This window comes from Micromonospora sp. M42 (assembly GCF_000568915.1).
In the GTDB taxonomy this organism is placed as follows: Bacteria; Actinomycetota; Actinomycetes; order Mycobacteriales; family Micromonosporaceae; genus Micromonospora; species Micromonospora chalcea.
Map to the genome: position 1 here is coordinate 1,157,764 of NZ_KK037233.1, position 40,379 is coordinate 1,198,142.

The following is a 40,379-nucleotide window of genomic DNA, read 5'->3' on the forward strand; positions in this document are numbered from 1 at the left end:
CAGTACGGCGCGGTGAGCGAGCAGCTCGGCGAGACCGCCCGGCACGTCGCTCACGGTCGGCAACCTCGAACCCGGGCGCCCGCTACACGGTCAACGTGCTCGCCCGGGACACCGCCGGGCGGGTCTCCTGGTCGTCCCCCGCCGCTGACCTTCGCCACCGGCAGCCCCGCCGAGAGCTCCTGCGCGGTGCGGTTCAACGACGACAACGACTGGGGCAACGGGTACGTGGCGAACGTCGAGGTGATCAACACCGGCGCGAAGGCCATCGACGGCTGGACGCTGACCTGGACCTGGCCGACCGACTGGCAGCAGGTGAGCAGCGGGTGGAGCGCCACCTGGGACCAGCAGGGCCGCAACGTCCGGGTGACGCCCACCGCCGACAACCGGCGGCTCGCCGCCGACGGCGGGAGCACGACCGTCGGGTTCGTCGGCGCGTACAGCGGGCCGAACGTGCCGCCGGGCGCGTTCCGCCTCAACGGGACGGTCTGCACGCTGCGCTGACCGGCCCTCAGCCCCGCCCGGGAGGGCGCAGCCGCGCGTCGGCCGCCGCCGGGACCCGCGGGTTCCGGTGGTGGCCGGCGCGGCGCGGCGCCGGCACCACGTGCGGGCGCACCGGTCCGGCTGCCTCGACGAGCGCGGGCCGGTCCGGCGCGGGCCGGGGCAGCACGGCCAGGATCGCCACGAGCAGCGCGACCGAGACGAGCCCGTCGAGCCAGTAGTGGTTGCCGGTGACCACCACCACGAGCGCTGTCGCCAGGGGGTGGAGCAGCCAGAGCCAGCGGAGGCGTCCGGTGGTGACCGCCATCAGCGCCAGCGCGATCGCCAGCGCCCAGCCCACGTGCAGCGACGGCATGGCCGCGTACTGGTTGCTGAGCTGGTCGGTGTCGGGCGGTCCGTAGACGCTCGGGCCGAACCGGGTGCCGGTGTCGACCAGACCGGTGAGCTCGGTCAGCCGGGGCGGCGCGAGCGGGACGCACACGTGCAGCACCAGCGCCACCGCGGTCAGCGCCGCCAGGGCGCCGCCGCAGCCGCAGGTAGTGGGCCGGGGCGGCGCAGCCAGAGCCAGACCAGGCAGAGCACGGTGGCCGGGAAAGTGGACGAAGGCGTAGTAGCTGTTCGCCAGCCGCATCAGGATCTCGTGCGACAGCAGCGGCCCCTGCCCCCGCCTCGGCGGGCAGGCGCAGCAGCCGCTCCAGCCGCCAGATCCACTCGCCGTTGGCGAGCGCCACCTCGGCGTGGTCGGCCACCACCTGCCGGCCGCCTTGTAGGCGAGGAAGAGCACGGCGACGAGCGCCAGCTCACGCGCGGCCCGCCGCCATGCGGCCAGGCGCGGCGGCGCGGCCCGCGTGATGTCCACGACTCCTCCTTCGGTGCCTCCCGGCACGGATCAGGGCCGCCGCCGGGGTCGGCGACGGCCCTGGGGGTACGGGCTCAGCGGCGGGCGCGTTCCTCCCGCCCGGCCGAGTCCACGCTCACCTCGTCGAAGGCGGGCGCGCCGTCGACGGCGTCCGCTCCCACCGCCACCGACCGGCCGGTGTCCGGCAGGTCGAGGCTGGAACGCAGGGTGACCGGGCGCAGCAGCAGCGCCGCCACGATACCCACCACCGCGATGGCGGCCGAGATCAGGAAGATGTGCCCCGTTGCGTCCCCGTACGCGGCCCGCACGATCTGCCGTACCGGCTCGGGCAGCGCGTCGAGGTTGAGCGTGCTGCCGCCGCCTCCGCCGGAGGCGGGGATGCCGGCCGCGGCGAGGTCGTGAGTGATCCGGTCGGTGACCCGGCGGGCCAGCACCGCGCCGAGCACCGACACGCCGATGGTGCCGCCGAGCGAGCGGAAGAACGCGACGCTGGCGCTGGCCGCGCCGATGTCCTTGAGCGCGACGGTGTTCTGCACCGCGAGCACCAGGTTCTGCATGGTCATGCCGACGCCGACGCCGACGATGAACATGGCGAGGCCGACGAAGACCAGCGAGGTCTCGTGGTCGATGGTGCCGAGCATGGCGAACCCGACGACCAGCACGATCGCGCCGAACACGATGTACGGCTTGACCTTCCCGGTCGCGGTGATCATCCGGCCGGCCACGATCGAGGAGAGCAGCACGCCGACCATCATCGGGATGGTCAGCAGGCCGGCCTCGGTCGGGCTGTAGCCGCGGCCGATCTGGAAGTACTGGCCGAGGAAGACCGCGCCGCCGAACATCGCCATGCCGACCGCGAGGCTGCCCAGGATCGCCAGGGCGGTGGTGCGCTCGCGGACGATGTGCAGCGGCACCACCGGCTCGGCGGCCCGCGCCTCCACCCAGACCGCGAGCGCGAGCAGCAGCACCGCGCCGCCGACCATGGCCCCGGTCTGCCAGGAGGCCCAGGCGAACGAGTCGTCGACGAACGAGATCCAGATCAGCAGCACGCTGACGCCGGCGGCGATGAGCGACGCGCCCAGATAGTCGATCTTGACGTTCTTCCGGCGCACGGTGGGCAGGTTCAGGGTGACCTGGAGCAGGAACAGCGCGACCACCGCGACCGGTACGCCGACGAAGAAGCACCAGCGCCAGCCGAGCCAGGAGGTGTCCACGATCAGGCCGCCCAGCAGCGGGCCGCCGACGGTGGCCAGCGCCATGACGCCGCCCAGGTAGCCGTTGTAGCGGCCCCGCTCACGCGGCGGGATCATGGCCGCGATGGCGACCTGGACCAGCGCCTGGAGACCGCCGACGCCGATGCCCTGGAACGCGCGGGCGGCGATGAGCTGCCCGGCGCTCTGCGCGAAGCCGGCCGCGATCGACCCGACCAGGAACACCACGATGGCGATCTGGATCAGCAGCTTCTTGTTGAACAGGTCGGCCAGCTTGCCCCAGATCGGGGTGGTCGCGGTGGCGGTGAGCAGGGTGGCGGTGACCACCCAGGTGTACTGCGTCTGCGAGCCGTTGAGCGCTCCGATGATCTTCGGCAGGGCCGTCGAGACCACGGTGCTGCTCAGCATGGCCACGAAGAGCACGAGCAGCAGACCGCTGAGCGCCTCCAGCGTCTTCCGCTTGCTCATCGGGGCGGCCTCAGCCGTCACGGTGGGTGCGCTCATGCGCGCGTCCTCCAGATGTGTCGATGCGGGTTGGCCGCTTCGTTGCCTCAAGCAATCAACACTAAACCTTGCCCGTCGGGCAACTTTGCCCATTGAGAAATCGGTCACCTAGGCTTGTCGCATGGAGGAGTGCACCGGGCTGCGCGAGCGGAAGAAGGCGGCCACGCGGCAGGCGCTGCACGAGGCGGCGCTGTCGCTCGCCGTCGAGCACGGCCCCGACCGGATCACCGTCGAGGCGATCGCCGACGCCGCGAACGTCTCCCGGCGCACGTTCTCCAACTACTTCAGCGGCAAGGAGGAGGCCCTCTTCCACGGCGACACGCTGCGGCTGCGCCGGCTCCTCGCGCTGGTCGCGCGACAACCGCCGCAGCTGCCACCGTGGGCCGCGCTGACCCGGGCCGCCCTGGCCCAGGCCGAGGACGGTTACGACGACCCGGCCGAGCCCTGGCTCAACCGGCGCCGGCGACTGCACGGTCACCCGAGCCTGGCCGCCCACCAGGTCGCCGCGTACGCGGCGCTGGAGCGGGAGATGGCCGCGGAGCTGGCCCGCCGGCTGACCGGACCGGACGCGGCGCTGCGGGCCCGGATCATCGCCGCGACGTTCCTCGCGTCCCTGCGGATCGCCGCCCACGAGTGGCTGGAGCGCCCCGGGCACCCGTTGCGCGACGTGCTGCGCGACGTGCTCGCCCTCGCCGCCCCCACGGCGGGCTGAGCGCGCCGCTCCCCATCGGACCGGTGGAATGGCCGGCGAAAGCAGCACCCGGCCTGACCTGGGCTGACACACTCGCCCGGTGGGTGGCGACCGGTGGCGCAAAGGGCTCGGGCCGGCGACCGGCGTCGCCCCCGCCACCCGGGTCGACCGGTTCGAGATCTTCTTCGACCTCGTCTTCGTGGTGTCCTTCTTCATCATCACGCGGGCCACCGCCGCCAACGTGACCCCCGGGGAACTGCTGCACGCGCTGCTGGTGCTCGCCGTGCTGTGGTGGTGCTGGGTGGTGCACAGCGCGGTGGCCGCCCGGCTGCGCCTCGGCGAGGGCTTCGTGCCGATCCTCATGGTGGTCGGCATGATCGCGCTGTTCACGTTCGCGCTCGCGTTGCCGCAGACGTTCGGCGACCTGCAACAGGGCAGCGCCGGGCCGATCCTGGTCACGATCAGCTATGTGGTGATCCGGGCCGTGCACACCGCGCTGTACTGGTACGCCACGCGCGACGACCCGCCGGCCCGGCACAAGCTGCGGCTGTTCCTGCCCGAGGCGCTGGTCACCGCCACCCTGCTGCTGGTGGCGGCGCTGCTGCCGCCGCGAGTGTCCCCGGAGGTCGGCCCGTGGCTGCGCGACGGACTGTGGATCGCCGTGGTGGCCATCCAGTACAGCAGTGGTCTGCTGGCCGGCACCGACGGCTGGAAGATCACCTCGGCCGAGCACTGGACCGAGCGGTACGACCTGATCCTGATCATCGCGCTCGGCGAGTCGGTCATCTCGGTCGGCGTGGGCGGCAACCTGCTCGGCCAGCCGGTGACCTGGCCGGCGATCCCGGCGGCGATCTTCGGCATCCTGTTCACCGCCGCGCTCTGGTGGGCGCACTTCGACATGATCGGCCCGGCCGCCCGGATCGCGCTGCACGCCACCCAGGGTCACGCGCGGGTGGCGCTTGCCCGCGACGCGTACGCCTACCTCTACCTGCCCATGATCGCCGGGGTGATCCTGTTCGCGATCGGCGCCGAGGAACTGGTCCGCATCGTCACCGACCCGGCCGGCGGCCCGATGGAGCGCGGCCACGGCCCGGCGGTGCCGCTGCTCTTCGGTGGCGTGCTCGTCTACTTCGCCGCGAACATGGCGTTCCAGTGGCGCGCGCTGCGGACGCTGTCCTGGACCCGGGTCGGCGCCGTGGTCCTGCTCGCCGTGGCGCTGCCGGTCGGGCGGCACCTGCCGGCGCTCGGCGCGCTGGGTCTGCTCACCGCGATCTGCGTGGCGCTCGTGGCGGCCGAGCTGGTGATCTTCGCCTCTCTCCGGATCGCGTTGCGCCGGCTCATGCACGAGGAGAAGTCGAGCGCCGAGGAGAGCGAGGCCGCCTGGCGGGCCCGCTGGCACGACGGCGGCGACAGCGCCCCGCACCAACCTTGACACAGGCCCTAGAGTCTCCGCGTGATCGAGATCGTCACCGAGGTCGACCTGTTCCACCCGCCCGCCCGGACCTGGCGGGCGTTGACGGAACGCGCGCTGCTGGCCAAGTGGTTCACCGACAGCGCGCCCGGGTCCGACCGGTGGATCCTCGCCACCGCCGCGCTGCCCGGCTACGACACCGACACCGAGGTCGAGACCGTCGAGCTGCGCGCGCCGCACCGGCTGGTCGTCCGCTGCCGGGAGGCCGACCGGGCCACCCGCCTGGCCTGCGACCTGGCCCCCACCGCACACGGCACCCGGCTGTCCGTACGCGAGGTGCTCGAAGAGGGCGACTGGGACGCCGACGCCCGCGCCGAGCAGCACGAGCAGGCGGTCACCGGACGGCTGCCGGCCATTCTGGACTGGCTGGCGTTCCAGAACGTGGACCTGCGCCGGGCCGAGGGCGGGCTGACCGCCGAACTGCCTGTGGTCCGGCTGCTCGGCGACGAACCCCGCCGGCCCGGACGGCGCCGGGCGCTGCTCGCGGCGGGCGCGGTCACGCTGCTGGCTGCGGCAGCCGGAGCAACGGTATGGACCACCGGCGACGAGCCGCCCGCCCCGGCCGCGCCGGCCCCCACGACGTCACTCGTCATGCCGTCCACCGCGACGCCCTCCGCGCGCCCCACGACCGCGCGGCCCACGCCCAGCGCCAGCCGCCGCAGCGAGTCACCCTCGCCGACGCCGTCACCCACCCCCAGCCGTACGCCGAGCGCGACGCCCTCGACCGTGGCGGCGACGCCGCTGAGCGCCACCTACGAGACGGTGAACGACCGGATCTTCGGCTACCGGGGCGAGGTGGTGCTGCGCAATCCCGGCCCGTCACCGCGTCCGGGCTGGACGGTCACCGTGACGCTGCACGAGGGCGCCACTGTGGGCAGTGTCAGCGGAGCCGAGGCCGCCCAGGACGGCACCGTGGTCACCTTCACCGGGGGCGCGTTGCCGGGCGGCGAGTCCGCCACCATCCGCTTCGACGTACGCGACCCGGACCCCCAGCACGACGCCCCCGTCGCGTGCACCGCCGACAACACCCCCTGCACCCCCGCCTGACGCCCCCACCCCTCTCCCCCTCCCCCTTCCACCCCGTTGATCATGAAGTTGGGCCGCGGATTTGTCCGCATTGGACGCGGTCAACTTCATGATCGTCGCGTCCTGGGCGGGCGGGTGGGGGCCGCGCTGATTCGGGTGGTGCGGAAATGGGTTGTTGAGCGCATGGGAGCGCTCCCGTAACATCCCTGACGCGGCTGTTAACGCTCACAAAACAATCGCCACCGCCAATGCCAGAGCCGCCGCCCCCGCAGGAGGTCAATTCATGTCCAGATCCAGGTCAGTCAATGCCATATTGGCGTCGGCCGGCGCCGCGCTGCTCGCGTCGGCGTCGGTCGCCGTGGCGCAGTTGCCCGCCGGGGCCGCCGCCGCGGGCTGCTCCGTGAACTACGCGATCTCGTCGCAGTGGCAGGGCGGCTTCGGCGCCAACGTCACCATCACGAACCTCGGCGACCCGGTGTCGAGCTGGACGCTGACGTGGTCGTTCGGCGCCGGGCAGACGGTGACCCAGTCGTGGAACACGAGCCTGACCCAGAGCGGGTCCGCGGTCACCGCGCGCAACGTCGACTACAACGGGTCGATCCCGACGAACGGCAACACGTCGTTCGGCTTCAACGGCTCCTGGACCAGCAGCAACCCGGTGCCGACCAGCTTCGCGCTCAACGGCGTGAACTGCACCGGCGGCACCACGCCGACCGGCGGCCCGACCGGCTCACCCACCACCGCGCCACCCACCACGGCACCGCCGACCACGGCGCCACCCACCACTCCGCCGCCGGGCAACACCTGCAGTCTCCCGTCGTCGTACCGGTGGTCCTCGACCGGCGCGTTGGCGCAGCCGCGGTCGGGCTGGGTGTCGTTGAAGGACTTCACGGTGGTGCCCTACAACGGGCAGCACCTGGTCTACGCCACCACCCACGACACCGGCACGAGGTGGGGGTCGATGAACTTCGGTCTGTTCTCCAACTGGTCGCAGATGGCGTCGGCCAGCCAGAACGCGATGTCGTCGGGGACCGTGGCGCCGACGTTGTTCTACTTCGCGCCGCGCAACATCTGGGTGCTGGCGTACCAGTGGGGACCGACCGCGTTCTCCTACCGCACCTCCAACGACCCCACCAACCCCAACGGGTGGTCGTCGGCGCAGCCGCTGTTCACCGGCAGCATCTCCGGCTCCGGCACCGGCCCGATCGACCAGACGCTGATCGCCGACGACCAGAACATGTACCTGTTCTTCGCCGGTGACAACGGCAAGATCTACCGCTCCAGCATGCCGATCGGAAACTTCCCCGGCAGCTTCGGCTCCAACTACACCACCATCATGTCCGACTCCACGAACAACCTGTTCGAAGCCGTACAGGTCTACAAGCTGCAGGGCCAGACCCGCTACCTGATGATCGTCGAGGCGATCGGCTCGCAGGGCCGCTACTTCCGGTCCTTCACCGCCACCAGCCTGAACGGCTCCTGGACCCCGCAGGCCGCCACCGAGTCCAACCCGTTCGCCGGCAAGGCCAACAGCGGCGCCACCTGGACCAACGACATCAGCCACGGCGAACTCATCCGCACCACCGCGGACCAGACCTTCACCGTCGACCCCTGCAACCTCCAACTGCTCTACCAGGGCCGCTCCCCCAACTCCGGCGGCGACTACGGCCTCCTGCCCTACCGCCCCGGACTGCTCACCCTCCAGCGCTGAGCCGGACCGTCCAGGAAGGAAGGTCGCATGAGAAGGCACAGAACGACCCGTACCGCGGTGTTGTCGGCCGGCGCGGTCCTGCTGGCGTCCACCGCGATGGCCGCGGCGCTGCCGGCCGGAGCGGCAGCCGCCGGATGCGCGGTCACCTACGCCGTGTCGTCGCAGTGGCAGGGCGGCTTCGGCGCGAACGTGACGGTCACCAACCTCGGTGACCCGGTCAACGGCTGGACGCTCACCTGGTCCTACGCCGCCGGCCAGACCGTCACCCAGGCGTGGAACGCCACAGTCACCCAGAGCGGAGCGGCGGTGACCGCCCGCAACGTCGACTACAACGGGTCCATCCCCACGAATGGCAGCACGTCGTTCGGGTTCAACGGGGCCTGGACCAGCAGCAACCCCGCGCCGACGAGCTTCGCGCTCAACGGGGTGACCTGCACCGGCGGCACGACGCCCACGTCGCCGTCCACCTCGCCGTCCACGTCACCGACGAGTTCGCCGACCACCTCGCCCAGCACCCCGCCGCCGACCGGGGCGGCGGACATCACCGTCAACACCGCCAGCCGCTACCAGACGATCGACGGGTTCGGCGCCGCCGTGTCGATCTGGGGCGGCGCCTGGTCGACGGCCGAGACGCAGACGCTCGTCGGGCTCGGCCCCAACCAGCTCGGCCTGTCCATCGTGCGTACCGGCATCTCGCCGGTGTCCGGCGAGTGGGGCACCCAGGTCAGCGCGCTGCGCACGGCGAAGTCGTACGGGTCGAACGTGAAGATCATGGCGTCGCCGTGGACCGCCCCGGCGGCCTGGAAGACGAACAACAGCCGGATCAACGGTGGCAAGCTGCGCACCGACTACTACGACGACTACGCCAACCACCTCAACAGCTACGTCCAGTACATGCGCAACCAGGGTGTGACGATCGACGTCACGTCCGTGCAGAACGAGCCGGACTGGCACCCTGACTACGACTCGATGGACTGGAGCGGCACCGAACTCCAGACCTTCGTGCGGGAGCAGGGCGCCAAGGTGCAGAACACCAAACTGATGGTCGCCGAGGCGGTGAACCTGAACTACGGCTACACCGACCCGACGCTCAACGACGCGGCCGCCCGCAACAACATCGGCTACATCGGCGGGCACCTGTACGGCACCGAGGCGTCCGGCCGGCTGAAGCCGTACACGCTGGCGCAGCAGTACAACAAGCCGGTGTGGATGACCGAGTGGAACCTGCACGAGGCCGACGGCGGCGGCTCCAACATCTGGGGCAACCCGGCCAACGCCGCCGCCTGGAACGAGACGCTCGACGACATCATGCGCACCGTGCACAAGTCGATGGAGTCGAACTGGAGCGCGTACGTCTGGTGGTACGGCAAGCGCTACTACTCGTTCATCGGTGACGGCGAGTCCGCGTACGGCACCGTGGCGGGCGCGCCGCTCAAGCGCGGGTACGCGTTCTCGCAGTACGCGAAGTACGTGCGTCCCGGCTACCAGCGGGTCGCCCTGACCAAGAGTTCCAAGGCGTCGCCGCTGGAGGTGACGGCCTATTCCGGCGACGGGAAGGTCACGCTGGTGATCCTCAACCGGTCCACCAGCGCGGTGAACAACGCGATCATCCAGGCGCCGCAGAACGTCAGCCGGGCGGAGTACGTGGCCACGTCGCAGAACGCGAGCGCGGCGAGCCAGCCGGTCGGCGTGAACGGCAACCAGGTCACCGTGAACGTCGGCGCGCGGAGCATCTCCACCGTCGTGCTCACCCTCTGACCGGGGACACGCAACAAGGGCGGGGGCGGCCGGATCGGCCGCCCCCGCTCGTGTGTGACTGCTAGCTGGCGTACGTCTCGAACTCGCCGACTCTCGGCGTACCGTTGGAGCTGTTGATCTTGAAGTTGATCTTCTTCAGCGAGGTCGCGCCGAAGGTGATCTGGCCGGCCCCGTTGCCGGAGGCCAGCACCGCGCCGGTGTCGTTGTTGACGAGCTGCCAGGACCCGATCGAGCCCGAGGTGCCGGACGGCTCGCGGATGACCACGCGGGAGACGGTGGTGGCCGAGCCCCACTTGATCGAGACGGTGCCGGTCGACCCGGACGGCGACCAGTAGGTGCTCAGGTTGCCGTCGCGCACGTTGCCGTAGCTGGTGCCGTCGGCCTTGCTGGACCCGTCCGCGCCGGCGCCGGAGACGAGGCTCAGGTTGGTCCCGCCGGACGGCGGCGGGGTGGTCGTCCCGGGCGGCGGCGTGGTCGGTGCGGGCGTGGTCGGCCCCGGCGTCGTCGGCGCCGGGGACTGCGGCGTGCAGTTGCCGTCGGACACCCGCAGGCCGGTGTTCGCGCCCGCCGTCTGCCGCACGATGTCCGGCACACAGCTCGCCGCGTCGAGCCGGTACGAGTACGGGACGCTGATTGTGGTCGTCGACGTCACGTTCGGCCCCGCCGGGTAGTTGTCGGTCCCGGGCGAGGACCAGGTCACGTTGTCGAAGATGTTGCCGCCGACCTGCCAGGTACCGCGCTCGCTGGTGTAGAACGTGCCGAGCACGTCCTTGGAGTTGCGGAAGTAGTTGTTGTCCACCTTGGCCCGTGCGCCGGCCCGGGAGTTGATGCCCGACTCGTGCAGCCCGTTGTAGTGGTTGTTGAACATGTGGGCGATCCCGCCGCGCAGCAGCGGCGTACGGGAGTCGATGTTCTCGTACAGGTTGTGCTCGAACGTGATGTAGCCGTTGCCGCGGTCGCTCTCACTCGATCCGATGAGGCCACCGCGGCCGGAGTTGCGCAGGATGCTGTACGACAGCGTCACGTACTGGGTGTCGTCCTTCATGTCGAACAGGCCGTCGTAGCCCTCCGACTCCCCGCCGGACGCCTCCAGCGTCACGTGGTCGACCCAGACGTTACGGACGCTGCTCTCCATGCCGATCGCGTCACCACCGTTGGAGGTGGGCGAGCCGGACTTCTTGACGTTGCGCACCGTCACGTTGCGGATGATGATGTTGCGGGAGTCGCGGATGTGGATGCCGAGCTGGTCGAAGACGGCGCCGCTGCCCACCCCGATGATCGTGACGTTGCTGATCTGCTTCAGCTCGATCACGCCGTCGGCGGTGTTGCAGCTCGATCCGGAGACCTTGCTGGTGTTGCCGTGGTTGATGGTCCCGGTCACCTCGATGATGATCGGGGTGCTGCTGCTGGCCCGGCCGCAGAGCGCGGCGTGGATGGCGGTGCCGGTGGTGGCGCGTACGGTCTGCCCGCCCGCGCCGCCGGTCGTGCCGCCGTTCTGGGTGGCGTAGCCGGTGGCGCTGCCGGCCGCCGCCGACGCCTGCGGGGACGGCAGCGCCACGGCGACGGCGATACCGACGACCGCCGTGGCCAGTGCCGCGTGGAGTCGCAGCGCGACTGGTCTTCTCATGTCGCCTCATTCCTTTTTCGAGCACGCGGGAATTGCCGCCGAGCCGCGGCAGCAACCGAATGGGAATAGTGCGGAGCCGCGACGCGATCAGGCGCGTCGCCGGCGGATGTCGTTCATCTGCGATGCCCGGGCCGCAAACGAAACATCGATGTAACGCGATCGTATGAAAGCGCTTTCGCTCAGGGCAAGAGGTAGCGTTTGCAGGTTTTTTGCACTGCTCAGGGCGGCCGGACGCCGGGGACGCCACCTTGACGGGCGGCGAGATCGATGGTTGCCTGCACCTCACCCACGCATCGACATCTGTCTAACTCCGCCCCCACGAGGAGCGCCATGTCCCGATCCCGCAGGACCCGCACCCCGGCGGTCGTCGCCGGCGCGGTCGCCGCCGTCCTGGCCGCCTCCCCGGCCCCCGCCGCGCCCCTGGCGGCACCGGCCACCGGCAACACCTGGAGCGCCGACCTGGCCGGAATCGACTCCGACGACGTCAACGTCCGCTGGACCGGCACGGAACTGCGCCTCGCCGACCCGGCGTACCGGCCCGCGGCCCGGCGCGGCATCGCGGCCGAGGGCACGCTGCTCGTCGCGCCGCATTCACTCGCCGCACCGGCCAACCGGGTCCGGGCCGACGTCGTCGCAGTCCCCGCCCGCGACGGCGCCGTCGAGGTGGCGGCGCGCGGCTGGCGATCGGGCGCGTGGACCGAATGGCGGGCCGTGGCCGGCGCCGCCGTCTTCGACCAGCCGGTCACCCGGGTGCAGATCCGGGTGGTCCTCACCGCCGACCGGCCGTCCGCCGCGCCCAGCCTGCGCACGGTCCGGCTCACCGCCGACTCGGTCGCCGCCGTCACGGCCGCCACGCCCGGCCTCACCTACCGGGTGTACGCCACCCGCGAGGGCCTGGTCGGCGGCACCACCGCCAACGGGCACGTGATCGTCTCCCGGGACCACTTCGTCGCGCTGCCCTCGTTCCGCGGACTCGCGCCGAAGAACACCGGCGACTACACCGTGCGGGTCTGCACCACCACCCGCAGCCGCTGCGAGTACGCGCCGGTCTGGGACGTCGGACCGTGGAACACCAAGGACGACTACTGGAACCCCAGCAGCACCCGGGAGATGTGGAAGGACCTGCCGCAGGGCCGGCCCGAGGCGCAGGCGGCGTACCAGAGCGGCTACAACGGCGGGCGGGACCAGTTCGGACGTGTGGTGGGCAGCCCGGCCGGCATCGACCTCGCCGACGGCACGTTCTGGGACGGCCTGCTGCTGACCGACAACGCCTGGGTCGACGTCGCCTACCTCTGGACCGGCACCGGCACCCGCGGCCGCATCGGCAGCGGGCCGCTCAACATCCGCTCCGGTCCCAGCACGAGCAACCCGGTCGTCGGGCTGGCCGCCACGTACGCCGACGTGCCGATCGAGTGCTCGGTCAGCGGCCAGTCGGTGAGCGGCCCGTACCGGACCACCACCCAGTGGAACCGCCTCGCGTCAGGACACTTCGTCAGCCACGCGTACGTCTCCAGCGTGACCGGCACCATCGCGCCCTGCTGAGGGCGACCGGCCCGGGGCGCGCGACGGCGTCGCGCCGCCCCGGGTGCGCTGGATGAGCACGACGCAGGCGAGTACCGCGCCCGCCACCACGAGCGCGCCGGGCGTGACCGCCTCGCCGAGCAGCAGTGCCGACCAGATCAGCGTGAGCACCGGCTGGACGAGCTGGATCTGGCCGACCTTGGCGATGCCGCCCCGGGCCAGCCCGGCGTACCAGGCGAAGAAGCCGAGGAACATCGACACCACTGTGAGGTAGCCGAACCCGGCCCAGGCGGCGATGCCGCCGTGCGGCGGGTGGACGAAAGCGGCAACCGCCGTGACCGGCACGATGACCGGGAGCGACAGCAGCAACGCCCAGCAGATCGTGCGGGCACCGCCGAGTTCGCGGGCCAGCCGGCCGCCCTCGGCGTACCCGAGTCCGCAGAGCACCACGGCGGCGAGCAGGTACAGGTCGGCGGGCGCCAGCGTCCCGCGGATCGAGCCGCCGGCGGCGAGGAACGCGAGCACCAGCGCCAGTCCGGCGACGCTGGCGATCCAGAACAGCGGCGGCGGCCGTTCCCCGGCCCGCAGCACCGCGAACACCGCCGTCATGGCGGGCAGCACGGTGACCACCACCGCGCCGTGCGCCGATGTCTGCGTGGTGAGCGCCAGCGAGGTGAACAGCGGGAAGCCGACCACGACGCCGAGCGCGACAATGGACAGCCGTCGCCACTGGTCCCGGGTGGGGCGTGGGGCGCCGGTGAACCGCAGGTAGGCCCACGCGAGCAGCGCCGCGCCGACGGCCCGTCCGAACGCGACGAACCAGGGGTCGAGTGTGTGCACCGCGACGCGGGTGGCCGGCAGCGACATGCTGAAGGCCAGCACGCCCAGCGCGCCGAGGGCAACCCCGCCGCCCGCTCCCACCGTTACCGTCGTTGGTGCAGTAGCGCTACTCTGTGCTGTCATGAATGATGGTAGCGCTATCGAGCGTGTCGTCCGGCATCTGGGTGCGCTGGCGGCGGACGCCGTCCCCGGCACGCGACTGCCGTCGGTACGGGAGCTGACCGCCCACCATCACGTCTCCCCCGTCACCGTCGCCGAGGCGACCCGGCGGCTCGTCGCGGACGGCCTGATCGAGACACGGCCGGGACGTGGCGCGTACGTGTCGAACCGGCGCGCCGACCCAACACGGCCGGACCTGTCGTGGCAGACCGTCGCGCTCGGCTCACGGCGCGACGGCGAGGAGGAGATGCAGGCGCTGCTGGCGTTACCGCCGTCGGGCGCGATCCCGCTGACCGGCGGCTACCTGGACCCGGACCTCCAGCCGGCCGCCGCGCTCGGCGCGGCGCTCGCCCGCGCCGCCCGGCAACCGGCGGCGTGGCAGCGCGGCCCGGTCGAGGGACGCGCCGACCTGCGCGCCTGGTTCGCCCGAGCGGCCGGCGGGGGCCTGCGCGCCGAGGACATGGTGATCTGCCCGGGCGGGCAGGCCGCGCTCTCCACCACGCTGCGGGCGCTCACCACACCCGGCGACACGCTGCTCGTCGAATCCCCCACCTACCTGGGCGCGCTCGCCGCCGCGCGCGCCGCCGGGCTGCGGGTGGTGCCGGTGCCCGCCGACACCGACGGGGTACGCCCCGACCAGCTCGCCGCCGCGTTCGCCCGCACCGATGCCCGCCTGTTCTACTGCCAGCCGCTGCACGCCAACCCGCACGGCGCGACGCTCTCCCCCGCACGACGCACCCAGGTCGCCGAGGCGGTACGCGACGCCGGGGCGTTCCTCATCGAGGACGACTACGCCCGCGACCTCACCATCGACGGCGAGGCCCCGCCACCGCTGGCCGCCGACGACCCCGACGGACACGTCGTCTACCTGCGCTCACTGACCAAACCGGCAGCGCCCGGCCTGCGCATCGCCGCGCTCGGGGCGCGCGGACCGGCCGGAGCCCGGCTGCGCGCCGCCCGCCTGCTCGACGACCTGTTCGTCGCCGGGCCGCTGCAACAGGCAGCGCTGGAGTTCCTCACCGCGCCGGCCTGGGACCGGCACCGCCGCAGCCTGCGCGGACAACTGCGGGCCCGCCGGGAGGCGCTGCTAGCCGCACTGAACCGCCACCTGCCGCAGCTGGCGCCGCGCGACGTCCCGCGCGGCGGCCTGCACCTGTGGGTACGCCTGCCCGACAACACCGACGACGTAACGGTGACCACGGCTGCCGCGGCAGCGGGGGTGACCGTCTTCCCCGGCCGCCCCTGGTACGCCGCCGAACCCCCCGCCCCGCACCTGCGCCTCACGTACGCCGCCGCCCCACCCGAGCAGATGGACGAGGCGATCCGCCGCCTCTCCACCGCCCTCCCCCACTGACCGCGCAGCCCTACACCCCCCGTCGATCTTGGACTTGTGGTGCCACAGCTCGTCGGCTTCGCCCCACTATCAGAGGCGCCACAACTCCAAGATCGCCGTGCCGCCCTCGCCGCCCGCCCCGCCCCGCCCCGTCCCGTCCCGCGATCTTGCAGTTCGCGCCCCCTGATGCCAGGAGTAATCCGGCATCACCGGGGCCGAAAGTGCAAGATCGCGGGGGTGGGAGAGGCCGCGAGGTTAGTTGCGGGTGATGGTGAACGTACTTGTGGTGTTCTTGATGTCCTGGGCGTTGTCGGTCAGGCGGAGATTGGTGAACGTGGCCGCGCCGACCGCGGGGCCCTGACCTGCCTCGGGCATCTCGTTGACCCAGATGCCGAAGCCGGACTTCGCGTCGAACGCGTCGCCGCTGCGCCGCGCGCCGGAGATCGACACGTTCGTCAGCACCGTGTCGGTGATCGGGTTCTCCGGCTGGCTGCCGTTGTACTTGGTCTGGAACATGATCCCCGAGTACGTCGGATCGACGATGTCCACGTCGCTCACCCGGATGCCACGGAACTCCTTCGACGCGGAGAACAACCACATCGCCGGGAACGTCTGCGCGCCCCAGAAGTGCCCGCCGGAACGGATCAGCGAGATGTTCTCGAACCGGGTGGGCGGGCTGGCACCGAACCCGACGAACGGGTAGCCGAAGTCCAGCGAGCTGATCGTGATGCCCGAGTACGTGAGCTGGTCGGCGATGTACAGGTTGCGGAAGACGTTGTCGTAGCCGCCGTACACCGCCAGCCCGGCTGCCCGCCAGGTCAGCGTGGCGGTCAGGTTCTCGAACACGTTGCCGTGGTTGCCGCCGGAGCCGCCGGAGTCGGTGGCGGAGAACAACGCGAACGCGTCGTCGCCGTTGGAGCGACCCTCCGAGTTGGTGACCAGGTTGTTCGTGCTGCCGTTGGTCATGTTCACCGCGTCGGCGAAGGTGTTGCGGAACCGGCTGTCCCGGATGGTCAGCCCGTCCACGCTCACCCCCCAGTACGCGCAGACGGTGTGCTCCACCCAGACGCTGTCCAGCGTCAGGTCGTCCACGTCCTTCAACTCGCCCCACACCTTGCCGGGACCGTCGATCCGGTTGGTGTAGTTGCCGAAGAACGCCAGGTGGGCGAAGGTCGAGCCGCTGGCCGAGGACTCGACCCGGAAACCGGCGTCGGTGTTCTGCTGGTTGCGCGGCGTCTGGAAGCGGGTGTACCACATGCCGGCGCCGACGACCTGCACCGCCTTGCCGTACACCTGGAACTTCTGCGCCGTCTCGTACGTGCCGGCGGGCAGGTAGACGCCGACCAGCGTGCCGGTGGTGTCCATCCGTACCGCGTCGAGCGCGTTCTGCACGTCGGCGTGGCTGAACCCGATCGGAACCTTGTAGCGGGCCGGGTCGGGGTTGGCGCGCGGCGCCACCAGTTCGGTGTTGACGAAGTCGATCGCGTACGTGGTGCTGTTCGCCGGGTCCTTCTGGAGCCGGATCCGGCTGCCCGCCGGGACCGTGGCGTCGAGCAGCACGTTCGCCTCGTCGTACAGGTGCCGGGGCGCGCCCGCGCTCGGCGAGTCGCTGGGACCGGCCTCGGCGCCGTAGAGCCAGATGTGCTTCGAGGTGAGGCTCATCGGCTTGTGCAGCACACCGTTGACGTAGACGTTGATGGTCGAGTCGATCCCGCCGCCGCCCGGCGCGTCCGGGATGGAGTAGCGGGCCACCAGGGCGTTCGCGGCCGAGCGGGTGGTCCACTCGACGTACGCGCCGGTGGTGTTGAGCGTGACCGCGCGGCGGCCGGACGCCTCCCCGGCGAGGTCGCCGATGGTGCGGTTCGGGCCGATCACCTGCGCGCCGCCGCCGGTCGTGCCGTCCTCGGCCTCGTACGCGTCGTACGGCAGGTTCGCCCCGCGGCCGACGAACAGCGCCCGGTCGCTGGTGTTGTTCTGCCGCTTCACCGGCAGCTCGTTGCCGTCGTCTGCGAGCACCACCCGCACCGTGTACCGGCCGTTGGCGGCGGTCCACGTGCCGAGCGACACCGGTCCGGCGGTGGCACCGGCCGCGATCGTGCCGCTGTACGAGCCGGTGAGCGTGCGGACCACCGCGCCGGACTGGTCGCGCACCGTCAGCGTGATGCCGTGCGCGCCGCTCGCCGACGCGATGGTGCCCTGGTTGCGCAGCGTCACCGCGAAGGAGACGGTGGCGCCGGCGCTCGGCGTGCCGGGTGACCAGGTGACGGCGGAGGCGACCAGGTCGGAGCTGGCGACCGGGCTGACGGTCAGCGGGGTCGGGCTGGTGTAGGAGTTGTTCGCCTCGTTCTGCTCGATCACCGCGTTCGACTCGTCGACCTTCGCGGTGAGCGGGTAGCTGCCGGCGTCGCGTACGCCGATGCTCGCCGAGACAGTGCTCGACGCGCCCGCGGCGAGCGCGCCGACGGCGGCGGTGCCGACCTTCGTCGTACCCAGGTAGAGGTTGACGTCGGTGGCGGCGGAGGCCGCGGTGCCGGCGTTGCGCACGGTGGCGGACAGCGTGATCGCGTCGGTCTCCACCGGCGCGGACGGCGAGGCGGTGACGGCCGTGACGGTGAGGTCCGGGTTCGGCGCCGGGACGCCGATGACCTGAAGTTCGGCGACCTGGCCGTTGGCGGAGCCGGAGTTCGCGGTGAACTGGAGCCGGACGTCGGCTGCGGTCGCGGAGACCGGGACGGTCACCGTGTTGGCGCTGTTCGGGTTGAAGGAGTACGTGGCGGAGCCGACCAGGCTGGTGAACCCGGACGCGGACTGCTCCCGCCCGAGCACCTGGAACGTCTGGGTGCGCGCGCCCCACGCCGGGTCCGGGTTGAGCTTCACGACGACGGCGCTGATCGCGGCGTTGGCGCCGAGCGCGACGGTGAGCGTGCTCGGGTACGCGCCGGGCGCGCCCTCCCAGTACGTGGTGACGTCGTTGTCGACGGCGTTGGCGGCGGCGAACACGTGCACCATCGACGACGCGGTGGCGGGCTTGCCGACCGCCAGGTTCGTGCCGCCGGTGCTGCTGCCGGTACGGGTGACGGTGTTGCTGTTCGCCGACACGTTCCCGGCGGCGTCGCGGGCCCGCACGTGGTACGAGACGGTCGCGCTGTCCGGCTGGCTGTCGGTGTAGGTGAGCGTGGAGCCGCTGACCGTGGTGCGCAGCGTGCCGTTGGCGTACACCTCGTAGCCGGTGACGCCCACGTTGTCCGTGGACGCGGTCCAGGTCAGCCGGATCTGCCCGCTCGCCGGCTGGGTGTAGGCCAGGTTGCCGGGCGCGGTGGGCGCGACAGTGTCCCCGGTGTTGCCGGTGCGGGTGACCGTGTTGCTGTTCGCCGACACGTTCCCGGCCGCGTCCCGCGCCCGCACGTAGTAGGAGACGGTGGTCCCGGCGGGCTGGGTGTCGGTGTACGTCAGCGTGGTGCCGCCGACGGTGGTGCGCAGCACGCCGTTGGCGTACACGTCGTAGCCGGTGACGCCCACGTTGTCGGTGGACGCGGTCCAGGTCAGCCGCACCTGGTCGGTGGCGGGCTCGGTGAACGCGAGGTTGCCGGGCGCGCTCGGCGCCTGGGTGTCGCCGGTGACCGGGCCGTAGACCTCCAGCTCGCCGAGCTGCCCGGCGGGCCAGGCGCTGTTCGCGGTGAACAGCAGCCGCACGTACCGGGTGGACGCGGTGGGCACGGTGACCGTCACGGTGTTGCCGCCGCCCGGGTCGAACGCGTACGCGGCGGAGCCGACGAGCGTGCCGAACGCAGAACCGTTCGTGCTGCCCTGCACGGTTATCGTCTGGGTGCGTGCGCCCCAGCCGGCCGGCAGCCGCAGCACCAGCCGGTTGACGCTGGTGGCGGCGCCCAGGTCGGCCTGGATCCACTGCGGGAACGCGTTGTTCGGGCTCTCCCAGTAGGTGCCGGCGTTGCCGTCGTTGGCGTTGCCCGCGCCGTACACGTCGGCGTGACCGCTCTCGGTCATGGTCCGGCCGAGCGCGAGGTTGGTCGAGGAGGTGGCCGCGCCGTACACCTCCAGCTCGGCGAGCTGAGCGGCGGCCCAGCCGGTGTTCGCGGTGATCACGACCCGCAGGTAGCGGGCGTCGGTGGCGGTGAAGCCAAGCGTCACGGTGTTGGCGGCGGCCGGGCTGAACGTCCGGGCGGCGGACGCGACGACAGTGGTGAAGCCGCTGCCGTCGGCGCTGGCCTGCACGGACAGCGTCTGGTTGCGGGCCTCCCAGGCGGCAGGGAGCTTCAGCACGACCTGGTCGACGGCGCGGCTGGTGCCGAGGTCGACCTGGGCCCACTGGGGCAGCGCGCCGCTGCTCTCCCAGTAGCTGCCCTGGTTGCCGTCGGTCAGGTTGGCCGCGACGTAGGGGCCGTTGACGCTGCTGGCGGTGGCGGTGCGCCCGGCGGCGAGGTTCGGGCCGCCGGCGGCGAGCGCCGGTGGGGCCGGGGCCGCGGTGACGACCAGGCCGACCGCGGCGAGCGCCGCGACGATTCCGGTACGGAGTCTGGACATGGTGGACGGACACCTTCTTCCCGGGGGAGGTGGAGAGGCGTTCGGGGGTGGGGGTGCGGTGGCGCGGCGGGGATGGTCCCCGCCGCGCCGGGTCAGGAGGCGTACACCTCGAACTCGGACAGCTGGCCGGCCGGCCAGCCGGTGTTGCCGGTGAACGTCAGCCGCACGAAGCGGCGGTCACCGGCGGGCAGCGCGATCGACACGCTGTTGCCGCCCGCCGGGTCGAACGTGTAGCCCGCCGCCGCCTTCAGCGTCGAGAACGACGAGCCGTCGGTGGAGCCGAGCACCGCCACGGTCTGGGTGCGGGTCTGCCAGGCCGCCGACGGGGGCAGTTTCAGCACCACCCGGGCGACCGGCCGGGCGCTGCCCAGGTCGACCGTCACCGACTGGGGGAAGGCGTTGTTGGCGCTCTCCCAGTAGGTGTTCGCGTTGCCGTCGACGGTGTTGGCGGCGCCGTACACGTCGGCGTGGCTGGTCTCCGCGACCGGCCGGCCCGCCGCCAGGTTGCCGGTCGGTGGCGCGGTGGTGGGCGGCGCAGTCGTGGTGGGCGGCGGTGTGGTGGTGCCGCCGCCGTACACCTCCAGTTCGGCGAGCTGGCCCGCCGGCCAGCCGGTGTTGCCGGTGACGGTGACCCGGACGAACCGCCGGTCGCCGGACGGCAGCGCGATCGACACGGTGTTGCCGACGGCCGGGTCGAAGACGCGGCCCGCCGACGCGGCGAGCGTCGTGTACGAGGAACCGTCGGTGGAGCCGAGCACGGCGAGCGTCTGGGTACGCCGTTCCCAGCCGGGCGGGAGCTTCAGCACCACCCGGTCGACGGTGCGGGACGTGCCGAGGTCGACGGTGAGCGACTGCGGGAACGCGTTGTTGGCGCTCTCCCAGTAGCTGGCCGGGTTGCCGTCGACGGCGTTGCCGGCGGCGTACGTCTGGGTGGTGCTGGTGGCGGTCGCCGGGCGGCCCAGGGCAAGGTTCCCGCCGGCCGGCGGCGGTGTGGTCGGCGGCGCGGTGGTCGGCGGGGCCGTCGTCGGCGCTGCCGTGGTCGGCGCCGGGCTGGTCGGCGGCGGGCTGGACGGTCCGTTGCCCCACTGCGGCTGCGGCCACGGCCCGCAGTACGGGGTGGGCGTGTACCAGCCGGAGTTGCCGGCGCCCTGGGTGATCTGGAAGCCGCTGCCGACGCAGTTGTGGATCGGGTTGGACTGGGCGATGCCGGTGGCCCGCACGTTTGTGAACCGGACCTGGCTGGGCGCCTGCACCTGGAGCGCGTACGTGCCAGCACCGTCGATGCGGACGTTGTCGAACGAGATGCCGCTGGTCTGCCCCTCGATCCAGTGCAGCGCCGCGTACGAGCTGTCCAGGATGTCGGTGTCGGTGACGTTGATCGTGGCGCCCTGGATCGGCTCGTTGAGCGCGGAGAACCAGATCGCGCCCACGCCGAACTGCCAGTTGTAGTCGGAGTTGCCGTTGCGGATCAGTGTGTTGCGGGCCACCGTGATCGTGCCGGCCACGGCGGTCGGCCCGGTGACGCCCGGATAGCGGTTCGCCACGTGGATGCCACCGCCGTTGGTGACCGAGTCGGCGGTGACGTTGTCGGCGATGGTGATGTCCCGCCCGCCGTACGTGACCAGGTGGTTGGCCAGGATCGTCACGCCGATGGTGTTGCGGGTGAAGGAGTTGCCCACGTTCGGCACGCTCTGCGCCCACATGGCCAGCGCGTCGTCACCGGTGTTGCGGACGAACGTGTTCGTCACCGTGGAGTTGGTGACGCCCCAGTGGAAGTTCACCCCATCGGCGGTCTGGTCCAGGATGCGGCTGTTGCGGATGGTGAAGCCGTCCATCGGCCCGTCCATCCAGGCGCCGACCTTGGTGTGCTGCAACCACAGGTTGTCCACCACCGAGTTGCTCATCGCGCCGCCGATGGCGTTGACCTGGTCCTCGTCGACGCGTTCCCGGATGTCGCCGATGATGGCGAAGTCCCGCAGCGTGACGTTGCGGCTGGGCCCACCGGCCTCGTGCGGGCGGATCTCGCCGGAGTAACCGCCGCCCGGCACGTACTTGCCGTAGATGCCGGCGGCACGTTTACGGTCGGTCGGGTGCCGGCCGCCGAGCACCGAGTACCAGGGGCCGGCGCCGCGCAGCGTCACGCCGTCGACCACCACGTGGTCCCAGAGCGTGAACGTGCCGGCCGGGATCCACACCGCCCGGCCCTGCGCCTTGCCGGCGTCCACCGCGGCCTGGAACTTCGCCGTCGAGTCGGTGGTGCCGGTCGGGTCGGCGCCGAAGTCGGTCACCACGTCCAGCACGCCGGACGGCTTGGTGATCTGCGCCCCGACCAGCTCGAAGTCGGCCAGGTCGATGGTGAACGTTGGTGACTGGGCGGTCGAGGACACCTGGAGGCGGATCTTCGTGCCGGCCGGGTACGTGGTGCCGAACATGGTGCGGGTCTCGTCGTAGAAGTGGTGCGGGTTGGTGTCGCCCGGGTTGTTGTTGAACGGGTAGCCGCCGTAGTACCAGCCGTACCGGGAGGTGACCGGCACCGCCTTGACCAGCGTGCCGTTGGCGCGCAGGTCGATGGTGGCGTCGCGGCCGGTGCCGGCGGCGTTGTCCGGCAGGCTGTACCGGAACGTGACCGCGTTCGCGGGGGCGGTGAGCGTGAACTCGACGTACTCGCCGACGGCGTCGAGCGTGACCGCCTCCCGGCCGGACGCCTCGGACGGCAGCGTGCCGTAGCGCCGGTCGGGGCCGATCTTCGTGCCGTTGTGGACGGCCTGCTCGGCTTCCTGCTCGCGGAACGGCACGGTGGCGCCGCGTCCGGTGATGTCGAACGGGGACAGTCCGGCGGCGTACGCCGGGGTGGCGGTCGTGGTGAGCGCCACGACGACGAGTGTCGAGGCGGCGAGCGTGGCGGCGGCGAGGGCGGCCACGCCGGTGCTGCGGTGGCGGTGCGCGGTGCGGTGCTCGGCCATGCGGGGTGTGCTCCCTTTCGTCGGTGGCCAGATCCCCCCGTGCGGCGTTGCCTCTCCTTCCTCCTCCCCAGGTGTGCGGCGTCTGTGGCGGCCGGGACGGGCCGCCGGGTGTTTCGGCGGCGCCGGCGGCGGGACGGGGCCGCCGGCGCCGCGGTCAGGCCGATCGGGTACGCAGCCAGACCGCGGTGTCCGGTGGCAGCCGGTCGTCGTCGAGCGGGCCGCTGGCGAGCAGCAGCTCGTCGTGCGCGGGCAGCGGCACGGCGGCGTCGCCGAGGTTGACCACGCAGGTGAAGCCGGGTTCGCGGGCGAACGCGAGCACGCCCTCCGGTGCGGGCAGCCACGCCAGGGTGCCGTCGCCGAGCGCCGGTTCGGCGCGGCGCAGCGTCAGCGCGGCCCGGTACAGCTCCAGCATCGAGTGCGGGTCACCGGTCTGGGCGCGGACCGTGCGGTCCTTCCAGTCGGCAGGTTGCGGCAGCCAGGGCGCGGCGGACGCGCCGTCGGGGCTGAACCCGAACGGCGGCGTGTCGCCCTGCCAGGGCAGCGGCACCCGGCAGCCGTCGCGGCCCGGGTCGACCCGTCCGGACCGCTCCCACATCGGGTCCTGCCGCAACTCGTACGGGATGTCCTCGACCTCCCAGAGGCCCAGCTCCTCGCCCTGGTAGACGTAGGCGGCGCCGGGCAGCGCGAGGGACAGCAGCGCGGCGGCGCGGGCCCGGCGGGTGCCCAGTTCCAGGTCGGTGGGGATGCCCTCGCGCTTGGCGGCGAAGCTGAACCGGGTGTCGGCGCGGCCGTACCGGGTGACGTGCCGGGTGACGTCGTGGTTGGACAACACCCAGGTGGCGGGCGCGCCGACCGGGGCGTGCGCGGCCAGCGTGCCGTCGATGCTCTCCCGCAGCGCGGTGGCGTCCCAGGCGCAGCCGAGGAAGTCGAAGTTGAACGCGGTGTGCAGCTCGTCCGGGCGCAGGTAGTTCGCGAACCGCTGCCGGTCCGGCAGCCACACCTCGCCGACCAGTGCCCGCCCGCCCGGGTACGAGTCGGCGATGCGCCGCCAGGCGCGGTACACGTCGTGCACGCCGTCCTGGTCGCGGAACGGGTGCGGCCGGTCCGGGTGGACCTCGGGCAGCGTGCCGTCCTTGACGAGCAGCCCGGCCGAGTCGATGCGGATGCCGTCCACGCCCCGCTCGAACCAGAACCGCAGGATGTCCTCGAACTCTTCGCGGACCCGGGGGTGGTCCCAGTTGAAGTCGGGTTGCTGCGGGGCGAACAGGTGCAGGTACCAGTCGCCGGGGGTGCCGTCCGGGTCGGTGGTGCGGGTCCAGGTCGGGCCGCCGAACTCGCCGGTCCAGTCGGTGGGCGGCAGGTCGCCGCCGGGCCCCCGGCCGGGGCGGAACCAGAACAGGTCCCGTTCGGGCGCGCCCGGCCCGCCCGCGAGCGCGGCCCGGAACCACTGGTGCGCGTCGGAGCAGTGGTTGGGTACCACGTCGACGATGCTGCGGATGCCGAGCGCGTGCGCCTCCGCGATCAGCGTCTCCACCTCGGCGAGCGTGCCGAAGACCGGGTCGATGTCGCGGTAGTCGGACACGTCGTAGCCGGCGTCGGCCATCGGCGACGGGTACCAGGGGCTGAACCAGATGGCGTCGACGCCGAGCGCGGCGAGGTGGTCCAGGCGGGACCGGATGCCGGCGACGTCGCCGATCCCGTCGCCGTTGCCGTCGGCGAAACTGCGCGGGTAGACCTGGTAGATCACCGCGGAGCGCCACCACGGGCTGTTGTCGGCCATGGACACGGGCACCTGCTTTCTGCGGGGTCGGTTCTGCGGCGGCGGGCGGTACGGCCGGCGGCGGGCGGCGCCCGGTCAGCCCTTGAGGCCGCCGGTGGTCAGGCCGGACATGATGTTGCGCTGGAAGATCAGGAACAGCACGACGGTGGGGATGGCGGCGATCACCGACGCGGCGATGACCACGTTCATCGGGGTGCCACCGGCGAAGGCGTAGATGCCGACGCTGACGGTCCGCGTCTCCGGCGACGGCATGACCAGCTTCGGCCAGAGGAAGTCCTTCCAGACCGCCGTCACCGCGAAGATCGCCACCACGCCGAGGATCGGGCGGGACATCGGCAGGACGATGGACCAGAGCGTGCGCAGCGGGGAGGCGCCGTCCATCACGGCGGCGGCCATCAGGTCCTCCGGGATCGAGTCGAAGAACCGTTTCAGCAGGAAGATGTTGAACGCGTTCGCCACCAGCGGCAGCCAGATCGCGAACGGCGAGTCGAGCAGGTTGACGTGCACAATCGGCAGGTCGATCACCGTGACGTACTGCGGGACGATGAGCACCATCGCCGGGATCATCAGCGTCGCCAGCATCATGCCGAGGATCAACCCGCCCAGCACCGGACGCAGCTTCGACAGCGCGTACGCGGCGGCGGTGTCGAACACGAGCTGGAACACCACCGCCCCGGTGGCGTAGTAGAACGTGTTGAACAGCAGCTTCGCCAGATCCAGGTTGGTCCAGGCGTCGACGTAGTTGCCCGGCTGCGGGTCGCGCGGGAACAGCGTCGGCGGGGTCTGGGCGATCTCCTGGCCGGACTTCAGCGCGCCGGTGACCATCCAGTACAGCGGGCCGAGGAACACCAGCGTGAACCCGGCCACGACCACGGAGAGCACGGCCCAGTAGAGGACGCGGCCGCGACCGCGGCGCAGTTGGGCGTGGGAGATGAGGGTACGGGTGGTGCTGTCGGCGGCCATGTCCTAGTCCTGTCTCGCGGTCAGTCGCAGGTAGACGGCGGAGAACCCGGCCAGCACCACCAGCATGATCACGCCGAGCGCGGCGGCGCCGTTGAGGTCGTTCTGGAAAAACCCGTGCTGGTAGATCAGGTACGCCACGGAGGTCGCCGAGTCCTGCGTACCGGCGCCGTTGGCGAGGATCAGCGGCTCGATGAACAGCTGCATGGTGGCGACGATCTGGAGCATCGCCAGCAGCGCCAGGATCAGCCGGGTCTGCGGGACCGTCACGTGCACGATGCGCCGCCACACCCCGGCGCCGTCGATCTCGGCGGCCTCGTACAGCTCGCCGGGGATGTTCTGCAGCGCGGCCAGGTAGATCAGCACGGCGCCGCCCATGTTCATCCAGGTCGACGCGATCACCATGGCCGGCATCGTCATGGTGGGCGACTGCATCCACTCCGACGTGGGCAGTCCCAGCGCGGTGAGGACCGCGTTGAACAGCCCCGCCTCGCTCGGGTCGTAGGCGTAGAACTTGAACAGGAACAGCGCGGACGCCGGCGGCAGCATCACCGGCAGGTAGACGAGCACCCGCAGGTAGCCCTTGGCGTGGCGCAGCTCGTTGAGCAGGATCGCCACGAAGAACGGCACCAGGTAGCCGAGGACGAGCGCCAAACCGGTGAAGACGAACGTGTTCTTCCAGGCGGTCCAGAAGCTCGGATCGGCGATGATCCGGCTGTAGTTGTCCCAGCCGACCCAGGTGGTCTCGCCGCGGCGGGTGCGCTGGAAGCTCATCACGACGCCGCGGACCATCGGGTACCAGGAGAAGACGGCGAAGCAGACGACGGCGCCGATGAGGAACGTGTGCCCGGTGAGGTTGTCCCGGACCTTGCGGCCGAGACCGGCGCGGCGTCCGGCGGTACGCGACGGCGTCGACGCGGCAGGACCGGTACGGCGGGTGGCGCCGGGGGCGGTGGTGAGCGCCAAGGCGACTCCTGCGGTGCTCGGGGAGGTGGGGCCGGTGCGCCGGCCCCACCTCCGGTCGGGTCAGCTGTCGGCGGCCAGCAGCTGGTTGACCTTGTCCTCGGCGGTCTTGAGCAGCGCGTCGATGTTCGCGTTCGGGTTGGTCAGCACACCGGACATCGCCGCGTCGAGCACCGCGTAGATCGCCTGCGCGTTGCGCGGCTCACCCTTGATCGGCACCGGGTTGGCCTCGAAGACCGCGAAGTTCGTGGTGTCCACGTTCGCGTTCGCCTTGCGCAGCTCCAGTTCCTGCTTCTGCGCGTCGCTGCCGTTCGTGAACAGCAGCGGCTGGGGCAGGCCGACCGGGTAGTTCTGCGGCTTGGCGCGCACGTAGTCGAACTGGCCCTTACCCGGGGTGAGCTTCTGGTAGGCGAGCCACTTCAGGCCGGCCTTGACCTGCTCGGGGCTCAGGCCCTTCTTGAAGAAGTAGCCCTCGCCGCCGCCCAGCGTGGCCTTGGCCGGGCCGTCCTGGCCGGGCAGCGGGCCCATCGCCCAGTCCTGGTACTTGCCCTGGAACTGGCTGACGATCGCCTGGGTCGCGTCCGGCGCGCCGATGAACATGCCGACCTTGCCGGCGCCGGCGTTGGTGAGCAGGTCACCCCACTGGAGCAGCTGCCGGGCACCCATGCTGTTGTCGCCGTAGCGCATGTCCTTGAGGTTCTGCAGGACCTGCTTGCCCATCGCGTTGTTGAAGTCGGCCTTCTTGCCGTCGGCGCTGAGCACCTGCCCGCCCTGCGAGTAGAGCAGCGACGTGAAGTGCCAGCCGCCGGTGTTGCCCGCGCTGTACTCGGCGTACCCGGCGATGCCGTCGCCGAGCGCGGAGATCTTCTTGGCCGCGGCCCGCACCTCCGGCCAGGTCTTCGGCGGGTTGTTCACGTCGAGCCCGGCCCGCTGGAACAGCGCCTTGTTGTAGATCAGGCCCATCGAGTAGTTCTTCACCGGTACGGCGTAGAGCTTGCCGCCGTCGGTGAAGACCTCCTTGAGCGCCGGGTCGACGCTGTCCCAGGTGGGGATGGTGTCCTTCGTGGCGTACTGGCCGATGTCCATCGCCTGGCCGGAGTCCAGCACCTGCTGCAGGTCGGTCATGTAGCCGTAGAACACGTCGGTGACGGTGCCGCCGGCCAGGCGGGCGGTGAAGTCCGGCGGGTTGTTGCACTGCTCGCCGACGCTGACGCTCTTGACGACGATGTCCGGGTTCTGCCGCTGGAACTCGGCGACGTCGTCGTTCCAGTTCTTCAGCAGCTCCTTCTGCGCGCCGACCGGCTGGCAGTCGACGGTGATGGTGACCTTGCCGCCGGCGTCGCCGCTGTCGTCGCTCTTGGTGGAGCACGCCGCAAGGCTGAGCCCGAGGCCGGTCGCGAGCGCGAGCGCCGCGACCTTCCGATACTGCGGTACGGACATCTGTCCATCCCTTCGGGAACGGGTGTATCCATGGCCTTCACTGATGTGCGGTGACCGCGCGGCTGCCTCTGGTGGTGGAACGGCAGCCGGCACGCGCCCTGCCTCCGGAAACCGCGCCCCGGGTCAGGTGTGAGTGGAGTCACTGTAGCGACGCGAACCGAACCCAGCAAGATGCCGACTGACAGACGCAAGAATTCGACTTGACCTCGGAAGGGCGCGGCTCCAGTCGGCCGCATCGTCGATCTTGGAGTTGTGGCGCCTCAGATACCGGCATCAGTGCCGCATTCCGGGCACCACAACTCCAAGATCGACGGATGCGGTGGGGTGGGGTGAGGCGGCGTGGGCCCCGGGGTCAGCTGCGGGGGGCGGGGGCGGTGGAGCCGCGTACCACCAGCTCGGGCTCGAACAGCAGCTCGTCGTGCAGCACCCCGACGCCCTCGATCTGGGTCACCAGCAGGTCCACGGCGGCCTGGCCCATTGTCTCGATCGGCTGGCGCACCGTGGTCAGCGGCGGGTCGGTGCAGGTCATGAACGCCGAGTCGTCGAAGCCGACCACCGAGACGTCGGCCGGCACCGCGCAGCCCAAACGCCGGGCGGCCCGGATGGTGCCCAGCGCGAGCACGTCGCTGGCGCAGACGATGCCGGTCGCGCCGCGCTCGATCAGCTTCGTGGCGGCGACCCGCGCGCCCTCCATGGAGAAGCTGGACCGCTCCACCATGGACTGGTCCTCGCCCCAGCCGGCGGCCCGGACCATGGCGTCGAGCTTGCGGCGCGAGGGCACGTGGTCGGCCGGGCCGAGCACCATGCCGATCCGGTCGTGGCCGAGCGAGCGCAGGTGGCCGTACGCCTGCTCGACGGCGACCGCGTCGTCGGTGGACACGCGCGGGAAACCCAGCTCCTCGACGCCGGCGTTCACCAGCACCACCGGCAGGCCCCGGTCGGTGAGGCGCCGGTAGTGCTCGTGCGAGGCGTCGGCGAGCGCGTACGAGCCGCCGGCGAAGATGACGCCGCTGACCTGGTGGTCGAGCAGCATCTCCACGTACCCGGACTCCGGTACGCCGCCGATGGTGCGGGCGCACAGCGCCGGGGTGAAGCCGCGCTGCGCGAGCGAGCCGGTGACCACCTCGGCCAGCGCCGGGAAGATCGGGTTCTGCAGCTCCGGCAGCACCAGGCCGACCAGGCGGGCGCGCTCGCCGCGCAGCTTGCTCGGGCGCTCGTAGCCGAGCACGTCGAGGGCGGTCAGCACGGCGGTCCGGGTCGCCTCGGACACGCCGCCGCGGCCGTTGAGCACCCGGCTCACCGTCGCCTCGCTGACGCCCGCCTTGCGGGCCACCTCGGTCAGGCGCTTCGTCACGGCGGCAATCGTACGTCGGATTCTTGCAAGAAATGAACAGCCGGACGGATCGGCTCTTGCCAAGGCGGCCGACAAGAGGTCCGAAAGATGCGAGCAGATTGATGCTTGAAAGTCAACAGAGCACCGGAATAACATGAGGACCCTTGTCGATGGCCTGCGCCGCCGAGGCCACCCCGTCCCCCGAGAAAGTGGGTGCTCCGATGTCGCGGAGCGTGCCGAGGATCCTCGCGGCGGCGCTCGCCGCCGCCGCCCTGCTCGTACCGCCCGGCGCCGCCACGGCCGGCCCGCCGCGCGGACCGGCCCCCGTGGTGACGCGCGCCGGGCTGGACCCCGCGCTCGTCGCCGGTCGCGGTGCGACTGTGGACTACGTCGAGCAGGAGGCGGAACACGGCCGGACCACCGGCACCGTGATCGGGCCGGACCGGTCGGCGTACACACTCGCCGGTGAGGCGTCCGGCCGCCGCGCCGTGCGCCTGCTGCCCGGCCAGCACGTCGAACTCACGCTCCCCCGGCCCACGAACGCGCTGACCGTGCGCTACAGCATCCCGGACGCGCCGGGCGGCGGCGGGATCACCGCGCCGCTGCGGGTGTCCGTCGGGCACGCGCCCGCCCGCACCATGACGCTGACCTCGCAGTACGCCTGGCTCTACAACCAGTACCCGTTCACCAACGACCCCGGCGCCGACCTGCTGCACCCGGACTGGTGGATCACCGAGTGCTCCTGCGTGCCGGCGGCCACCACGCCCGCGCCGCTGATCAGCAAGCCGTTCCGGCCGCACCACTTCTACGACGAGCAGCGGCTGCTGCTCGGCCGTACCCATCGGGCCGGTGAGGTGGTCCGGCTGACCGCGCCGCGCGGCACCGCCGCCGCGTGGACGGTGATCGACCTGGTGGACGCGCACCTGGTCGCACCGCCGCGCGTGGTCCCCCGCGCGGTGAACGCGCTGTCCTTCGGCGCCGACCCGACCGGCCGGCGGGAGTCCGCAGACGCCCTCGACCGGGCCGTCGCGTACGCCCGGCGGGTGGACCGCCCGCTCTACCTGCCGCCCGGCACCTACCAGGTCGACCGGCACATCGTCGTGGACGACGTGACGATCGCCGGTGCGGGCAGCTGGTACACGATCGTGCGGGGACGCGAGGTCACGCTGGACACGCCCGCGCCCGACGGCTCCCGACACACCGGCGTCGGCTTCTACGGCCGCGACGCCGCCGACGGCGGCAGCAGCGACGTGCACCTGTCCGGCTTCGCGATCGAGGGCGACGTACGCGAGCGGATCGACACCGACCAGGTCAACGCCATCGGCGGGGCGCTCAACCACAGCACGATCGACGGCCTCTACCTGCACCACACGAAGGTCGGCATGTGGTTCGACGGGCCGATGACCGGGCTGCGGGTCACCAACACCGTGATCGCCGACCAGATCGCCGACGGGCTGAACTTCCACACCGGCGTCACCCGTTCCTCGGTGACGAACTCGGTGGTCCGCAACAGCGGCGACGACGCCCTCGCCATGTGGTCGGAGGGGACGGCGAACGCGTCGAACACGTTCGCGTACAACACGGTGCAGTCGCCGGTGCTCGCCAACGGCATCGCGCTGTACGGCGGCGCGGACCTGACCGTCGCGCACAACCTGGTCGCCGACCCGGTACGCGAGGGCAGCGCGATCCAGGTGGGCTCCCGCTTCGGGGCGGAGCCGTTCACCGGCCGCCTGCGGATCACCGGCAACACCACGGTCCGGGCCGGCACGTACGACCTGAACTGGAACATCGGCCTCGGCGCGATCTGGTTCTACGCGCTGGACCGCAGCATCGACGCGGACATCCTGGTCAGCGGCGACGCGTACCTGGACAGCACCTACAACGCGATCATGCTGGTCAGCGACTGGCCGGTGAAGGACAGCGTCCGAATCGACAACGTCCGCTTCCGGGACATCCGGGTCGACGGCGCCGGCACGTCGGTGGTCAGCGCGCGTACGGCGGGCGGGGCGAGCTTCGCGAACGTCGACGCCCGCAACGTGGGCGCGGTCGGCGTGAACAACTGCGGGTCGTTCCACTTCACCCCGGCCGGGTCGGAGTTCGCCCTGACCGACCTCGGCGGCAACGACGGCGGCTGGCTGGCCCCGTGGCTGCTGCCGAACACCATCACCTGCGACGACCGTCCGCCGCTGGTGCCGCCGCCACCGCCGTCGCGCTGGTGACACACGACGCGACCCCCGCCGTCACGGGCCGGCGGGGGTCGCGGTACGTGTGTGGCTCAGGCCTCGGTGAGCTGGCCGCGCAGCTTGGTCAGGGCGCGGGCGAGCAGCCGGGACACGTGCATCTGGGAGACACCGACCCGGGCCGCGATCTCGCTCTGGGTCAGGTTGCCGTAGAAGCGCAGCGTGAGGATCTTCTGCTCCCGCTCGTCGAGCGTGGCGAGCGCCGGGCCGAGGGAGGCGCGCAGCTCGGCCAGCTCGTACTCGTTGTCCTCGGCGCCGAGGGTGTCGCCCAGCTCGGTGGCGCTGTCGCCGTCGCCGATCGGGGTGGACAGCGACACCGCGTTGTAGGCGCGGGCGCCTTCCAGGCCTTCGAGCACCTCTTCCTCGGTGACGTCGAGGTGGGCGGCGATGTCGGCGACGGTCGGGGCCCGGTTGAGCGTCTGGGTCAGCGTGCTGTTCGCCTCGGAGATGCGCAGCCGCAGCTCCTGCAAGCGGCGCGGAACCCGGATGTTCCAGGTGCGGTCGCGGAAGTGCCGCTTGATCTCGCCGAGGATCGTCGGGATGGCGAAGCCGGCGAAGTCGACGCCGCGCGAGGCGTCGAACCGGTCCACCGCCTTGATCAGGCCCAGCGCGGCGGTCTGCGCGAGGTCGCCGGCCGGCTCGCCGCGCCCGCTGTAGCGGGCGGCCAGGTGGTTCGCCAGCGGCAGCCACGCCTCGATGACCTGGTTGCGCAGGGCGGCCCGCTGCGGGTGGCCGGCGGGCAGCGCGGCGAGCGCCGCGATCAGCTCGCTGGCACGGGACTCCTCACCGGTCTGCGGCGCGCGCTGCACCTCGGTCGCGGTCGATGCCATGGTCATCGTGGTCATGCTGCCCTTCCTGTCCTCGGAGAACGGGTGGCCTCCCACACCGGTCGTGCCAGCCACACTAGACCAAAGGCCATGGCCAAATCAACCGAACGGACGATGGAGATTTAGTGTCATATCCGGACATAGAGGCGAGCAACGACGATCAGCGTGGCATCAACGGGCGGTAGTCGGCAGCGGTGAGCGGCAGCGCCGAGAGGCTTCCGTCCGCGCGCGGCACCTCCAGCGGCTGCCCGCCGCGGCGGAACGCGACGCTGTACACGTCCGGTCGCTGCGTGAGGCTGCACACGATCTGCCCGAAGGCCAGCACCTCGTCGTTGCGGCCGGTCTCCTCACCGGCCTGGCGCACGTCGACTGTCGCCACGGTGCCGGCCAGCGTGGCCCCGGCCACCGCCACCGTGCCCGGCAGCGCCGTGGACAGCCCCTGGCGGCGCTCCCCCGGACCGGGACCGGCCAGCAGGTGCTGAAGGTGCGTGTCCACCCCGGGCAGCCCGTCCACCCGGCGGTTGACCACGACCAGGCCGTCGTCCCGGACGAAGCAGAACGGCTCGTCCACCCGCCCGTCCCCGTCGGCGGTCGAGGACACCGCAGGCGTCGGGAAGGCCCCGGGCGGCGTCTGCACGAGCCGGGGCTCGTCGTCCACCGGCACCCCGCAGCCGGCGAGCAGCGCCACGGCGAGCAGGGCGGGCGCGAGCCGCCGCCGGCTCACCGGAGCGCTCCGGGCAGCTCGACCCGGAAACGGGCGCCGGGCGCGCGGTCCAGCACCCGCGCCGACCCGCCGTGCGCGTCGGCGTGCTGCGCCACCAGGGCGAGGCCGAGTCCGGTGCCGTCGGTGCCGGCGCGGTCGTGCGCCGCCCGGCCCCGCACGAACCGGTCGAAGATGATCTCCCGGTCGCCCGGCGGCACGCCCGGTCCGTCGTCGTCGACCTCCAGCACGCCCACGCCGTCGCCCCCGCCCAGGCGTACGGCGACCGGGCCGCCGCCGTAGCGCTCGGCGTTCTCCACCAGGTTCAGCAGCGTCTGCGCGAACCGGCGCCGGTCGACCCACCACTCGTGCGGGACGTCGCCTGCCACCTGCACCAGGCTCTCCGGCAGCGATCGTTCCCGGCAGGCGGCCCGGGCCAGCTCCACCACGTCGACCGTCTCGCGGTGCGCCGGCTGCTCGGTGCGGGCCAACTGGATCAGGTCGTCGACGAGGCGCTGGAACCGGGTCACCTCGTCGGCCACCAGGCCGGCGGCGGTGGCGGTGCGTTCGTCCTGGTGCTCGCGGCGGCGGTGCAGCACGCTCGCCGCCGCGGCCAGCGTCTGCAACGGCGAGCGCAGCTCGTGGCTCACGTCGGCGGCGAAGCGCCGGTCCCGCTCGATGCGGTGCACCAGCTTGTCGACCATCTCGTTGAACGAGCTGGACAGGCGGGTGAGGTCGGGGTCGGTGGTCGGATCGAGCCGGGTGGCGAAGTCCCCGCCCGCGATCCGTTCCGCCGCGTCGGCGACCGCTGTCAGTGGCCGCAGGCTGTGCCGGGTGGCGTACCAGCCGAGCGCCGCGCCCGCCCCGGCCACCATGATCGCCACGGCGATCAGCGCCAGGCCCACCACCTGGAACGTCTCCTCGACCTCCCGCAGCGAGGTCAGCTCGTAGTAGCCGAGCGCGCCGGGCAGCGGCACGCCGACCAGCAGCGCGGGCTGCCCGTCGAGGCGGATCCGCTGCACCGCGGGCTTGCCGTCGGCGACCATGCGCTGCAACTCCACCGGCACGGAGCTGGCGCCCACGTCGGCGGTGCGGGCGTACCAGCCGTCGGGCAGGTGCAGCAGCGGGCGCCGGGCGCTGCCGGTGTCGAGCGAGCGCAGCACCGCCACCACGTCCGGCGTGCCGGTGTCCAGGCCGGAGCGGACCACCGCCGCGTCGTAGTAGGCGGCCCGCACCGCGGTGCGCTCCCGCTCGTCGAGCAGCGAGCGCCGGGTCAGGTCGTACGAGAAGAGGGCCATCAGCGCGGACAGCAGCAACGCGCCGACGGCGAACGCCGCGGTGACGCGGGCGCGCAGTCCGGGACGGGTCATCGCTGCAGCTTGTAGCCGAGGCCGCGGAGGGTCACCAGGTGGCGGGGGTTCGCCGGGTCCGACTCTATCTTCTGCCGCAGCCGGCCGACGTGCACGTCGACGAGCCGCTCGTCGCCGGTCTCGTAGCCCCAGACCCGGCTGAGCAGCTGCTGGCGGGACAGCACCCGGCCGGCGTGCTCGGCCAGCTCGCAGAGCAGCCGGAACTCGGTGCGGGTGACCGGGACCGGCCGTCCGGAGCGGCGCACCTCGCCGGCCTCGGCGCTGATCTCCAGCTCGCCGAAGAACTGGGCGGGGGCGGGCCCGGACACGGTGCGGACCCGCCGGCGCAGCGCCCGCAGCCGGGCCGACAGCTCCTTGATCGCGACCGGCTTCACCACATAGTCGTCGGCGCCGGCCTCCAGCGCGGCGACGATGTCGTGGGTGTCGTCGCGGGCGCTGATCACGACGACCGGCACGTCGTCGTCGCGGCGCAGCTGGCGGATGCAGTCGAACCCGTTCATGCCGGGCAGCATCAGGTCGACGAGCACGTAGTCGGACGGCTTCTCCCGCTGCCGTCGCAGCCCGTCCTCCGCGGTCGGGGCGCCGTACGCCTCGTAGCCCTCCTCCTCCAGGGCGAGCTGCAGCGCGAGCCGGATGCGGTCGTCGTCCTCGATCACCAGTACGGCCGTCATATGGGCATCATGACCGGCCCGGCACGGGTAGCCCAACCGCGTGGGCCGTTCGTGGTTTTTGTCATCGAACCGTCATACAACCGTCCGGGGACCTCCAAGATCGCTGCGCAGAGTGGGGATCGACACTGAACCCGCCACGGAAGCGACCTGATGCCCGCTACCCTGCCGTCCCCGCCGGAGTCCGCCGTGCCGCACGTGCGGGTGGACATCACCGACGAACTGGACCTCGCCGGGCTGCCCGAGGTCGCGCACGTGCTGGACCGCATCCTCGCGCTGCGCCCCCGCGAGCTGACGATCGACCTCGCCGGGTGCCGACATGTGGACGCCGCCGCGGTCGCGCTGCTGCTGGACGTGCACCGGCGGCTGGCGCGGCAGGACGGCGTGCTCACGCTGAGCAACCCGCACCCACGGATCCGGCGCATCCTGCAGACCTCCGGGCTGGGCGCCGTACCCGTCGTCGACACGCCCCGTCCGGCCGCGCGCGGCCGGGCCCGGGTCGCGTCCGCACCCCGCTGAGGAGGGGCCGTGACCGGAAGCACGCTCGTCGGAGCACTCGTGGTGGGTCTCGCCGTCGGTGGCGTGGGCCGGCTCGTCGTGCCGGGACGCAAGGCCGTCCCGGTCTGGCTGACGCTGGCGCTCGGCGTGGCCGCCGCGCTGCTCGGCGCGATCGTGGTCGGGCTGGTGGACCGCCGCCCCGACGCCTCGCCGCTGCTGTCCCTGGTGACGCAGACCGCGTTCGCGGCCGTGGCGGTCGTGCTGGCGGTGGTGACGGCGGGCGGCACGGGCGCGGACCGGCAGGCGCCCGATCCGGGCGCCCGACGGAAGGAGGAGGTGTGACAGTCGTCCCCGCGGACCACCTGATGATGCTCATCTGCGACGGCTGCGGCGACAGCGTCACCGGCGCGGGCGCGACGCTGCCCGACGCCGAGGTGGTGTGGACGCTCGTGTTCGAGCACGACTGGGTCGGCTCGCCCTTCGCGTCCGGCCCGCACCACTGCCCCCGGTGCAGCGTCCGGGCCACGGTCGCCGAGGACGGCCTGGGCACCGAGGACCTGGAGCAGGTGGCCGGCACCCCGGCCGCCGCCGACGTCGATCCCGCCGAGGCGGTACGCCGGGCGCTCGCGGAACGCTCCGTGCGCGGCGACCGCGAACTGGTCGACCTGTCCGCGCTCGAGGTGATCGACTCGGCCGGGCTCGGCCTGCTGGTGCGCGCGCACCAGGACGCCCGGCGCGACGGACGGCGGCTGTGCCTGCTGTCGCCGTCGCGCTTCGTGCTCACCGTGCTGCACACGATGCGGCTCGACGGCGTCTTCACAGTCGTCGACGGCCGCGCCCCGGCGCCGGGATCCGCGTCCCGGCGCGCGGTCATGACCGAACAGAAGGAGCCCTCCCCGTGGTGATGCCCTGGCCGTACCCCGAGTTCCCGTACACCGGCCGTGAGCCGGAGCCCGACGACGCGGACACCCGGCTCGCCTCGCTCGTCGCCCAGCGGCTCAGCGCCGACTGGACCACCCGGCGGCAGCAGATCACCGTCACCGTGCAGAACCGGGTGGTGATCCTCGCCGGCCTGGTGGCCGATCCGGAAACCCGCCTGGTCGCCGCCGAGCTGGCCTGGGACGTGCCGGGCGTGTTCGACGTCTGCAACGCGCTGCGGCTCTACGGTGGGCGGCGCGGCGGCCGCTGAGCCACCGGCTGTTGCACGGATCGACATCCGCCTCTACGCTCGCCCTGGGAGCGCTCCCCCAGGCCGCCGCGTCGGGCTTTCCGGGCAGGTTCACGACGGGCACCGTCCGATCACCATCAAGCGATGGGACCTTCCCGTATGTTCTCGATTCCCCGCCCGTCCCGGCGGCACCTGCTCGTCGGCGGCGCGGTCGGCGCGCTCGCCCTGGCCGCGACGGCCGTCCTGCCGTCGCCGAACGCGATGGCCGCGACCGGCTGTGCCGTCACCTACACCACCAACTCGTGGCCCGGGGGCTTCACCGCCACCGTCGCGGTGAAGAACCTCGGCGACCCGGTGAGCAACTGGACGCTGGGCTTCACCTTCCCCGACGGGGGCCAGCGCGTGGTGCAGGGCTGGTCGGCCACCTGGCAGCAGAGCGGCTCCTCGGTCACCGCGCGCAGCGCGGACTACAACGGCGCGCTCGGCACCGGCGCGAGCACCACTGTGGGCTTCAACGGCTCCTGGACCGGGTCGAACCCGAACCCCACCTCGTTCACGCTCAACGGCACGGTCTGCACCGGCGGCACCGGCACGCCCCCGCCGAGCACCCCGCCGCCCAGCACGCCCCCGCCGCCGACCACTCCCCCGCCCACGACGCCGCCGCCGACCGGCACCACCCCGGTCGCGATCAACGGCCAGCTCCAGGTCTGCGGGGTCAACCTCTGCAACCAGTACGGACGGCCGATCCAGCTGCGCGGCATGAGCACCCACGGCCTGCAGTGGTTCGCCAACTGCTACACCGACACCTCGCTCGACGTGCTGGCCGACGAGTGGCAGGCGGACCTGCTGCGCATCTCGATGTACGTGCAGGAGCAGGGCTACGAGACCAACCCGGCCGGCTTCACCGCCCAGGTGAACACGCTCGTGGACAAGGCCGAGGCCCGGGGCATGTACGCGCTCATCGACTTCCACACGCTGACCCCCGGTGACCCGATGTACAACCTGGACCGGGCCAAGACGTTCTTCGCCAACGTGTCGGCGCGCAACGCGGCCAAGAAGAACGTGATCTACGAGATCACCAACGAGCCCAACGGGGTCAGCTGGTCCACCATCCGCAACTACGCCGAGCAGGTCATCCCGGTGATCCGGGCCAACGACCCGGACGCGGTGATCATCGTCGGCACCCGCGGCTGGTCCTCGCTGGGCGTGTCCGACGGCAGCAACTCCGACGAGATCGTGAACAACCCGGTGCGGGCGCAGAACATCATGTACACGTTCCACTTCTACGCCGCCTCGCACCAGGACAACTACCGCAACGAGGTGCAGCGGGCCGCCTCCCGGCTGCCGCTGTTCGTCACCGAGTTCGGCACCGTCACCTACACCGGCGACGGCGCCGTCGACGTCGCCAGCAGCAACGCCTGGCTCGACCTGCTCGACCGGCTGAAGATCAGCTACGCCAACTGGACGTTCTCCGACGCCCCCGAGGGTTCGGCCGCGCTGCGGCCGGGCACGTGCGCGTCCGGCTCGTTCAGCGGGACGTCGGTGCTGACGCAGTCCGGCGCGTACATGCGCGACCGGATCCGCACCCCCGACAACTTCCCGACCTCCTGACCGGGCGGCCGGCGGCGATCCTTCCCCTTCGGGTCGCCGCCGGTCAGCCCTCGATCAACCCGGCCCGGCGCCACAGCAGCCGGCCCGGCCCGGCCACCAGACCCAGTTCGGTCAGATGCTCGGCGATCCGCTGCGCCGACCAGCGCAGCGTGGCCCGCCAGTGCGGGTTGGCCCGCGCCGCGGCGTGACCGGCCGCCGGGTCGATCCCGACCGACGCGTACGCCCGCGGGTGCACCAGCCGCCGCGTGATCGAGTACGCGGCCCGCCCGATCACCAGCCGCGCGTACGTGAGCGCGACCGGCCCGGCCGCCTCCACCTGCCGGGCCAGCTCGTCGCGGGCGAAGCGCACGTGCCGGGCCTCCTCCACCACGTGGATGCGCGACACCATCCGGATCAGCGGCTGCAACGACTCGTCGGCCATGATCTCGCGCTGGAACGAGTCGAGGATCTCCTCGGCGATCAGGATGGCCGCGTACATCTGCGGGCCGGTGGCGGTGGCCTTGAGCCAGCGCCCGAGCAGATGGTCGACGGGCTCGGCGCGGTAGACGGGCGCGCCGGTGGCCTCGATGAGCCGGCCGAACATGATGGAGTGCCGGCACTCGTCGGCGACCTCGGTCAGCGCGTACTGGGCGTGCCGGCTGGTCGGATCCGCGTCGTAGTAGTGCCGGATCAGCATCTGCATGAGGATCGTCTCGAACCAGATCCCGGCGCTGGCGGCGCTGGCCACCTCGTGCTTGGTCAGCTCGACCCGCTGCTCCTCGGTCAGCCCGTCCCACAGTGGCGTGCCGTAGAGGCTGCTGCGCGACGGCGGCAGCCAGTACGCGCCGGGCACTGGCGGCGCCGACCAGTCGACGTCCACCAGGGGGTCGTAGCTGGTACGCACGGAGGCGGTGAGGAGGCGGGCGGCTACCGCCTCGCGCGGGAATCCGGCCATGACCCCTCCATATTGACGTAACTTCCAGTAACTGTTACGAGTGGTAGCATGCGACGCACCACCACCGATGTCAATGGCCCCGACCCCTCGCCGGAGCCGTCCCCGCCACGGTCCGGAGGGCGGCGTGACCGCTGGGCGGAGCACCGCGAACAGCGCCGCCAGGAACTGATCGCCGCCGCCGTGCAGGCGCTGCTGCGGCACGGCCCGAACGTCGACATGGACCAGGTCGCGGCCACCGCCGGGGTCAGCAAACCGGTGCTCTACCGCTACTTCGCCGACAAGGCGCAGCTCTGGCTCGCGGTCAGCGAGGTGGTCGCGGCGCGCGTGGTGGCCGCCGTCGCGCCCGCCGTGGAGCAGGTCCGCGAGGAGCGGGCGCTGGTCGAGGCGACGATCGACGCGTACCTGAGCGTGGTGGAATTCGAGCCCTCGCTCTACCGGTTCCTGGTGCACGAGTCCGGCCATCCCGGCATCCAGCAGGTGGTCGCCGGCACCAGCCGGCAGGTGGCCACCGGGCTGGCCCGGGTCATCGGCGACCGGCTGCGCGCGCTCGGCCTCGACGCCGGGCCGGCCGAGCCGTGGGCGTACGGGCTGGTCGGGTTCGTGCAGGCGGTCGGCGACTGGTGGACCACGCACGGGCAGCCGATCCACCGGTCCGCGCTCACCGAGTACCTGACCACGCTGCTGTGGAGCGGCATCGAGGGGGTCCGCCGGGGCGCGGACCTGCCGCCGGAGCTGACCCGCGCGCACGAACGGATCGACAGGTGACCTGGCAGGGCACGGCCGAGATCGCCGGCACCCCGGTACGGCTGCACGCCGGCGGCCGGTTCGAGCCGGTCGACGGCCGCTACCACTGGGCCGGGCGCGTCGAGCCGGAGCCACGCCTGGTGCGGCTGCTGCGCTCCGGCCGCCGCGACGTGGAGATCCGCATCGGCGAGCGCGTCACCCGGGCCCGGCTCACCGAGGTGGACCCGTGGGGCGGGGTGCGCATCACCGGCGTCGGCACGCCTCCCTGGCCCCCCGAGGAGGAGTGACACGTACGGTGAGGGGATGACACCGACCGCCACCGTGCTGCTGGTCTTCGGCCGTGGCGTGGTGGCCGGCGACGACGGCTACCGGCTCACCGCCGAGAGCGTCGCGCGCACCGAGGCCGCGGTGGCGTACATCCGCGCGCAC

General features: G+C 72.0%; 32 protein-coding genes. 16 read left to right on the plus strand and 16 right to left on the minus strand.

The genetic code is table 11. The annotated features are described in order from the left end of the window. A partial coding sequence (locus MCBG_RS31490; protein ID WP_369799270.1) for a cellulose binding domain-containing protein occupies positions 1–501 on the plus strand: 501 nt, incomplete at its 5' end. A 7-nt stretch (positions 502–508) separates the two neighbouring features. Here the strand turns inward: MCBG_RS31490 and MCBG_RS05045 are convergent. Together MCBG_RS05045 and MCBG_RS05050 are read right to left on the minus strand one after the other, a co-directional pair. Further along, positions 509–1,357: a phosphatase PAP2 family protein gene (locus tag MCBG_RS05045; RefSeq protein WP_223201080.1), complete on the minus strand. Its 849-nt coding sequence runs from the start codon at positions 1,355–1,357 to the stop codon at positions 509–511. Positions 1,358–1,431: 74 nt separating this feature from the next. Next, positions 1,432–3,072 (minus strand): MDR family MFS transporter, encoded by a 1,641-nt coding sequence (locus tag MCBG_RS05050; protein WP_043324282.1) that lies wholly within the window; start codon positions 3,070–3,072, stop codon positions 1,432–1,434. Positions 3,073–3,193: 121 nt separating this feature from the next. Between MCBG_RS05050 and MCBG_RS05055 the strand changes: the two genes are divergently transcribed. From MCBG_RS05055 to MCBG_RS05075, 5 genes are all read left to right on the plus strand, one after another. Next, complete coding sequence (locus MCBG_RS05055) at positions 3,194–3,784, plus strand: TetR/AcrR family transcriptional regulator (RefSeq protein ID WP_043324284.1); 591 nt, start codon at positions 3,194–3,196, stop codon at positions 3,782–3,784. A 79-nt stretch (positions 3,785–3,863) separates the two neighbouring features. Further along, complete coding sequence (locus MCBG_RS05060) at positions 3,864–5,195, plus strand: low temperature requirement protein A (RefSeq protein ID WP_043324286.1); 1,332 nt, start codon at positions 3,864–3,866, stop codon at positions 5,193–5,195. Between the two features lie 21 nt (positions 5,196–5,216). Further along, on the plus strand, positions 5,217–6,281 hold the full coding sequence (locus tag MCBG_RS05065; RefSeq protein WP_043324288.1) for an SRPBCC domain-containing protein: 1,065 nt from the start codon (positions 5,217–5,219) through the stop codon (positions 6,279–6,281). Positions 6,282–6,543: 262 nt separating this feature from the next. After that, on the plus strand, positions 6,544–7,971 hold the full coding sequence (locus MCBG_RS05070; RefSeq protein ID WP_043324289.1) for a non-reducing end alpha-L-arabinofuranosidase family hydrolase: 1,428 nt from the start codon (positions 6,544–6,546) through the stop codon (positions 7,969–7,971). A 27-nt stretch (positions 7,972–7,998) separates the two neighbouring features. Beyond that, the gene (locus MCBG_RS05075) at positions 7,999–9,729 is read left to right on the plus strand and encodes a cellulose binding domain-containing protein (RefSeq protein ID WP_043324291.1); all 1,731 of its coding nucleotides are present in this window, start codon (positions 7,999–8,001) and stop codon (positions 9,727–9,729) included. A gap of 61 nt (positions 9,730–9,790) precedes the next feature. Here the strand turns inward: MCBG_RS05075 and MCBG_RS05080 are convergent, their stop codons facing one another. Continuing rightward, on the minus strand, positions 9,791–11,356 hold the full coding sequence (locus MCBG_RS05080; protein ID WP_043324294.1) for a pectate lyase family protein: 1,566 nt from the start codon (positions 11,354–11,356) through the stop codon (positions 9,791–9,793). Between the two features lie 330 nt (positions 11,357–11,686). On the opposite strand from MCBG_RS05080, the gene MCBG_RS05085 reads away from it, so the two are divergent. After that, positions 11,687–12,898 (plus strand): hypothetical protein, encoded by a 1,212-nt coding sequence (locus MCBG_RS05085; protein ID WP_043324296.1) that lies wholly within the window; start codon positions 11,687–11,689, stop codon positions 12,896–12,898. Here the strand turns inward: MCBG_RS05085 and MCBG_RS05090 are convergent. Then, a complete protein-coding gene (locus MCBG_RS05090; RefSeq protein ID WP_043324299.1) occupies positions 12,836–13,798 on the minus strand; it encodes a DMT family transporter in 963 nt (320 codons plus the stop codon). The two genes, MCBG_RS05085 and MCBG_RS05090, sit on opposite strands and share 63 nt — an antisense overlap. A gap of 40 nt (positions 13,799–13,838) precedes the next feature. Between MCBG_RS05090 and MCBG_RS05095 the strand changes: the two genes are divergently transcribed. After that, positions 13,839–15,230 carry an aminotransferase-like domain-containing protein gene (locus tag MCBG_RS05095; RefSeq protein WP_043324302.1) on the plus strand — a complete coding sequence of 464 codons (1,392 nt, stop codon included), beginning with the start codon at positions 13,839–13,841 and terminating at the stop codon, positions 15,228–15,230. A gap of 234 nt (positions 15,231–15,464) precedes the next feature. Here the strand turns inward: MCBG_RS05095 and MCBG_RS05100 are convergent, their stop codons facing one another. The 7 genes from MCBG_RS05100 to MCBG_RS05130 form a co-directional block, all read right to left on the minus strand. Continuing rightward, positions 15,465–19,751, minus strand: coding sequence for a discoidin domain-containing protein (locus MCBG_RS05100; RefSeq protein WP_043324304.1), 4,287 nt, complete (start codon positions 19,749–19,751; stop codon positions 15,465–15,467). 92 nt (positions 19,752–19,843) lie between these two features. Next, positions 19,844–22,714, minus strand: a complete 2,871-nt coding sequence (locus MCBG_RS05105) for a discoidin domain-containing protein (protein WP_043324305.1) — start codon at positions 22,712–22,714, stop codon at positions 19,844–19,846. A gap of 154 nt (positions 22,715–22,868) precedes the next feature. Next, entirely contained in the window at positions 22,869–24,494 is a 1,626-nt protein-coding gene (locus MCBG_RS05110; RefSeq protein WP_043324307.1) for a glycoside hydrolase family 13 protein, read from the minus strand. Between the two features lie 75 nt (positions 24,495–24,569). Next, positions 24,570–25,457 carry a carbohydrate ABC transporter permease gene (locus MCBG_RS05115; protein ID WP_043324309.1) on the minus strand — a complete coding sequence of 296 codons (888 nt, stop codon included), beginning with the start codon at positions 25,455–25,457 and terminating at the stop codon, positions 24,570–24,572. Between the two features lie 3 nt (positions 25,458–25,460). Further along, positions 25,461–26,420: a carbohydrate ABC transporter permease gene (locus tag MCBG_RS05120; protein ID WP_043324311.1), complete on the minus strand. Its 960-nt coding sequence runs from the start codon at positions 26,418–26,420 to the stop codon at positions 25,461–25,463. Between the two features lie 60 nt (positions 26,421–26,480). Beyond that, positions 26,481–27,857 (minus strand): ABC transporter substrate-binding protein, encoded by a 1,377-nt coding sequence (locus MCBG_RS05125; RefSeq protein ID WP_043324313.1) that lies wholly within the window; start codon positions 27,855–27,857, stop codon positions 26,481–26,483. A 352-nt stretch (positions 27,858–28,209) separates the two neighbouring features. Continuing rightward, the gene (locus MCBG_RS05130; protein ID WP_043324315.1) at positions 28,210–29,211 is read right to left on the minus strand and encodes a LacI family DNA-binding transcriptional regulator; all 1,002 of its coding nucleotides are present in this window, start codon (positions 29,209–29,211) and stop codon (positions 28,210–28,212) included. 200 nt (positions 29,212–29,411) lie between these two features. Between MCBG_RS05130 and MCBG_RS05135 the strand changes: the two genes are divergently transcribed. Further along, positions 29,412–31,409 carry a glycosyl hydrolase family 28-related protein gene (locus MCBG_RS05135; RefSeq protein ID WP_140946236.1) on the plus strand — a complete coding sequence of 666 codons (1,998 nt, stop codon included), beginning with the start codon at positions 29,412–29,414 and terminating at the stop codon, positions 31,407–31,409. 56 nt (positions 31,410–31,465) lie between these two features. On the opposite strand, the gene MCBG_RS05140 is transcribed toward MCBG_RS05135, so the two are convergent. The 4 genes from MCBG_RS05140 to MCBG_RS05155 form a co-directional block, all read right to left on the minus strand. Beyond that, positions 31,466–32,275, minus strand: coding sequence for a SigB/SigF/SigG family RNA polymerase sigma factor (locus tag MCBG_RS05140; RefSeq protein WP_043324319.1), 810 nt, complete (start codon positions 32,273–32,275; stop codon positions 31,466–31,468). A 142-nt stretch (positions 32,276–32,417) separates the two neighbouring features. Then, positions 32,418–32,981: a GerMN domain-containing protein gene (locus MCBG_RS05145; RefSeq protein ID WP_043324320.1), complete on the minus strand. Its 564-nt coding sequence runs from the start codon at positions 32,979–32,981 to the stop codon at positions 32,418–32,420. Beyond that, positions 32,978–34,327 (minus strand): HAMP domain-containing sensor histidine kinase, encoded by a 1,350-nt coding sequence (locus MCBG_RS05150; protein WP_043324322.1) that lies wholly within the window; start codon positions 34,325–34,327, stop codon positions 32,978–32,980. The genes MCBG_RS05145 and MCBG_RS05150 overlap by 4 nt, the downstream gene beginning before the upstream one ends. Continuing rightward, positions 34,324–34,998, minus strand: coding sequence for a response regulator transcription factor (locus MCBG_RS05155; protein ID WP_043324324.1), 675 nt, complete (start codon positions 34,996–34,998; stop codon positions 34,324–34,326). Before MCBG_RS05155 ends, MCBG_RS05150 begins: the two co-directional genes overlap by 4 nt. A 150-nt stretch (positions 34,999–35,148) precedes the next feature. Between MCBG_RS05155 and MCBG_RS05160 the strand changes: the two genes are divergently transcribed. The 5 genes from MCBG_RS05160 (at position 35,149) to MCBG_RS05180 (ending at position 38,272) form a co-directional block, all read left to right on the plus strand. Next, complete coding sequence (locus MCBG_RS05160; protein ID WP_043324327.1) at positions 35,149–35,514, plus strand: STAS domain-containing protein; 366 nt, start codon at positions 35,149–35,151, stop codon at positions 35,512–35,514. Between the two features lie 9 nt (positions 35,515–35,523). Beyond that, positions 35,524–35,835, plus strand: a complete 312-nt coding sequence (locus MCBG_RS05165; protein WP_030504078.1) for a hypothetical protein — start codon at positions 35,524–35,526, stop codon at positions 35,833–35,835. Continuing rightward, positions 35,832–36,398 (plus strand): STAS domain-containing protein, encoded by a 567-nt coding sequence (locus tag MCBG_RS05170; RefSeq protein ID WP_043324331.1) that lies wholly within the window; start codon positions 35,832–35,834, stop codon positions 36,396–36,398. The genes MCBG_RS05165 and MCBG_RS05170 overlap by 4 nt, the downstream gene beginning before the upstream one ends. Then, positions 36,392–36,682 carry a BON domain-containing protein gene (locus MCBG_RS05175; RefSeq protein ID WP_043324334.1) on the plus strand — a complete coding sequence of 97 codons (291 nt, stop codon included), beginning with the start codon at positions 36,392–36,394 and terminating at the stop codon, positions 36,680–36,682. Before MCBG_RS05170 ends, MCBG_RS05175 begins: the two co-directional genes overlap by 7 nt. A gap of 138 nt (positions 36,683–36,820) precedes the next feature. After that, positions 36,821–38,272, plus strand: a complete 1,452-nt coding sequence (locus MCBG_RS05180) for a cellulase family glycosylhydrolase (protein ID WP_043324338.1) — start codon at positions 36,821–36,823, stop codon at positions 38,270–38,272. Between the two features lie 43 nt (positions 38,273–38,315). Here MCBG_RS05180 and MCBG_RS05185 read toward each other — a convergent pair whose 3' ends face one another. Next, positions 38,316–39,206, minus strand: a complete 891-nt coding sequence (locus MCBG_RS05185; protein ID WP_043324341.1) for an AurF N-oxygenase family protein — start codon at positions 39,204–39,206, stop codon at positions 38,316–38,318. Positions 39,207–39,254: 48 nt separating this feature from the next. Between MCBG_RS05185 and MCBG_RS05190 the strand changes: the two genes are divergently transcribed. Next, positions 39,255–39,971, plus strand: coding sequence for a TetR family transcriptional regulator (locus tag MCBG_RS05190; RefSeq protein ID WP_030504073.1), 717 nt, complete (start codon positions 39,255–39,257; stop codon positions 39,969–39,971). Beyond that, positions 39,968–40,237 (plus strand): DUF4873 domain-containing protein, encoded by a 270-nt coding sequence (locus tag MCBG_RS05195; protein ID WP_043324346.1) that lies wholly within the window; start codon positions 39,968–39,970, stop codon positions 40,235–40,237. Before MCBG_RS05190 ends, MCBG_RS05195 begins: the two co-directional genes overlap by 4 nt. Positions 40,238–40,379 lie beyond the last annotated feature (142 nt).

What these genes read in the sequence shown, in the direction of transcription:
- MCBG_RS05050 (WP_043324282.1), bottom strand. Translation starts at nt 3,072, where the DNA reads ATGAGCGCACCCACCGTGACGGCTGAGGCCGCCCCGATGAGCAAGCGG.
- MCBG_RS05055 (WP_043324284.1), top strand. Translation starts at nt 3,194, where the DNA reads ATGGAGGAGTGCACCGGGCTGCGCGAGCGGAAGAAGGCGGCCACGCGG.
- MCBG_RS05070 (WP_043324289.1), top strand. Translation starts at nt 6,544, where the DNA reads ATGTCCAGATCCAGGTCAGTCAATGCCATATTGGCGTCGGCCGGCGCC.
- MCBG_RS05075 (WP_043324291.1), top strand. Translation starts at nt 7,999, where the DNA reads ATGAGAAGGCACAGAACGACCCGTACCGCGGTGTTGTCGGCCGGCGCG.
- MCBG_RS05080 (WP_043324294.1), bottom strand. Translation starts at nt 11,356, where the DNA reads ATGAGAAGACCAGTCGCGCTGCGACTCCACGCGGCACTGGCCACGGCG.
- MCBG_RS05085 (WP_043324296.1), top strand. Translation starts at nt 11,687, where the DNA reads ATGTCCCGATCCCGCAGGACCCGCACCCCGGCGGTCGTCGCCGGCGCG.
- MCBG_RS05095 (WP_043324302.1), top strand. Translation starts at nt 13,839, where the DNA reads ATGAATGATGGTAGCGCTATCGAGCGTGTCGTCCGGCATCTGGGTGCG.
- MCBG_RS05100 (WP_043324304.1), bottom strand. Translation starts at nt 19,751, where the DNA reads ATGTCCAGACTCCGTACCGGAATCGTCGCGGCGCTCGCCGCGGTCGGC.
- MCBG_RS05105 (WP_043324305.1), bottom strand. Translation starts at nt 22,714, where the DNA reads ATGGCCGAGCACCGCACCGCGCACCGCCACCGCAGCACCGGCGTGGCC.
- MCBG_RS05110 (WP_043324307.1), bottom strand. Translation starts at nt 24,494, where the DNA reads ATGGCCGACAACAGCCCGTGGTGGCGCTCCGCGGTGATCTACCAGGTC.
- MCBG_RS05115 (WP_043324309.1), bottom strand. Translation starts at nt 25,457, where the DNA reads ATGGCCGCCGACAGCACCACCCGTACCCTCATCTCCCACGCCCAACTG.
- MCBG_RS05125 (WP_043324313.1), bottom strand. Translation starts at nt 27,857, where the DNA reads ATGTCCGTACCGCAGTATCGGAAGGTCGCGGCGCTCGCGCTCGCGACC.
- MCBG_RS05135 (WP_140946236.1), top strand. Translation starts at nt 29,412, where the DNA reads ATGTCGCGGAGCGTGCCGAGGATCCTCGCGGCGGCGCTCGCCGCCGCC.
- MCBG_RS05140 (WP_043324319.1), bottom strand. Translation starts at nt 32,275, where the DNA reads ATGACCACGATGACCATGGCATCGACCGCGACCGAGGTGCAGCGCGCG.
- MCBG_RS05150 (WP_043324322.1), bottom strand. Translation starts at nt 34,327, where the DNA reads ATGACCCGTCCCGGACTGCGCGCCCGCGTCACCGCGGCGTTCGCCGTC.
- MCBG_RS05155 (WP_043324324.1), bottom strand. Translation starts at nt 34,998, where the DNA reads ATGACGGCCGTACTGGTGATCGAGGACGACGACCGCATCCGGCTCGCG.
- MCBG_RS05160 (WP_043324327.1), top strand. Translation starts at nt 35,149, where the DNA reads ATGCCCGCTACCCTGCCGTCCCCGCCGGAGTCCGCCGTGCCGCACGTG.
- MCBG_RS05180 (WP_043324338.1), top strand. Translation starts at nt 36,821, where the DNA reads ATGTTCTCGATTCCCCGCCCGTCCCGGCGGCACCTGCTCGTCGGCGGC.
- MCBG_RS05185 (WP_043324341.1), bottom strand. Translation starts at nt 39,206, where the DNA reads ATGGCCGGATTCCCGCGCGAGGCGGTAGCCGCCCGCCTCCTCACCGCC.
- MCBG_RS05190 (WP_030504073.1), top strand. Translation starts at nt 39,255, where the DNA reads ATGCGACGCACCACCACCGATGTCAATGGCCCCGACCCCTCGCCGGAG.